The organism is Hyphomicrobium sp. CS1BSMeth3 (genome assembly GCF_900117415.1).
Taxonomy (GTDB): Bacteria; Pseudomonadota; Alphaproteobacteria; order Rhizobiales; family Hyphomicrobiaceae.
In genome coordinates this window covers 505952-556428 of record NZ_FPEI01000003.1, presented here as the reverse complement: position 1 = coordinate 556428, position 50477 = coordinate 505952, and the positions used below count along the sequence as shown (strand labels likewise).

Here is a 50477-nt window from a genome sequence, read left to right as displayed (position 1 = left end):
AACTTCATCCGCATTCCGGATGCGGGTCGTTTCGAGATACGTCTCGCGGATGGTGCTGCGAATCCCTACCTCTTGCAGGCGGCCATTCTGGCGGCTGGCCTCGATGGGATGCGCAACAAGCGCGATCCGGGCAAGCGCCTCGACATCAACATGTACACCGAGGGCCATACGGTGAAGGACGTGCGCCGCCTGCCGCTCAATCTGCTCGATGCGCTGCGCAACTTCGAGACGAGCGACATGCTGAAGGCAGCCTTCGGCGAGGCGACGGTCGCCTCCTATGCCAAGCTGCGCCATGCCGACTGGAATGACTACGCGCGTCATCTCACGGACTGGGAGCGCCAGACGACGCTCGACTGCTGAGAGCGCTGTCGCGCTCAGAACATGTTGAGTGCGAGGCGCGCCTCGTCGGACATGCGGCTCTGATCCCAGGGCGGATCGAAGGTCAGGTTGACCGTGACCTGCCCGACGCCATCGACGCTGCCGACGGCATTCTCGACCCAGATGGGCATTTCGCCGGCGACCGGACAGCCTGGCGCCGTCAGCGTCATGTCGATGCCGATGTTGCGCTCGTCGTCGATGTCGATCTTGTAGATCAGGCCGAGCTCGTAGATGTCGGCCGGGATCTCGGGATCGTAGACGGTCTTGAGCGCGGCGACGATGTCGGCCGTCATCTGCTCGAGCTGCTCGGCCGAAAGCTTCGAGCCCTCGACGGGCGTGCCGCCTTCATCAACCGAGGGCGCGCGGCCCGGCGTCACGTGGGACTTCTCCGGCGCATCGCCACCGAGGATCAGCGTATCGCGCTCCACTGGCTTTCCGTCCATGGGGCTCACTCCATTACGCGAAGAAGTCGTGCGCTTTGATCAGCGCTTCGACCAGCGCATCGACCTCGGCACGGGTGTTGTACATGGCGAACGACGCGCGGCATGTCGCGGAGACGCCGAGGCGTTCCATGAGCGGCTGCGCGCAGTGATGACCGGCGCGCACGGCGACGCCCGAGCGGTCGATGATCGTCGAGATGTCGTGCGGGTGCATGCCGTCGATGTTGAAGGCGACGATGGAGCCCTTGCCTGGGGCGCGGCCGTAGATCTTCAGCCAGTTCAGCTCGGCAAGGCGCTGGTGGGCGTACGAGCGCAGATCCGCCTCGTGCGCGGCGATGTTCTCGCGGCCGATCTGCATCATGTAGTTCAGCGCAGCGCCGAGGCCTATGGCCTGCACGATCGGCGGCGTGCCGGCCTCGAACTTGTGCGGCGTGACGCCGTACGTGACGTTATCGGTTGTCACGGTCTCGATCATCTCGCCGCCGCCGAGGAAGGGCGGCATGGCATCGAGGTGCTTCTTCTTGGCATAGAGAACGCCGATGCCGGTCGGTCCGTACACCTTATGGCCTGTGAAGGCATAGAAGTCGCAGTCGAGGTCCTGCACGTCGACCGGCATGTGCACGGCGGCCTGCGCGCCATCGACGAAAACCGGCACGCCGCGTGTGCGCGCGATCCGCACGACTTCCTTGATGGGCACGACCGTGCCGAGCACGTTCGACATGTGCGTGACGGCGACGAGGCGCGTACGCGGGCTCAGCAGTTTCTCGAGAGCTTCGAGATCGAGCACGCCGTCGTCGCTGATCGGCGCCCACTTCAGCACGCAGCCCTTGCGCTCGCGCAGGAAATGCCACGGCACGATGTTGGAGTGATGCTCCATGATGGAGAGGACGATCTCGTCGCCCTCTTTGAAGTCGGCGCCGAAGCTGTAGGAGAGGAGGTTGATCGCTTCGGTGATGCTCTTCGTGAAGATCACCTGATCGACGCTCGGCGCATTGATGAAGCGCCGCGTGATCTCGCGCGCCTCCTCGAATTTTGCCGTCGCCGTATTGGAGAGGTAGTGGAGCCCGCGATGGACGTTCGCGTACTCCATTTTGTAGGTGTGATCGATCACGTCGAGGACGGCCCGCGGCTTCTGCGCGGATGCGCCGTTGTCGAGATAGACGAGCGGCTTCCCGTAGACCTCACGGAAGAGGATCGGGAAATCGGCCCGAATGCGCTCGACGTCGAAGGCCGCCGCGCCTGAGGGCGTCTTTGCGGTCGTTTCGGTGGTTGCCATGATCCGTCCTAGCTCCGGGCTGCGTTCATGGCCCGGTTGTTCGCGCGGCTACTTGGTGCGAAGCCAGTCGATGGCCAGCGTCCCGATCGCCTCGCGCACGGCCTCGTTCTCGATCTTCTCGACGGCCTCGCCGATGAAGCTCTCCGTCAGCATCGCGCGGGCGACGTCCGGCGGAATGCCACGCGAGCGACAGTAGAAAAGGAGGTCGGCATCGATCTCCGTGCAGGTGGCGCCGTGGCCGCACACCACGTCGTCGGCGTAGATCTCGAGCTCGGGCTTCGAGGAGAACTGCGCGTCCGGCGAAAGCATGAGCGCCTGCGACATCTGCTTGCCGTCGGTCTTCTGGGCATCGGGGCGCACGATGATCTTGCCTTGGAAGATGCCGTGCGCGCGCCCGTCGAGCACGCCCTTGAAGAGCTCGCGGCTCTCGCAATGCGGCACGGCATGGTCGACGACGAGCGTCGTGTCGATGTGCTCGGCGCCGCGCGCGAGGAAGGCGCCGGAGAGGTCGAGCTTGCCGCCCTCGCCGTTGAACAGAATATTGATGTCGTTGCGGGCGAGCGCGGGGCTCGCCGTGAGCTGGAAGCCGCGGTAGGTCGCGTCCTTGCCGAGCTTCGTCGTCCAGGTGGCGAGATGCGTCGACGCAGTCGCGTCGGCGAGGCTCTTGATGTGATCGCAGGTGGCGCCGTCGCCGATCGTGACGTCAGTGACGATGTTGCTGAGCGCGCCGCGTGCTGCGCCATCGAGCGTGACGTGGGCTTCGACGAGCGTGAGCTTGGCGCCGGCCTCGACACTGATGACATTGCGGACGGCGAGCGCAGTCGGCTCGGTGGCCGTGCGGGCGTGGACGAGCAGAACAGGCTTGCCGGGATCCTGGTCCTTGCGGACCTTGAGCAGCACGCCGTCGCTCATGAAGGCGGTGTTGAGCGCGACGACGGCACCGCCGTTCGAGCTGAACTTGCCTTCGAGCCAGGCCGGGGCCTTCTCGAGCATGGCCGCGAGCGACATCAGCTCGATGACCGTTGCTTCGGCTGAGACCTTCGAGAGGTCGGCGCTGTAGACGCCATCGACGAGGACGATGCGCTCGGCATCGATCGCGGCGAACGGGCCGAGCGCGCGGTCGAGATCGGTGCTTGTGACGGTCTTCGCGGTGGCCGCACCCGGCGCGGGCACATCACGCAGACGCTCGCGCAGATCGGTGTACTTCCACTCCTCGACGCGGCGGTGGGGCAGGCCCTCGGCGGCAAATGCGTCCATGGCGCGGGCGCGGAGCGCGCTCACCCAGCCGGTGCCCGGCAGTTTTTCCGCCGCGGCATCGAACTGCTCGCGCAGTTGGCTCTCGGCTTTCGTCTTCAGGGTCGTGACATTCATTGGGGCCTCACGCGGCCTTGCCGGTGAAATCGGCATAGCCGGACTTCTCGAGCTCGAGCGCCAGCTCCTTGCCGCCGGTCTTCTGGATGCGGCCCTTGGCGAGGATGTGCACCTTGTCGGGCACGATGTAGTTCAGCAGGCGCTGGTAGTGCGTGATGACCAGCATGGCGCGGTCCGGCCCGCGCAGCTTGGTTGCGCCCTCGGAGACGATGCGAATGGCGTCGATGTCGAGGCCCGAGTCCGTCTCGTCGAGCACGCAGAGCGTTGGCTCCAGCACGGACATCTGGAGGATCTCCATCCGCTTCTTCTCGCCGCCGGAGAAACCGACATTGAGGGGGCGCTTCAGCATCTCGTCGCTGACGCCGAGTTCCGCCGCCTTGGCGCGCACGAGTTTCATGAACTCGGGCGTGGTCAGCTCCTTCAGCCCGCGCTTCTTGCGCACAGCGTTCAGGGCCGCGCGCAGGAAGGTCATGGTCGCGACGCCGGGGATCTCCATGGGGTACTGGAAGGCGAGGAACACGCCCTTTGCGGCGCGCTCGTCAGGCCCCATCTCGAGGATCGATTCGCCATTCCAGAAGATATCGCCTTCGGTGACCTCGTAGTCGTCGCGGCCGGCGAGCACATAGGCGAGCGTGGACTTGCCCGAGCCGTTGGGCCCCATGATCGCGTGCACCTCGCCTTTGGGCACGACGAGATCGATGCCTCTCAGGATCTCGGCGCCGTCATCGGCAATGCGGGCGTGCAGGTTCTTGATCTCGAGCATGACAGGTCGGGTCTCCTAAGTTTCTTCCCCCTCTCCCCATCCTTCATGGGGAGAGGGCCGGGGTGAGGGGCTGCCACACTGCGGGCGATAGCGTTTGCCGCCGCCCCTCACCCTGACCCTCTCCCCGCGAGCGGGGAGAGGGAAGCTCATCTTCATCGTCATCCATCGCGCGGCTCGGCGAGCCGCAAATAGTCATCCTTCAGCGCCGCTGCCGCGGCACCCCCGTGTCGTCAGCTCGCTCAGGTCAGTCGGTCGCGGCTCAGGCGGCCTGCTGTGGACTTGCCCCTTCCAGCTCGATCTCCGAGGGATAGAGCACGCCGAGCCAGTCACAGGCGTCCGGCGACTTGTGCCCGAACTCCACCAGGAAGGCTTGACCCTGCTCCAGGGTCTCGAGGACCGTCACCTGGGAGCCTTGGCGAAGCGTCAGGCCGGGCCGCTTGATCGACAGGGCATTGCGTTGTTTCGCCTCGCTCTCTCCGATCTCACGCGTGAGCCGCGCCCTCATCATCACCTGACCGAAACCAGCTGCGTCACTCATTAGCTCACTCCTCAGATTGGGCAGCCACCGCAATTGGCGCCCCCGCGCTTCGCTCCCAGCACTCCGTGGTGCGGGGCCCCTCGTCCCCCACCATCTTTTTTTGGTCCAGCCTGTGGCCGAATGTCGCCATCCTACACATTCCGCTCCGAATTGGCAGGCTTTCGCACACGAATTTTACGCCTGCGGAGCTAATCGAACGCTGTTTACCTGAGCCTCATTAACCAACACTGCCCTCAAGGCTGATGCCGATCAGTTTCTGCGTCTCGGCCATGAACTCCATGGGCAGGTGCTGGAGGACGTCACGGACGAAGCCGTTGACGACCAGCGCCACCGCCTCCTCCTCCGAGAGCCCGCGCTGCGTGCAGTAGAAGAGCATGTTGTCCGAGATCTTCGAGGTCGTGGCCTCGTGCTCGAACTGAGCCGAGGAATTGCGCGCCTCGATGTAGGGCACCGTGTGGGCGCCGCACTTATCGCCGATCAGCAGGCTGTCGCAGTTCGTGAAATTGCGGGCGCCCGTTGCCTTGCGGTGTGCCGAGACGAGGCCGCGATAGGTGTTCTGCGAGAAGCCTGCCGCGATGCCCTTCGAGATGATCCGGCTCGTCGTATTGCGGCCGAGGTGGATCATCTTGGTGCCGCTGTCGACCTGCTGATGACCGTTCGAAATGGCGATCGAGTAGAACTCGCCGCGGCTGTTGTCGCCGCGCAGGATGCAGCTCGGATACTTCCAGGTGATGGCCGAGCCGGTCTCGACCTGGGTCCAGGAGATCTTCGCGTTCTTGCCGCGGCAGTCGCCGCGCTTGGTCACGAAGTTGAAGATGCCGCCCTTGCCGTCCTTGTCGCCGGGGTACCAGTTCTGAACCGTCGAGTACTTGATCTCGGCGTCATCGAGGGCGATCAGCTCAACCACGGCCGCGTGGAGCTGGTTCTCGTCGCGCGTCGGCGCGGTGCAGCCCTCGAGGTAGGAGACGTAGCTGCCCTTGTCGGCGATGATGAGCGTGCGCTCGAACTGACCCGTGTTCTTCTCATTGATGCGGAAGTAGGTCGACAGCTCCATCGGGCAGCGCACGCCCTCCGGCACATAGACGAACGAGCCATCCGAGAAGACCGCCGAGTTGAGCGCAGCATAGAAATTGTCGGACTGCGGGACGACCGTGCCGAGGTACTTCTTCACGAGATCGGGGTGCTCGCGGAGCGCTTCCGAGATCGAGCAGAAGATCACGCCTGCCTTCGCCAGCTCCTTCTTGAAGGTCGTGACGACGGAGACCGAGTCGAACACGGCGTCGACGGCGACCTTGCCGGCAAGGCTCGCGTAGCCGTTGGCCTCCTCGTGACCTTCGCCACTCGTTCCAGCATTGGGGCTCGGCTCGCCGGCCTTGCGCACGCCAGCCAGAATCTCCTGCTCCTTCAGCGGGATGCCTAGCTTCGCGTAGGTCGCGAGAATTTCCGGGTCGACCTCGTCGAGGCTCTTCGGCCCGCTGACGCCCTTGGGCGCGGCGTAATAGTAGAGGCTGTCGAAGTCGATCTTCGGGTACTTCAGCTTCGCCCAGGTCGGCTCCTTGAGTGCGCGCCAGCGGCGGTAGGCGTCGAGACGCCACTCGAGCATCCAAGCAGGCTCGCCCTTCTTCTCGGAGATGAAGCGGACGATGTCCTCGCTCAGGCCCTGCGGGGCCTTCTCGGTCTCGATGTCGGTCTCGAAGCCGTACTTGTACTTGTCGACGTCGATCGACTTGACCTGTTCGATGGTCTCTTGAACGGCGGCCATCTTGTTGTTCTCCGTGCTCCTGATCGTGTCGTTTCTGTTGTGTCGCTCAAGCGGCTGTTCGCGCCCGTGGGTGGGCGGCGATCTCTCGCCAGGCAGCGACACAGCGGTCGATATCGTGGTTCGTAGTCGTCGGTCCGATGCTGATGCGGATAGCGGATCGGGCTGTCGTCTCGTCGAGGCCCATGGCCATGAGGACATGGCTCGCGCCGATCTTGCCGGCCGAGCAGGCGGCGCCCGCGCTCACGGCAATGCCGGCGAGATCGAAGCGAATGACCAGCGTCTCGGCGGCGTGGCCCGGCAGGGCGATGCACGTCGTATTGGGCAGCCGCTCGGTGCCGGCACCGACGATGCGGGCCTCGGGTGTCGTATCGAGAAGGTTCGCTTCCAGACGGTCGCGCAGCGCGGCGATGCGGGCGTGCTCGGCAACCGTCTTGCGCGCAACGTCAGCAGCCGCGCCGAAGCCGGCGATGCCTGGGATGTTCTCGGTGCCGCCGCGGCGGCGACGCTCCTGCCCACCACCACGGATGAGGGGCGGCAATTCGCGGCCGTCCCGCACGACGAGGGCGCCGATGCCCTTCGGGCCGCCGAGCTTGTGCGCCGAAAGCGCCATGAAATCCGCGCCGATCGCAGCGAAATCAATGGGGATTCGGCCGGCAGCCTGGGCGGCATCCGTGAAGACCAGAGCGCCGGCCTCGCGGGCGATCGCCGCCACCTCGGGGAGGGGCTGCAGCACGCCGGTCTCGTTGTTCGCGATCTGGAGCGCGGCGAGGATATTGCCTGCACCGTACTCGGTTACGGCCGAGCGCGCTTTGTCGCCAACCTCGGCCAGATCGACGCGGCCATCCGCGTCGACGGCCAGCGCGATGTGCTGCCCGGTTGTCGCTTCCGCAGGCCGCAGCACGGCATCATGCTCGATCCCCGCGACCAGGATCGCCGACCAGGGGGCCGCCAGAACCGTCGCGCAGGCCTCTGTGGCGCCGCTCGTGAAGACGATTTCGGAGGGACGCGCGCCGATGAGAGCCGCAACCTGCTCGCGCGCGGTCTCGACGACGGCGCGGGCGCGGCGCCCCTCGGCATGGACCGAGGAGGGATTGCCATGGACGTCAAGCGCACGCTCGATCGCCGCGCGCGCTTCGGGAAGAAGCGGCGCTGTCGCGTTCCAATCGAGATATGTGCGCTCGGCGGTCATCGCGCGGTCTGCACCTCGGATGGGCTGATGAAGGCCTCGACAGCGGGCCGGCCGCGATGGGCAGGCAGGCCGTCGAGCACGTCCTTCAGGGTTACGGTCGAGAGGAAGCCCGCGATCTGGGCGCCAAGGGCCTCCCAGAGATTGTGCGTGAGGCAGCGGTGTCCGGGGAGGCACGGCGCACCGTCCTCGCCCCGGCAGCGCGTCATGCGGGTATCTTCCTCGACGGCCGACATGATGTCGGCGATCACGATCTCGGCGGCCGGTCGGGCGAGCCGGTAGCCGCCGGCACGGCCGCGGGCGCTCTCGACGAGGCCGGCGCGGCGCAGGCGGATGAAGATCTGCTCGAGGTAGGCGATCGAGATCTGCTGGCGCTCGGCAATCGCCGGGAGGGGGGTCGCATCGCTGGCGCGCTGGCTGGCGAGGTCCGCCATCGCCATCACGGCGTACCGCCCTTTGGTGTTCAGTTCCATGGCCCCACTCGCCTCACGCAACCTGCCCAAACGCCGCGACGCACCTTCTGCTGGTCTGGCTCGGCTGCCACAAAGGGCGATGCCGCGGCGCCACAACGACCTTGCATTCGAGGCATGGTTACGTGCTAAGAGACGCGCGACACAGGCCCGGTACGGCAACGCTCAGTTTGGAGCGTTTCTAAATCCTGACCTGTATATGGAAATTCCGAGCGAGCAAGTCAAGTATTTTCGATGCCGCGCCTGAAGACGCCGATCTGGGCCGCATCGTGTGCATACGGACGCCGTCGCTCAAATTCGACCGATGCCCGCGCCCGAGCTCAGAAAGCCCGAAAGGTCCCATGCCCGAAATCATGATCAACGGCCCGGCCGGCCGTCTCGAAGCCCGCTACCATCACGAAGGGCGCAGCGAGAATCCGATCGCGCTGATTCTGCATCCGCACCCGCAGTTCGGCGGGACGATGAACAATCAGATCGTCTACCACCTCTACTATACCTTCCAAGAGCGCGGCTTCTCGGTGCTGCGCTTCAATTTCCGTGGCGTCGGACGCAGTCAGGGCTACTTCGACAACGGGCCCGGCGAGCTTTCCGACGCGGCTTCCGCCCTCGACTGGCTGCAGCTCCAGAACGCTGATAGCCGCTCGTGCTGGATTGCCGGTGTCTCGTTCGGCACGTGGATCGCGATGCAGCTTCTCATGCGGCGGCCGGAGATCGACGGCTTCATCTGCGTGGCGCCGCCGGCGAACCTCTACGACTACTCCTTCCTCGCGCCGTGCCCGTCGTCGGGCCTGCTGATCTCGGGCGAGCGCGACAAGGTGGTGCCGCCTGCGGCCGTCGAGGAGATGTCGCGCAAGACGAAGACGCAGAAGGGCATCAAGATCGATCACACGATCATTCAGGGCGCTGGCCACTTCTTCGAGGACAAGAACGAGGAGCTGAGCCAGATCGTCGGCGACTACGTCGACAAGCGCATGGTCGAGATCGAGAAGGCGAAGCGCGAGGCCGAGTAGCCCGCGCGGGGAGGCTGAAGGAAATGAGCACTTCAGCAACACCGAAGGTCACAGCGCTCTACCGCTATGCCGTCAAGGGATTGAGCGGGGAGGCGCGCGATCGCGTGACGCTCGACGTCGGCGGCACCATGCCGTTCGACCGTGCCTATGCGATCGAGAACGGTCCTGGGCGCTTCGATCCCGACAATCCGCGTCATCTCCCGAAGATCACCTTCCTCATGCTCATGCGCGATGAGCGGCTTGCAACGCTCGTCACGACATTCGACGATGCGACCGAGACGCTGACGGTCATGCGCGCGGGAAAGCAGGTCGCGCGCGGCCAGCTCTCGACGCCGCTCGGCCGCAAGATGATCGAGCAGTTCTTTGCCGCTTACATGAAGGCCGAGCTGCGCGGGCCGCCCAAGGTCGTGTTTGCGCCGGAGCACACCTTCTCGGATGTGCCCTTCAAGTGCGTGCACATCGTCAATCTCGCCTCCGTGCGCGAGCTCGAGCGCGTCACGGGGCGGCCGGTCGATCCGCTGCGTTTTCGCGCGAATGTCTTCATCGACGGCGTGGAGCCCTGGGCAGAGCTTGGCTGGATGGGGCATGAGCTTGCGCTCGGTGGTGTGCGTCTGAGCGTGGTGGATCGGACGAGCCGTTGCGATGCGACGAATGTCGATCCGCAGACCGGCGCGCGCGATATGGGCATCCCGACGCTGCTTCATCGCACATGGGGCCACAGCGATTTCGGCGTTTACGCGAAAATCATCGCAGGCGGCGAGCTGGCCGTTGGCGATGCGCTGGCAGTGCCTTCTGTTTAGCGCTCGCGCCGCCGCTTGAGGGGCACGCCGAAGAGCTGCAGACGATGGCCGACGAGCTCGAAGCCGAGCTCCTTGGCGACGCGCTCCTGCAGGCGCTCGATCTCCTCGTTATGAAACTCGATCACCGCGCCTGTCTCGACATTGATGAGGTGGTCATGGTGTTCGCCCGACGCTTCCTCGAAGCGCATACGGCCGGCGCCGAAGTCGTGCCGCGCAATGATGCCCTTGCGCGTGAGCAGCCCCACTGTCCGATAAACCGTCGAGAGCGAAATGCGTGGGTCGACGGCGTGCACGCGCCGATAGACCTCATCCACGTCCGGGTGGTCGGAGGCTTCGGAGAGCACGCGGGCGATCACGCGCCGCGGTGCAGTCATACGCAAGCCCTGCTCGGCGCAAAGCTTTTCGATCCTGCTGGCCTGCTCTGGGGCCTCTTCGGACATGCAGACGTTTCGCCTTCTGATGCCACCGGACGGCGGGTTGCCTTGCAGGGACCGCAGCAATCCGATGCTTCGGACCAGCGTCTGAAAGACCGAGGTCCGCATGTGTGGCCTTATAGGTCAGCCGCCCCGTGGCGTCCACAGGCCGTGGCCGGATCATCTGCGCCTTTGGATAACGTCTGACACCTCAGCGGACGGCGGCGGCGGCCGATTGCGTTCGGCCGCTGCCGAACAATACCTGGGCGCGCGCCCAGCCGAGACGGGTCGCCGAGGCGATGAACTTCACGTACTCGCTCGCGAGCAGACGCAGCGAAGCTGGATGCTGCCACCAGGATCGATCGCGCATATGCCGCGAGACGACGGGATGCGGGACGAATTCGATCCCCGGCATGGCGCGCGCAAACTCGGCGAGCGTGCGCGGCATATGATAGCTCGACGTCACCACGATCAGCGAACGATAGCCGCGCGCGGCCGCCCAGTCGCGGGTCTCCTCGGCATTGCCGATCGTATCGCTCGCCTCGCGGCCGATATCGACGCAACACTCGAAGAGCTGGCGCCGCTCGCCGGTATGATCGCGAATTGCGGCTTCGCTCGTGCGCGGATGCACGCCCGAGATCAACAGGCGCCGGCCACTGTCCTGACGGAGGAGGGCCAACGCGGCACTGATTCGATCCTCGCCGCCCGTGACCACCACGATCGCGTCCGCACGCTGGGTCTCGGCCTCGTGCATTGTCGTAGCGCTCACGGCAAAGGCAATGAAGCCGCCGACGAGGCCGGCGACCAAAAGGCTCAGCAGCACTGAAATCAGCCGCATCATAGCCTGGATCCGAAAGCTCCCCCTGTTGTGCGGGCGCCGCTTGTCACACGCGAAGCGGATTTGTGCTCACATCCAGACTTGTGTCAACGCGCGGAGGCCGGATGTGGCGGTCCGTGGTTGCTCTGTGCGCTCAATGCTGGCTGTGCAGGATGCGCTTGACGCTGAGGCGCGAGGTGAACATGCACAACACGGCGATGATGAGAACGACGAGGACGAGGACGAGATAACCAAGCACGTCCAGCGTGCCGGAACCGATCAGACGGCGGAATTCGGCCATGCTCAACGCGCCACCGCCCATGAACTCGGTGATCGACGGCATCAGGAAGAAGACGCCCATGGCGCATACCGCGCCGACAAAGCCTGCCCGAATGCCAAGTCTCAGGAACTGCGTCTCGAATTCGCGCGCGATGAAGCGGTCCGTTGCGCCAACGAAGTGGAGAACTTCGACGATCTCGCGATTGGAGGCCATCGCGCTGCGGGTCGCCGAGATGATGATCGCCATGGTCGCAGCGCCGACGAGGACGAGGATCGCGATACCGCCGAGGGCGAGCGAGCGCGTGACGGCGCGGATCTGCTGCTGCCAGTGGCGGTGATCGTCGAGGGTCGCATTCTTGAACTGCTCACCGAGCCCCGTGCGGAGCCGTTCGAGGTCCGGCGGCGCGTTGCGGTCGAGCTCGAGCGCGATCAGGCGCGGCACGGGCAGTTCCTTCAGGACCTCGGATTTGCCGAGCCAGGGCTCGATCAACTCGGTGGCGCTCTGGAGGCTCAGCGGCCGGACACCCCGTATGCCCGGCTGCCCGGCGAGGAAGACCGTGAGGTCACGCACGACGCGCTCGGTGTCGACGTTCTCGCGCGGCTCGATCTGGATGGTGACCTCGCTCGACACATTGCGCAGCCAGGCCGATGCGGACTGGTTGATCATGTAGACCGCGCCGGCCGTGAGGCAGGCGAGGAAGCACATGATCGTCACGACGAGCGTGAGCGACGTGCCTGTCACGGTGCCGGCGGGCACGATCGAGGAATTCACCTGGATCGAGGCCATATCGACGGGCGGCAGTGCGGTCGAGGCCTTGTGCTCGTGGGGCGGCGTGCCGAGTTCGAGCGGCTGCGTGTAATCGTCCTGGTGCGGTGGGCCGGTCGGCGGCGACGTGTAGTCGTCGACGTCGTCGTACGCCCGCGATGCCTGCGGTCGTCCCGGTGACCAAGCCGGCCTGTCATACGATCCTGACATGGCCCTCGTTCAGCTCCAGCCGTGGCGCCCTGTACTGGCGCATGAGTTGATGATCGTGCGTCGCGATGACGACGGATGTGCCGAGCCGATTGAGCTCGACGAAGAGGCGCAGCAGGCGGCGCGCCATCTGTGGATCGACGTTGCCGGTCGGCTCGTCGGCGAGCAGCAGCTCGGGCTTGCCGATCACCGCGCGGGCGATGGCCGCGCGCTGTTTCTCACCGCCCGAGAGCACCGAGGGGTTGGCGTGCATCCGCTCGCCGAGGCCGACCCATTGCAGAAGGTCGGTCACATCCTCGCGGTATTCGTCGAGACGGCGGCCGACAACGCGGAGCGGCAGCGCGACGTTCTCCCAGGTCGAGAGATGATCGAGCAGGCGGAAGTCCTGGAATACGATGCCGATGCGCCGGCGCAGCTCGGACCGGCGGCTCGAGTCGGCGCGATTGACGCTCTGGTTGAACAGTTCGAGGGTGCCGCGGGTCGGCTTCAGCGACAGGAACAGCATCCTGAGCAGCGAAGTCTTGCCGGCGCCCGATGGCCCCGTCAGAAAGTGAAAGGAGCCGGGTTCGAGATGAAACGAGACGTCGCGGAGCACGTCTTCGCCGCGCCCGTATTTCAATCCGACATTCTGGAGCCTGATCACTCCGGTATCCCCCTGCGGCCTTTCCCCCTCGTCGCCGCTCCTTCCGATCGATGCGCGGGACGTCGCCGCCGCGCGATCAATCAACAAGGAATGTGGCACGGTAATGAGCCGCCTTGCTCAGCCGATGCGGTCGCGCGCCGCAGTCGGCTGCCCGCAGCACATCGCAATGCCGTCACGAGCCTGCTATACCTCGCGTTGGCTTGTCTGCAACCCTGAGTTTACACACTGCGAGTGAAATATATGCCTGACAGCGCCCCGGGAATGGAAGCGATCGAGGTTATCTACACGGCAGAGAGCATCGCCGACCGGATCGCCGTGCTGGCGGAGGGCATTGCCGCGTTGAAGCTCGATCGGCTGCTGGTCGTGCCGATCCTGACGGGCAGTTTTGTGTTCGCGGGCGATCTGTTGCGCGGCCTGCACCGGGCGGGCCTCGCGCCCGAGGTCGATTTTCTGTCGGTCTCGAGCTACCGCGATGGCACCAAGTCGGTGGGCAAGGTGGATATTCTGCGCGATCTCAAGCTCGATGTGGCGGGTCGCAACGTCCTTGTGATCGATGACATTCTCGATACCGGACGCACGCTCGCTTTCGCCAAGGACCTGATCGCCGCGCGGGGCGCCGCCCAGGTTGTCACATGTGTCCTGCTCGACAAGAAAACGCGCCGTGCGGTGGCCATCGAGGCGGACTATGTCGCGTTCGAGTGCCCCCCAGTGTTCGTCGTGGGCTATGGCATGGACCTCGCGAGCCGCTTCCGCGAGCTGCCGTTCGTCGGGCGCATTGTTGGTTAGGGCCTGTCCCGCACCATCAGCCAGCTTTGCCCGTTCGCACCGTCATCGCGAATGCCAATCCAGCGATAGCCTGCGCGCTCGGCCGCGCGTACGGCTGGCTCATAGCGCACGGGCACCAGCGTTGCGGCGGCAGGCGCCAGCGTGGATGAGAAGATCTCGCGCGTAAGGGCCGAGAGTGCGATCTCGCCAGCACCGCGCTGGCGATGGGCCGGATCCGCAATGAAAAGCGTTACGACGTAGGTGCCGGCGGGCAAGCCCTCGGTTCGCGCGCCGCGAACGAGATCGGCATCGAGCGCGTGGCCATAGCCGATGGGAGCGTCGGCGGCGAGAATCAGCCTGCAGATGGCCGAGGGGCTTTCTGCTGCAATGGCGATCTCGGCTTCGGCGGCGGAAAGCCCACCCCACCAGGCCTGGATTTCGGCCTGCTGCAACCACGCGCGCACGCGATCCCAGTCTTCATGACGATTGAGATCGCGCAGCGTGATGTCGGGCACGGATCCCTCAGTGGCGGAAGTGGCGCAGGCCCGTGAAGACCATGGCGAGCCCGCGCTCGTCGGCGGCCGCGATGACCTCGCGATCGCGCATGGAGCCGCCGGGCTGTATGACGGCCGTCACGCCCGCTTCTGCGGCGGCGATGAGCCCATCTGCAAACGGGAAAAAGGCATCGGATGCGACGACCGAGCCCTTCACCTCGAGGCCGGCCTGCTCGGCCTTGATGACGGCGATGCGGGCCGAGTTCACGCGGCTCATCTGGCCGGCGCCGACGCCGATCGTGCGCCGGTCGCGGCCATAGACGATGGCATTCGATTTCACGAACTTCGCGACCTTCCAGGTGAAGAGCAGGTCGGCCATTTCTTGTGCGCTCGGCTGGCGTTTGCTGACGACCTGCGTGCCCTCGAGCAATGCGAGATCCGCATCCTGAACGAGCAGGCCGCCGGCGACCTTCTTGAGATCGAGGCGTGGCGGTGTCGTGGCCGGCCAGTCGCCGCAAACGAGCAGGCGCACGTTCTTTTTGGCCGCAACAATGGCTTCGACACCAGGAGCCACACGCGGTGCGATGATCACCTCGACGAACTGGCGCTCGACGATGTGTGAGGCCGTTGCCGCATCCAGCTCCCGATTGAAGGCGATGATGCCGCCGAACGCGGATTCGGTATCCGTCTCGAAGGCGCGGTCGTAGGCGTCCGAGATACTGGCCGCTTCCGAGACGCCGCACGGATTGGCGTGCTTGACGATGACGCAAGCCGGATCGGCGAACTGCTTCACGCATTCGAGCGCGGCGTCGGTGTCGGCGATGTTGTTGTAGGAAAGCTCCTTACCCTGGAGCTGGCGCGCCGCGGAGATCGTGCCGGGCTCGACGGGCTGGCTTACGTAGAAGGCCGCGCGCTGGTGCGCATTCTCGCCATAGCGCAGGCTCTGCGCCTTGCGGGCTTGGAGTGTGAACGTCGGGCCGAAGCCGGTCTCCGCGCTGTCGCCACCCTCGAAGAGCGCGCCGAGATGATTCGAGATCGCGCCGTCATAAGCGGCCGTGCGCGCGAAGGCCTTAGCGGCGAGCGTGCGGCGCAGCGCGAGCGTCGTCGCGCCGCCATTGGCATCCATCTCGGCAAGCACGCGGGCATAGTCGTCGGGATCGACGACGACGGCGACGCCGGCGTGGTTCTTGGCCGCGGCGCGGATCATGGCCGGGCCGCCGATGTCGATATTCTCGATGCAGTCCTCGAGCGAGGCGCCCTTCGCGACCGTCTCCTCGAAGGGATAGAGATTGACGACGAGCAGATCGATCGGCGCGATGCCGTGGGTCTTGGCCGAGGCCTCGTGCGCAGCATCGCCGCGGATGGCCAGCAGGCCGCCGTGCACCTTCGGATGAAGCGTCTTGAGACGCCCGTCCATCATCTCGGGAAAGCCGGTGTGATCGGCCACGTCCTTGACCCGGATGCCGGCAGCCTTGAGGGCGCTCGCCGTGCCGCCAGTCGAGAGGATTTCGACGCCGCTCGCCGCGAGGCGGCGCGCGAGCTCGACCACGCCCCGCTTGTCGCTCACCGAGATCAGCGCGCGGGCAATACGGGGATTGGGTGGCGTCATGGTCTCAGTCCTTGATCGATGTCGGAAGCGTGGCCGGCGCGACCGCATCCGGTACCGGCGCCGCGCTGCTGGGATAGGTTACTGGCATAGCATGCCAGTACAATTCGTACTGTCGGCGATTCGGTCGCACGGCAAGCGGCACGTCGACTGGTCTATGCACGTCTGTGCAAAGCGTGGAGTCACCCCGGTCGTGAGCCCTTGTCACGCCCAAACGGGGACCCGAATCGGCGATCTTCGCGCGCATGAACAACGCCCGCACTGCCCCCGATCTCCTGAGCCTCGCCTCCGGCGCCGCCAATGCCGGTAACGAGGCGCTGCCGCTCCGCGCAGCCCCGCACAATCTCGACGCCGAGCAGGCTCTGCTCGGTGCCATCCTGGTCAACAATGAGGCCCACGACCGCGTGTCGGGCTTCCTCGATCCGCACCATTTCTTCGATCCGGTGCACCAGCAAATCTACGAGACGGCGGCAAAGCTGATCGCTGGCGGCAAGCAGGCGACGCCGATCACGCTCAGGACGTACTTCGAGACGGCACCGCCCATCGAGCCGGGTCTTACCGTACCTCAGTATCTCGGGCGGCTCGTCACCAATGCAACGACGATCATCAACGCTTACGATTATGGCCGGACGATCTACGACCTTGCCATTCGCCGTCATCTCATCCTCATCGGCGAGGATATGGTCAATGCGGCCTACGACTCGCCAATCGAATTTCCTCCTGGGGATCAGATCGAGGAGGCGGAGAACAGGCTCTTCAGCCTCGCCGAGAACGGGAAGTACGGGCAGGGATTTCTAGGGTTCGGCACGGCGCTGACCCACGCCATCGAAATGGCCAACAACGCCTATCAGCGCGAGGGCGGCCTCTCCGGCATTTCGACCGGGCTTCGTGATCTCGACGCCAAAATGGGCGGCCTGCAAGCGTCTGATCTGATCATCCTCGCCGGCCGTCCGTCCATGGGTAAGACGGCGCTCGTCACCAACATCGCTTTCAACGTCGCGAAGAACTACAAGGCCGAGCGGCAGCCAGACGGCACCGACAAGGTGCTGGATGGAGCTGTGGTGGGCTTCTTTTCGCTCGAAATGTCGGCAGAGCAGCTCGCGACACGTATTCTCGCCGAGCAGGCCGAGATCTCCTCGGAAAAGATCCGCCGCGGCATGATCAACGAGGCTGAGTTCAAGCGCCTAGTTCAGGTTTCGCAGCAGATGTCGACGATCCCGCTTTTCATCGATCAGACGGGTGGCATCTCCATCGCACAGCTTGCTGCTCGCGCCCGCAAGCTGAAGCGCCAGCGCGGCCTCGGCCTTTTGATCGTGGACTATCTGCAGTTGCTCTCCGGCTCGAGGCGCACGTCAGAGGGGCGCGTTCAGGAGATCACGGAAATTACCACTGGCCTCAAAGCCCTGGCCAAGGAGCTGGAGGTCCCGATCATTGCCCTTTCCCAGCTCTCGCGACAGGTCGAGCAGCGCGAGGACAAGCGGCCCCAGCTCTCGGATCTGCGTGAATCGGGCTCGATCGAGCAGGACGCCGACGTCGTGATGTTCGTCTTCCGTGAGGAATATTACGTCGAGCGCACCAAGCCGAGCGAAGGCACGGCCGAGTTCCAGACCTGGATGGAAAAAATGCAGATGGTCAGCGGCAAAGCCGAGGCTATCATTGGCAAGCAGCGCCACGGTCCGGTCGGTACGGTCACGCTGGCCTTCGAGGGCCAGTACACGCGGTTCGGCAATCTGGCGCACGATCAGTATCTGCCCGAGCGGCACGAGTAAGCGAGAGTTGGCTTTGTACGTTCCTCCTGCCCCACCCGCGCATGACCCGAGCGCCGTGAGCGCGGCTGCGCGCGGACTTCTGACGGTCGATCTCGCCGGCATCAAAGCGAACTGGCGCTGGCTTGCGGCCGTTGCGCGGGGGGCGGAGTGCGCCGGCGTCGTCAAGGCCGATGCCTATGGTTTGGGTATCGAGCCGGTGGCCAAGGCGCTCTGGGAGGCCGGCTGCCGGACGTTCTTCGTGGCGACGCTGAGCGAGGGACGCCGCCTCAAGGTCGCCCTGCCTGCGGCGACGGCCTACGTGCTCGACGGGCTCCTGCCGGCGACGGCACCGCTCTATCCGAGCTATGGCCTTCGCCCGGTCCTCGGCAGTCGCCCCGAGATCGAGGAGTGGGCAGCCTATGCGCGCAGTGTCGGCGCGCGCCTGCCGGCGGCCGTGCACATCGATACGGGCATGAACCGGCTCGGCATGACCGTCGAGGACGTCGAGGCGGTCGCAACCGATCCGGCGCCGTTCGAGGCCTTCCCCGTCACGCTGATCATGAGCCATCTCGCCTGCGGGGATACGCCGGGCTCGCCGATGAATGCGCGGCAGAAGGCCCTGTTCGATGCGTTGCGGGCGAAGCTTCCAGCCGCGCCCGCGAGCCTTTCCAATTCGGCCGGCACCCTCCTCGGCGCCGACTACCGCTATGACCTCGTGCGGGCGGGGATCGCGCTTTACGGCGGGCGCGCGATCGAGGGCCGTCCCAATCCTGCGGCAAAGGTCGTCCGCGTCGAGGCGCGCATTCTCCAAGTGCGCCAGGCAGAGGCCGGATCGACCGTCGGCTATGGCGCCGCATACACGCTGACGCGGCCGTCGCGACTGGCCACGATTGCGACGGGGTACGCCGACGGCTTCCTGCGCTCGATCAGCGGGCCGATCGGGCGTCCGTCACCACCCGCGTACGTTGCCGGCTATCCGGCGCCGATCGTCGGCCGTGTATCCATGGATGTCGTGACCGTCGACGTTACGGACATTCCCGCGGCGCTCGCGCAACGCGGTGCCTGGGCCGAGTTGATCGGCCGGCATGTCGGGATCGACGACCTCGCCGACAGCTCGGGGACCATTGGCTACGAGGTCCTCACGCGCCTCGGCCCGCGCTTCCAGCGGGTCTACCTGCACGGAAGCTGAGGCGGCTCCCGTTCCTACCCCTGCTGCCCCTCGGAGGGCTTGCTGAACGACGGCGGCACGACGCGCACGAGCACGTCGCGGAACGTATTGCCGGTCGCCTGGATGTAGGGGAGGGAGATGGATTCCTTGACCCACGAAGGCTGCTGCTGCTGATCGGGCACGAACGACTCGTAGAACATGTACGGGATCACCACGAGGATGAAGCCGCGCACGACGCCGAAGAGGAAACCGAGCAGGCGGTCGATCATGCCGACGCGACTGTCCAGGATCGTGTCCGAGAGCCGGGACGTGACCAAGTGCACGATAATGAGCACGATCAGGAAGATGATGCCGCCGACCACGACCTGGGCGACGGCGGGCGGCGCATGGAACTGCTGCGCGATCTGCTCGGCCATGGGTTTGTGATAGAGCACGAAGTAGAGCACGGCGGCGGCGGCCGCGATCCACGAAATGATCGACAGTACCTCTCGCGTGAAGCCGCGGTACATGGCGAGTAGCCCCGAGATCAGGCCGATCGCGATCACCGCCGCGTCGAGGTAGGTCAAGGGGCCAAGCATCGAACCAAGTCCTCGTAATGTGCTGTTGCGTCAACTGCGGGCGCGCCGTCCGAACGCTCGCCGCACTCTAGTCTATGACGGCGCCGGATCAAGTCGCCCCCGCGGCCTCGGGAGCGCGGCGTCTTGGACGGTGCCGGGTCGTTAGGCGGCTCCGACGGACGTGGAGCACGTAGAGACAAAGCATCTAATGATCACACGCGTGCAACACCTGCCACGCTGCGCAACGCGCGCGCCATGGAAAGTGTATCCCTAATCAGGCCGTTTTCGCGGCAGGAAGTGCAGATCAGCCCGGCACGAGGCGCAGAAGCTGGCCATCGGCGTGATCGGTGAGGATCCATACGGCGCCGTCAGGGCCCATGCGGACGTCGCGGAGACGGGCGCCGAGGTCTACAAGCAACCTTTCCTCGGCGACGACCTTCTCACCATCCAGAACGAGGCGCGAGAGGTGGCGCCCGGCGAGCGCACCGACGAGCAGGTTGCCCTTCCAGGTGGGAAAGAGATCGCCGGTGTAGAACGCGGCGCCGGAAGGCGCGATCGACGGGTCCCAGTAGTAGAGCGGCTGCTCCATGCCCGCCTTCGCCGTGCCCTCGCCGATCGGGGCGCCGGAGTAGTCGCGCCCGTAGGTGATGACGGGCCAGCCGTAGTTCAGGCCCTTGCGGACGACATTGACCTCGTCGCCCCCGCGCGCGCCATGGTCGACGATCCAAAGCTCGCCCGTCTCGGGATGCAGTGCGGCGGCCTGGATATTGCGATGCCCGATCGACCAGACCGCCGGATCCCAGCCAGGCTTATTGGGATTGCCCGCGAAGGGCGTGCCGTCGCGGTTGAGCCGCATGACCTTGCCGAGATGATTGGCGGGGTCCTGCGCCTCCTGCTTCTGCGTGTAGCGCTCGCCGACCGTGAGGAAGAACGATCCGTCCGGCACAAAGACAATGCGCGAGCCGAAATGCATATCGGAGGCAATCGACGGCTGCTGGCGGAAGATCACGCGGACATTCGTGATGCGGCCGCCGCCTGCGGTGAGCTCGAGGCGACCACTCGCGACGCTGGTGCCGCTGAGGCCGTCCTCACGGGGCTCGGCGAATGTGAGGAGGATCTCCTGCGAGGTCGCAAAATCGGGTGTGAGGGCCACGTCGAGGAGCCCGCCCTGGCGGACCGCGTGGACTTTCGGCACGCCGGCAATCGGCGATGAGAGCGTGCCGTCGCGGGTGACGATGCGAAGGCGGCCCGGCCGTTCGGTCACCAGCATCCGGCCGTCAGGGAGGAATTGGAGCCCCCAGGGATGCACCAGATTCTTCGCCACGCTTTCGACCTTGATGGCGGTCGTCGGGGCGGCTGGCGCGCGCGTCTGCTGGGCGGAGGCCGGCGGCGTCAAAGCAAGCGCCGGCAGGATCAGAGCGCAGGCTGTCACAAGTCGAAGAGTGCGCATTGGTTTTGCTCCGGCTCGTCCGTGGGGCCGCTGCCTTGTCGGGGGCAGTGAGCCATCAGTATGGACGGGCAACTTGGCAATCCCAATGCAGTTCCCCGATGCGATTACAAGGAACTGCGATCAGCCATGACCGCAGCAGGGCGCCACGGTCATGGCTGAGAGCATCGTTGCGGTCAGTTCGCGTGGGCCACTCGGCGACGGCCACCGCCGACGCACTTGTTCCACGTGTAGTTGCCGCCATTGTCGATGTGCAGGTGGCTCATGCCACAGCTATAGATGCCGAGGCCGCCTTTGTGGTTCGTGCGCAGCCACGCGATGACGGCGGCGCGCTTGCCGGCCGGCGCGTGGAAGTCGACGGCGCGGCAGGAGGCGTGCAGGCTGCGCCGACCGGTGCCGGCGATGACCGCGCCGCGGCGGAAGGTCGAGACGATGCGGACCGGTCCGAACTTGGCGCGGATCTGGTTCAGCGTGCTCTGGATCGACCCAGGAAGGCAGGACGTCGAGGTTTGCGCTGAGGACGGCGTTGCGCCGGCAAACAGAACGACGATCAGGGCGAAAGCGCTCGCGACGAGACGCAGCGCGTTTGATACGCAAGACATGAGTTATTCCCCCGTTGTCTGTGCACCCGTTGACCCGCGCCAGATTGGCGACGGGACTGGATTGGACCCGCATTGGCGCGGGGACCGGAGGGCTGTTAGCCGGCGAAATCGGGCGAGAACAGGGAGTTACGTGGTTAAATGAGTGTCAAAGTGACGCATCAAATAGCAACATTCTGAAAACATTGGGGGCCTATTGGGGAACATGCATAGATACCCCTACCCGAGCGGGACGCACTGCCTACCCCGCTGAACGCTCTACCGAGCGCCTGTACGGACATTTGGGACCGCGACGATCCCAGGAATTATGTGAGGCGGGGATCTTTTAGAGCGCCTTCAGAATTTCCGCGCGCCGCGGAGCCCAAAGCTCCGTCAGTTTCGCGGGATCGGCGTCCTTCGCCGCGGGCTCCTTGGCCATCATTTCCGCCCAGCCTTGCCGCAGCCGCGTGGATCGGCGCATCACGCCGTCCTGCCAGCGCTGATGCTCGGCAGTCCAGACACCCTTCTCCTTGAGAAAGCGGATTGCGCCGTCGTGGAACGGGACGGTCGTCGGGAAGCCTGCCGACCGAGGCAGCTCCCAACGCTCCAGGATTGGCATGGCCTGACTATAAGTCTCGAAGTTGTCGGCGATCGCCTTGGTCACCGCATACATTTCGAGCTCGCCAGCATCGGCGTACACCGTCGCCACCGGGTCGCGGTAGCCTACGATGGCCTTGGGTGCCGCTTTGCTGATGCCCGGTCCTGTATCCTCGGTAAAGGGAAGGAGTACCGGCAGGGTCCGCTGCAGCTTGCTCCAGAAATCCTTGTCCGAGCCCGGGAACTCGATCCAGAAAATCGAGTCCGCGATAGGTTCGAGCGCACGCGCCGAGCCTGCCGTCGGAATGGCTCCCGCGCAATCGACCTCGCCTCGCGCAAGAGCTGCGAGGGCATCGTTGCCGCTCGCGAAATCGACGAGGGTGAGGTCCTTGAGGCTGATGCCGGCGGCATCGAGAATCGCATCGAGCCTGTATGTGAGCGCCATGTTGCCCGGGGCGCGCGCCAAGCGTTTGCCCTTCAGGTCCGCGGGCTTCCTGATGCCGCTCGCCTCGGTCGCCACGATCGACATCGAGCTCATGCGCCCGAGGAGGCAGCGAAGATCCTGCGGCCCCCACGTCGGCGCGACATAGCTGAAGAGACCCTCGGCGGCGAAGAAAGCTTCCATGCCGAGCAGACCGAGCGTGACCTGGCGCTCCTTGAGCTGCTCCATACGCCCGAACGCCCGCTCCGAGGGCTGCAGGCGGATGCGCGTGCCATGGGCCTTGCTGATGGCATCGGCGATGGCCTGCGCTTCCTTGTAGCGGGGGCCGTCGTCGTCGCCGACGCTCCAGATCATGGTCGATGGCAGGCTTGGAAGCGGCTTGACCTGCGCGCCCGCCCTCCTCGGCAACAGCCCGGCGCCGAACGCTGCGCCCATGCCGCCGAGATAGGCTCTGCGCGAGAGATTCATACCCGTTTCCATCCCGGTTCTGGCGCCGCGTATTGCTGCGCCCCTTGAACCACTTCGGGCATGGATCTTCAAGCCAGATGCGCCGCTATGCCACCCAGTTGCGGCATTACAAATTCGTAGTGCGCGCGAAGCCTCACTTGAAGGCGATCGGCAGCTCGCGTGGCCCTCGGACTGTGCCGTGCGACCACACTACGTCTCCCGCTAGGCGGAACTCGGGGCAGCGGCGCAGCAGCTCCTCGACGGCCACCGTCATCTCCATGCGCGCGAGGTTCGATCCGATGCAGCGATGAATGCCGAGCCCGAACGCCGCGTGCCGGTTCTCCTGACGATCTATGATGACCTTGTCGGCATCGGGAAAGGCTTCGGGATCGCGGTTGGCGGCTGGAAATGACAGCATAACCATCTGGCCTTCCGCGAATTTGCACCCGTTGACCGTGGTCTCCTTGGCGACGAGACGAGCCATGGTCACCGGCGCATAGGCGCGCAAGAATTCCTCGATGGCCGTGGGGATCAGCGCTGGCTCGCGGACGAGACGCGCGCGATCTGCAGGCGTGCGCGCGAGATGCCAGATCGAGGCGCCGATGCCGCTCCACGTCGTATCGATACCGGCGACGAGCAGCAGCCGCAGACTGCCGAGCACATGGTTCGGCTTGAAGGGCTCGCCATCGGGATACTTGGCCTGCAGGAGATAGCTGATGAGGTCATCGCCCGGCGCTTCCCGGCGCGCGGACATGTGGCCGGCGAAGTACTCCGTTATTTCATTGAGCCCTCGCTGCAGGACGGTCTCGTCGGTGGTGCCGAGCTCGAGGATCTCGTGGATCCATTTGCGGAAGCGGTCGCCGTCGCTCTCGGGAATGCCGAGCATCGCGGCAATGACCCGCACGGGAATGTGCTGGGCATAGTCGACGGCGGCATCGCAGCCGGGCTTGTCGGCAAAGGCATCGATCAGCTCGTTGCAGATCGCGCGCGCCTTGGGCCTCAGCTTCTCGATGGCCTGCGGCGTGAACGGCGGCAGGAGCACCATGCGCGCCGTCCGATGGCGCGGCGGATCGGAAGTGATCGGGGGCGCGCCGCCGCCCGTGATCGGCTGACTGTCGCGAATGACCACCTGACGCGAGGAGAAGTTCTCAGGGTCGTAGGCGATCTCGCGAATGTCGGCGTAGCGCGTCGGGAGGTAGGCGCCACGGTAGCGGTCCGTATGGGCGATCGGACACTCGGCGCCGCGGATTGTCTCCCAAATGGGAAAAGGATCGTCGACCCATCGCGAGTCGAGATGATCCCAGTCCGTCAGCCAATCGGTGACCGGAGGCCGCTCGCTCATCTGGATGCTCCCTAACATCCGGAATTTTAGCATCCGGAATTTTTGGACATCATCGCAAATGGCAGTGCTCCGTACCAGCATCAAAATGTCGAGGCGCTCGGACAGGACAAACGCCGGATGCAAAAAGGACGGGCGCAGGGCCCGTCCTTGGTCGTCGCGAAAGATGGCGGGGCGCCTTCGCCGGGCCTAGTGGGACATCAGCACCGGAACGGTCGCATTCTGAAGCACGTGGCGCGAGGCGCCGCCGAGGACGAACTCCCTGAGCCGCGACCTGCCGAAGCAGCCCATGACCAGGAGGTCGGCGCGATGGGCCGAGACCTGGGCGAGCAGCTCGACGCCCGCATCGCCGCGGCCGGGCTTGGTCTGCTGGACATTGACCTTCACGCCGTGACGGGCGAGCGTCGCGCCGATCTCGGCCCCGGCGATCTCGCTCGTCGCCTCGGGCTTGCCCGCCTCCTCGACGGAGAGGACCGTCACTTCATTTGCCTTCTGTAGCAGCGGGAGGGCATCGAAGACGGCACGCGCCGCCTCGCGGCTGTTGTTCCAGGCGACCACGACGCGCTCGCCGATCGAGCCGAGCTCACCGGCCTTCGGCACGATGAGCACGGGCCGCCCGCCCTCCATGGCGAGCCAATCGGGCACGTCGAACATATCGGCGTAGTCCCAGTCGCTCTCCTTCTGCGCCGCGACGACGACGTCGGCCGAGCGCGCATGATCGAGAACTGCCTCGACATAGCCCGGGCGCCTGGCCTGATGGAGCCGCCACTCGCCCACGACGGGCTGCCCGCTGATCGCTTCGTCGAAGGCCTTGTGGATGCCCTCGCCGGTTTTGCGGTAGGCGTCGAGTGCGCTCGCGATGGCGCCGCCGGAGATCATCGGCAGCAGCGGCGACTTCGGCGGAGCGGGGGGCACCACGAACAGCCCGGTCACGTGGGAGTTGGAGGGGAGCGCGAGCTGCATCGCCGCGCTCATCAGGCGCTTCACGCGGCCTTCATTGTTGAGGTGCACCAGAATGGACTTGTAGGCCATGATCGCGATCCCTTTCTACTTAGGCTTGTCGATGCGTGACGGGCAGCGAGGTGCAGTCACGTGGTTCGTAGTTCAAGTTTTGCCGCGCGGGGCTGCAGCGCCGGGAAGAGCGCGCGGCCGATGCGCTTCTCGATCTCCAGAATGCCGAACAGGGCGATGCCTGTGGCGATGATGGCGGCACTCTCCACGAACCCGATGCTGGTTGTCTGAAAGAGGTACTGCATCGAGGGAAGGTACGTGAAGGCCATTTGAAGACTTACGATGATGGCAATGCCGATCAGCACGGCTGGCGTGCCGACGATGCCGCGCCACGTGAGCGACGCCCCATACAGGTACCTGACTGAGAACAGATAGAAAAGTTCAAGTACCACGACCGTGTTTACCACCATGGTCCGCGCCGTCTCGATGCCGAGGCCACGATTGAGCGCCCAGGCGAAAATGCCGAGCGCGCCGATAGCGAAGAGGCACGATACGAAGACGACGCGCCAGAGCAGGAAAGGGGAAAGGATCGGCGAATCGGCGGCGCGCGGCGGACGCTGCATGATATCGGGCTCGGCCGGCTCGAAGGCGAGCACGAGGCCGAGGCCGACCGTGGTGACCATGTTGATCCACAGGATCTGGACCGGCGTGAGCGGCAATGTGATGCCGAACAGAATGGCGATGACGACGATCAGGAACTCGCCGCCGTTGGTCGGCAGCGTCCAGCCGATCACCTTCGTCAGGTTATCATACACCGTACGCCCTTCGCGCACCGCGGCGACGATCGAGGCGAAGTTGTCGTCAGCCAGCACCATGTCGGAAGCTTCCTTCGCCGCCTCGGTGCCGCTGCGGCCCATGGCGACGCCGACGTCGGCGCGCTTCAACGCGGGCGCATCGTTGACGCCGTCACCGGTCATGGCAATGACGTCGCCGTCGGCTTGCAAGGCCTCGACGAGGCGCAGCTTGTGCTCGGGGCTCGTGCGGGCGAAGACGCTCGTCTCCGCGGCGAGCGTGCGCAGCGTCACGTCGTTGACGGTGTCGAGGTCGTGGCCCGTCACCACCTTGGCACTGGTGGCGAGCCCGAGCTCGCCCGCGATGGCGCCCGCCGTTGCGGCATGATCGCCGGTGATCATCTTCACGGAGATTCCTGCGCTGCGGCACTCCGCGACGGCCGCAATGGCTTCGGGCCGCGGCGGATCGATGAGGCCGACGAGGGCATCCAGTCTCAGGCCCTCGTTGACATCGCTGAAGTCGAGCGTGCGCCTGTCGTGCGGCATATCGAGCGAGGCGAGGGCGAGAACGCGCTGGCCATTTCGGGCAAGCTCATCGATCGCCTTCAGCCAATAGGCCTTGGCGAGTGGCGCCTCGCCGCCGTCGGCCGTTTGCGTGCGGCACATGTCGAGTACTTGCTCCGGCGCACCCTTGATGCAGGCAAAGACCGCGCCGTCGTGACTGTGGTGCAGCGTTGCCATGTAGCGGTGTGCGGAATCGAACGGGATCTCGTCGAGGCGCGGCAGGGACTTGATCAGTTGCTCGCGCTCATAGCCCGCCTTGAGGCCGAAGGCCATGAGTGCGCCCTCCATGGGGTCGCCATCGACGGACCACTGGCCATGGCGCTCCTGCAATGCCGCGTCATTGCAGAGGATGGCAGCGCGAGCCGCGCTCATGAGGGCACGATTTGCGGTCGGGTCGGCTTCGCTCCCGCCAAGACTGAAGCCGCCCTTGGGCGCATAGCCGACACCGCCCACGTCATAGGTACTGTCGGCGACGACGACGCGCGTCACGGTCATCTCGTTGCGCGTGAGTGTGCCGGTCTTGTCGGAGCAGATGGTCGAGACGGAGCCGAGCGTCTCGACGGCGGGAAGGTGGCGGATGATGGCATTGCGTGCGGCCATGCGCTGCACGCCGATGGCCAGCGTGATGGTCATCACCGCGGGCAGGCCCTCCGGGACGGCGCCCACGGCCATGCTGACGACTGCGAGAAAAGCCAGGTCCGTCGGATAGTCGCGCACGAACACCGCAAAGAGGAACGTCAGCGCGCACAGTGCCAGAATGGCGATCGTGAGCTGGCGGGCAAACTGGTCCATCTGCCGGATGAGCGGCGTCTCGAGCTGCTCGACGCGGCTCAGCAGCGCGCTGATGCGGCCGATCTCCGAGTGCGTGCCCGTTGCGACGACGACACCAGTGCCCTGGCCGGCCGTGACGAGTGTCCCCGAGTAGGCCATGGAGCGGCGGTCGCCGAGGGCGGCCGCGGCGGCGGCAGGTTCCGTACTCTTGTCCGCGGCGACCGACTCGCCTGTCAGGATCGCCTCGTCGATGCGCAGATTGCGCGCCTTGATGAGGCGGATATCGGCCGTGACGCGGTCACCCGCCTCCAGCAGCAGCACATCGCCCGGCACGAGGTCCGCCGCATTGATCGACACGCGATGGCCTTCGCGGAGCACCGAGGCGCGCGGGCTGATCATGTCGCGGATGGCGTCGAGCGCTGCTTCGGCTTTGTTCTCCTGGATGACGCCGATGATGGCGTTGATGATGATGACCGCGAGAATGACGGCCGTATCGACATAATGGCCGAGCGCCACCGTGATCGTCGCGCCGACGATCATCACGTAGATCAGCACGTTGTGAAATTGCAGGAGGAACCGCGTCAGAAGGGATTTTCTCGCGCCGACCGGCAGGGCATTGGGGCCATGGCGCTGCAGGCGGGCCGCCGCCTCGGTGTTGCCGAGCCCTTCGCGCGCGCTGGCGAGGTCGGTGATCGCGGTTTCGGCAGGTAGGGCATGCCAAGGCTTGTCGGATAGAGCAGAAACATCTCGGTCCGGCATTCGAGCTCCAGGTTGATGCCAGGATTGGGGCTGATCTCGCACCCGTCGAGGGCGCCAGAGCGAAACGTCCGCTGTGCGGCGACGCGCGTTTGCTTGCGGTCAGGCGACATCAGTTAAGGGCAAAGTAAACCCGGGACGTTGCGATGGATCAATGGCTGAATGGCAATCAACTGCGGCGCCGGCCGATGGCTGCGGCTTCGCGGGCGAGCGCGGCGACATCGTCGAAGCGGCCGGCATCGAGGTCGTCAGCCTTGACCATCCACGAGCCGCCGACAGCCACGACATGCGGGATTTTGAGGTAGTCCAGGGCATTGGCCGGCGTGATCCCGCCCGTCGGCATGACGGCGACATCATGGAGCGGTGCCAGGATGGCGCTCAGGGCCTTGATGCCGCCCGAAGCCTCGGCCGGGAAGAATTTTATGACCGGGAAGCCTGCTTCCATCGCGCGCATCATTTCCGCTGGCGTGGCGGCTGCCGGAATGAAGGGCACAGGCGCTGCCAGTCCTGCTTTGAGCAGCGCGTCCGTCTGACCGGGCGAGACGAGGAACTCGGCACCTGCCGCGATGGCCTCATCGATATCGCGAGGTGAGCGGATGCTGCCGGCGCCAATGATCGCGCCGGTCTTGGCCCCTGCCATGGCGCGGATCGCGGCGAGCGATTCCGGCGTGCGCAGGGTCACCTCGATGAATTTGAGGCCGCTTTCGGCAAGCACGGCAGCGGTGCGTGCGGCATTTGCGACATTCCGCACGGTCAGGACAGGAATGATGGCCTGCTCGCGCCAGCCCGGGGCATCGGCCTTGAGTGCGGTCATTGTTGTTCTCCCTCGAGGGCGCGGCGGACCTCTGCTGCCGTCGGGATGGGCTCGACGGCACCGTAACCCTCTGTCGAGAGCGCCGCGGCAACTGTCGCATAGCGGCCGGCGGTGGCGAGGTCGTCGCCAGCGAGGAGGCGCGCCACGAAGGCGCCGCCGAACGCATCGCCGGCGCCTGTCGCATCGACCGGGTCGCACGGGTGCGGCGCGAGCCTGATGCGCTGGTCCTTGTCCGCGACGATCGCGCCCTCTGCGCCGAGCTTGAGCGCGACGATACGCGCACCGCGCTCGAGGCAGAAATCGACCAGCGCGTTGGGATCCGTGAGGCCCGTGATGACGACGATGTCGTCATAGCTCGGCAGGCAGATGTCGGCGAGGCCGATGACATCGGTCATGACGCCTCGCGCCCGGTCCTTGGACCAGAGTCTCAGTCGTAGGTTTGTGTCGAACGAGACCATGACGCCGGCTGCCTGTGCGGCCTCGATCGCCGCATAGCAGGTATCGGCCGCGGTCGCCGATATGGCGAAGGAAATGCCCGAAAGATGCAGCACGCGCGCGCCGCGCAACAATTCGAGCGGCAGTTGGCTCGGCTGCATGCGACTTGCTGCGGATCCGGTGCGGTAGAACGAGAACTCGTGGCCATTCTTGCCGTGGGTCACGAAGTAGATGCCCGTGAAGGCATCCGGATCGCTCACCACCGTGCTCGCGTCGACGCCTTCGCGGGCCCAAAGATCGCGCAGCATCTGCCCGTAGATATCATCGCCGAGGCGCGTGAAGTAGGCGCTGTCGGCGCCCTGGCGCGCAGCCGCAATGGCGAAGTTCGAGGTGTCGCCGCCGAAGCCCTGGAGATATGCGCGCGAGCCGTGGCCGCCGGACTGGTTGAACTCGACCATCGGCTCGCCGATGGCGAGGATCTCAGGCTTTCGCGCGCCGTTCATGCATCGGCCCCCCGTGGGTGGTCCGCGGTTCAGTGCCGCGGGATACCTGTCGGCTCCGGCCCGACACGGACCTGGAGCTTGCCGAAGTTGTCACCCCTGAGCAGGCCGATGAAGGCCTCCGGCGCCTTGGCGATGCCGCCGTCGACAATGTCCTCGCGGTACTTGAGCTTGCCCTCGCGCACCCATTTACCGAGCCGCGTCATCGCAAAGGGGAAGCGCGTCAGGAAGTCCGAGACGATGAAGCCGCGTGAGGTCACGCGCCGGCCGACGAAGAAGCCCGGCGTGCGCGGTCCCATCTCGGTCGTGTCGGAATTGTACTGCGAGATCGAGCCGCAGATGGCGACGCGTGCCCAGAAGTTGATATTGGCGATCACGGCGTCGGTAACGACCCCGCCGACGTTGTCGAAATAGACGTCGACGCCGTCCGGGCAGGCGGCTTTGACGGCTGCAGTGAGGTCGCTGCCCGCCTTGTAGTCGACGCACGCATCGAAGCCGAGCTCGTCCTTCACGAAGGCGCACTTCTTGGCCCCGCCGGCAATGCCGACCGCGCGACAGCCGGCGAGCTTCGCAAGCTGGCCGACGACCTGTCCGACAGCGCCCGAGGCCGCCGAGACGACGACGGTGTCGCCGGGCTTGGGCTGGCCGACCTCCAAGAGCCCAAAATAGGCCGTGAGGCCCGGCATGCCGAGAATGCCGTTGGCGGTCGAGATCGGTGCGAGCGAAGGATCGATCTTGCGCGCGCCGCCGCTGCTGACGCCGTACTCCTGCCAGCCGAGACGTTCCTCGACGATGTCGCCGACCTTGTAGCTGGGGCTGTTCGACTTCACGACCTCGCCGACGATGCCGCCGGGCATGACCTCGCCGATCTGGACAACCGGGGCATAGGAGACGACATCCCTCATGCGCCCGCGCATATAGGGATCGAGCGACAGGTAGATGGCACGGACGAGGATCTGGCCGGGGCCCGGCTCCGGCACGGGCGCTTCCTCGACGCGGAAGTCCTGGCCCGAAGGCTCGCCGGCTGGTCGGTTGGCAAGCACCACGCGGCGCTGAGTTTTGGGAATGCTCGGGCTGGTCATGGGCAATTTCCTCCGGCGCGCCGACAGGCGGCGCGATCTTCAGCTTGCGCCCCTTGTAGCAGGTGCGCGCCGGAGCGTGAAATCGCCTTGCCGGGCCTCGCGGCCTAGACGACCTCGACGTGGAGATCGCCGACGCCGTCGACGTGCCCGTGCAGCTTGTCGCCCTTCACGATTGCGCCGACGCCCGACGGCGTGCCGGTCATGATGATGTCGCCGGCCTTCAGCTCGAAGAGGGTCGAGATGAAGGCGATCTGGCCCGGAATATCCCAGATCATCTGGTTGAGGTCGCCCGCCTGGCGGCGCTTGCCGTTCACGTCGAGCCAGATGGCGCCGGTGGTCGGATGGCCGATCTCAGAGGCCGGGATCAGGGCCGTCGCCGGGGCCGAATGCTCGAAGGCCTTGCCGATCTCCCAGGGGCGCCCCAACTTCTTGGCTTCGCCCTGGAGGTCGCGCCGGGTCATGTCGAGGCCGATGCCGTAGCCCCAGACATGGGACATTGCGTCTTCGGTCTGGATGTCGCGGCCGCCGGACTTGAGCGCCACGATCATCTCGATCTCGAAGTGAACGTCCGAAGTACCGGGCGGATAGGGAAACTTGCCGTCCGTGCGCAGGTTGTCGGGGTTCTTCTGGAAGAAGAAAGGCGGCTCCTTATTGGGATCGTGGCCCATCTCCCGGGCGTGCTCGGCATAGTTGCGGCCGATGCAGTAGATCCGGTGCACCGGAAAGAGGTCCGACGAGCCGCGGATGGGCAGGGCCGCCTGGCGCGGCGGGTCGATCACGTATTTCATTTGAATGATTCCGGGTTGGAAGGGCGCTGGCGCGATCAGAATGCCATCCAGGCGCGCCGGTCAAGAGCGACGCCTCAGGCAAGCGAATCGTGCCACCACAAGCACAAGAGCTCTGTTGTCGGCCCAATTGAGCGCCCTCCCGGTACTGAGAGGTGTTTTCCTGGGCCGGCAGCCAGACACGGAGCGTATGGCAGGGTGGCCTTTATTTTGTGCAACGGGCACACCAGATAAGACGAGGCGAAACTTGGAGGGATACCCCACCGCCTGGTCCGATCGCGGAGACGTGATGCGCGGGCCGGCTTTCACCATCGAACGAATTGCAGTCCCGCGCGCGCTGCCTTTAGAATGTGAGCAGCAGGAAATCCGCGGCTGGGGCCGCGATGTGTGCCGGTTAGGGCTTTCATGGTTGGGAAGCGCTGGGCCTCGGGAATGCTGGATCGAAATCAACTGACGATGGCGGGCAAGAACGGAAACGGAGCGGACGGCGAAGGCGGCGAGGGCGAGGGTAAGACCGGCCTCGTCACCAAGACCCGTCCAAAGACGAAGCGGCCGAGCCTGTACAAGGTGCTGCTGCTGAACGACGACTACACGCCGATGGAGTTCGTCGTTCATGTGCTGGAGCGTTTCTTCAACAAGGGGCGGGAGGATGCCACCCGGATCATGCTGCACGTTCACCACAAAGGTGTCGGCATATGCGGGGTGTACACGTACGAGATCGCTGAGACGAAGGTTGCCCAGGTGATGGACTTCTCGCGCCAGCACCAGCATCCGTTGCAGTGCACTATGGAAAAGGAATAGGACGCCCTTGCCATCCTTCTCGCAAAGCCTCGAACAGGCTCTCCACCGCGCGCTTGAGTATGCCAACGAGCGGTCGCATGAATATGCAACGCTCGAGCACTTGCTGCTGGCGCTGCTCGATGATGCCGACGCCGCGGGCGTCATGCGTGCGTGCAACGTCGACATCGAGAAGATCCGCCGCCGCGTGACCGAGTTCCTCGACGAGGAGCTCGACATGCACGTGTCGAAGAACGCGGTCGAAGCGGCGCCGACGACGGCCTTCCAGCGCGTCATTCACCGCGCGGTGGTGCACGTCCAGTCTTCCAGCCGCGAGGAGGTGACGGGCGCGCAGGTGCTGGTCGCGCTCTTTGCCGAGCGTGAGAGCCACGCCGCGTTCTTCCTGCAGGAGCAGGAGATGACGCGCTTTGATGCCGTCCAGTACATCAGCCATGGCATTGCCAAGCGGCCGGGCATGAGCGAGCCGCGTCAGGTGCGTGGCGTCGACGAGGAAGGTGGCACCGAAGGCGCGGCCGGCGAGAAGAAGGCCGGCGCCGACGCGCTCAACACCTACTGCGTCAATCTCAACAAGAAGGCCCGCGACGGCAAGATCGACCCGCTCATCGGGCGCCTGCCGGAGGTGCTGCGCACCATCCAGGTGCTCTGCCGGCGCCAGAAGAACAACCCGCTGTTCGTCGGTGACCCCGGCGTCGGCAAGACGGCGATCGCTGAAGGCCTTGCGCGCAAGATCATCCGCGGCGAGGTGCCCGAGGTGCTGCGTGATGCGACGATCTTCGCGCTCGACATGGGCGCGCTGCTCGCCGGCACGCGCTACCGCGGCGATTTCGAGGAGCGTCTGAAGGCGGTCATGAAGGAGGTCGAGGCCTATCCGGGTGCGATCCTCTTCATCGACGAGATTCATACGGTGATCGGCGCCGGCGCGACGTCCGGCGGTGCGATGGATGCGTCCAACCTGCTGAAGCCCGCGCTTCAGTCGGGGGCGGTGCGCTGCATCGGCTCGACGACCTACAAGGAGTACCGCCAGCACTTCGAGAAGGACCGGGCGCTCGTCCGGCGCTTCCAGAAGATCGACGTCAAGGAGCCTTCGGTCGAGGACACGATCGAGATCCTGAAGGGTCTGAAGCCGTACTTCGAGAACTTCCACAAGCTCAAGTACACGCGCGGCGCGATCAAGGCCGCGGTGGAGCTCTCGGCGAAGTACATCCACGACCGCAAGCTGCCGGATAAGGCGATCGACGTCATCGACGAGACGGGCGCAAGCCAGATGCTCGTCGAGGAAGGCAAGCGCAAGAAGAAGATCGGCGTGAGCGAGATCGAGGCGACGATCGCCACGATGGCGCGCATCCCGCCGAAGACCGTCTCCAAGTCCGATGCCGAGGTCATGTCGAACCTCGAGAAGGACCTGAAGCGCGTCGTCTTCGGTCAGGACAAGGCCATCGAGGCGCTCTCGAGCGCGATCAAGCTGGCACGTGCCGGCCTGCGCGAGCCGGAAAAGCCCATTGGCTGCTACCTGTTCTCGGGTCCGACCGGCGTCGGCAAGACCGAGGTGGCGAAGCAGCTCGCGAACCTCATGGGCATCGAGCTCCTGCGCTTCGACATGTCCGAATACATGGAGAAGCACACGGTCTCGCGTCTCATTGGTGCGCCTCCGGGCTACGTCGGCTTCGACCAGGGCGGTCTCCTGACCGACGGGATCGACCAGCATCCGCACAGCGTGCTTCTGCTCGACGAGATCGAGAAGGCGCATCCGGACCTGTTCAATATCCTTCTGCAGGTCATGGATCACGGCAAGCTGACCGACCACAACGGCAAGCAGGTCGACTTCCGCAACGTCATCCTCATCATGACGACGAATGCGGGCGCGGCCGACATGGCCAAGGCGGCGATCGGCTTCAACCGCACGAAGCGCGAGGGCGATGACGCGGAGGCGATCAACCGGCTGTTCACACCGGAGTTCCGCAACCGCCTCGATGCCGTGGTGGCTTTCAGCGGGCTCCCTGCGGACGTCATCACCAAGGTCGTCGAGAAGTTCGTCTTCCAGCTCGAGGCGCAGCTCGCCGACCGTGGGGTGACGATCGAGCTCGGCGAGGGCGCGACCAAGTGGCTCGTTGCCAAGGGCTACGACGAGAAGTTCGGCGCCCGGCCGCTCGCCCGCGTCATTCAGGAATACATCAAGAAGCCGCTCGCCGAGGAGCTGCTCTTCGGCAAGCTCGAGCACGGTGGGATCGTCAAGATCACCACCGAGGGCACGGGCGAAGACTCGAAGCTCGCCTTCGAATACCTGCCGGCCGACCCTGCGGCGAGGCAGGCCAAGGCGAAGGCTGAGGAGGAGGAAGACGACGACGATGATATCGTCGACGACGATCCGCCGGTCGATGCGCTGGTCGGCGCAGGCCCGAAGCGCTCGCTCTCGGGGCCGAAGAAGCCCTCGGGTGCCGTGCCGAGTGTGCCTCGTCGCCGAAAAGACGATTGAGGCTCAGCCCTTCGCGACGTAGACAGGAAATGCCCGCCCTCTCCGGCGGGCATTTTCGCGTTCGGGCATCGGCCCCTTCAACTTCTATCCGATCGGGCACCCATGACCGAACCTCCCGCAGCACCTAGGTCCATGACGCGTATGCGCGCCTTCTGGCAGGGTACGCTCGCCATGTATGGCGTGCCGGCGCTGGTGCTCTACGCGGGTATTCTCGGCTATGGCGCCTTTGCGCGCGAGGTCGGCCTCACGCTCGGTCAGGCACTGGCGCTTCCGATCTTCCTCCAGGCGCTTCCGGCGCAGGTCGTGCTGGCCGACCACGCTGCGCGCGGGGCCTCGCTCGCCGCCGCTGCGCTTGCCGTCAGCCTGACGGCCGTGCGCTTCCTGCCGATGACGGTGGTGATCATGCCCTGGCTCAAGGGGCATAGCGGACCGCGCTGGCATGAGCTGCTGGTCGTGCACTTCGTCGCCGTGACCGTGTGGATCGAAGGCTTGCGGCGTTTGCCGACGGCACCGGCGGAAGTGCGGCTCGTCTACTATCTCGGCATTGGCGTCGGCATCCTCACGGGCACGCTCGCGTCGACGGCGCTTGGTTACCTCGCAGCGGGAACAGTCCCACAATGGATGGCTGCGGCGCTGCTCTTCACGATGCCGCTGACGTTCCTCCTGGCGATGATCGAGACGGCGCGCTCGCGCGCAGATCATTTCGCCATTGTCGCGGGCGTAGTCATCGCGCCCTTCGCCTCCATGTGGCTGCCGGGCTTCGATCTCCTCGTTACCGGCCTTGCGGGCGGTACGCTCGCCTGGGTGCTCGGCCGCTGGAGGCGGGCATGAGCAATCTTCCCGGCGTGTGGGGCACGTGGGGTGGCTACCTGCCCTTCTTCGTTGCTGGCTTTCTCGCGAGCGAGCCGTGGCGCTGGGCCGGCGCGCTCATCGGCCGCGATCTCGATCCGAACAGCGAGGTGTTCATCTGGGTGCGCGCGGTGTCGTCCGCGATCGTGGCCGGGCTCGTTGCGCGCCTCGTCGTGTTCCCGACCGGCGCCATGGCGGCCATGAGTGCGCCGACGCGCTATGGCGCCGCCGCGGTCGGCATCGCGGCATTCTTCGCCTTCCGCAAGAATCTCGGTGCTGGGGTTCTGGCGGGGACGCTGGCGCTCCTCGCAGGCCACTTCATCATCGGCTGAGCGTGGGATGCAATCTAACCGGCTTCCAGCGCCTGACGCAGCTTCTCGGCGTTGGCGGCGAGCACCTCGGGCTTCTCCATCTGGCCCGTATGCGGCTGCAGCTTCTGGCTGCTCCAGCGCGGCAGTACATGAAAATGAAGATGGAACACGACCTGGCCGCCAGCCGTCTCATTGAACTGCTGCAGCGTCAGGCCGTCGGCATCGAAAGCCTTCATCGCCGCGCGGCCGACCTTCTGCGCCGTTGCAAGGCATGCGGCGAGTTGAGACGGGTTCGCATCGAGAATATTACGCGCCGGTGTCTTGGGGATCACGAGCGCGTGTCCCCGCGAGCGCGGCATGATGTCCATGAAGGCAAGCGTGTCGGCGTCCTCGTAGACCTTGTACGCCGGTAGCTCGCCGCGAATGATCTTGGCGAAGATGTTGCTGCTGTCGTAGGCGGTGCTCATCAGGCATCTCCATCAACCACTTCGGGTGTTAAGCCCGCTTACAACTCGACGTCAAGTGCATGGATGCGCATCTGCACGCGCAGGGCGGCGCTCTTGCCGTACGCAGCCGGCAGTGCCATCGTCCAATCAACGCGTGTTTCAGACACTATCAATGAGGAGCCGAACGATGGCCCAGACGATCACCAACAGCGTCATGACCATGGTCAAAGAGGCCAAGAAGCAGATCGAGGAGATCCCGCCGGAGGAAGCTATCAAGCTCATCGGCAATCCAGATATCGTCCTTGTCGATATCCGCGATCCGCGCGAGCTCGAGCGCGACGGCAAGGTCCCGGGTGCCTTCCACGTCACGCGCGGTATGCTCGAGTTCTGGATCGATCCCGCGAGCCCCTACTACAAGCCGCTCTTCGGCGAGGACAAGAAGTTCGTCTTCTTCTGCGCGGGGGCGATGCGCTCAGCGTTGGCGGCCAAGACGGCGCAGGATATGGGCCTGAAGCCGGTTGCGCACATCCTCGGCGGCTTCAAGGGCTGGAAGGAAGCCGGCGGTCCCGTCGAGGCTTACGTTCCCAAGCAGGCGAAGGCCTGATGGCCGACTTTCCCGTTTCGGTGCTCGATCAGTCGCCGATCATCGGCGGCGCGACGCCTGCCGAGGCGATCCAGTCGACGATCGAGCTCGCCCGCCTCGCAGACCAGCTCGGTTATCACCGCTACTGGCTTGCCGAGCATCACGGGCTTCTCGGGCTCGCCGACGCGAGCCCCGAGATCCTGCTTGCGCGGCTTGGCGCGGAGACAGAGCGCATTCGCATTGGTACGGGCGGCATCATGCTGCCCTACTACGCGAGCTTCAAGATCGCCGAGCAGTTCAAGATGCTCGAAGCGCTCTATCCCGGCCGTATCGATCTCGGGCTCGGGCGCGCGCCCGGCGGCCATCCGCGCACGGCGCGCGTGCTGTTCGACGGAAAGCCCGTCGATAGCGAGGAGGGCTTCGTGCGCCAGCTCATGGAGCTGTCGGCGATCTTCAAAGGCACGGTGCCGGACGGCCATCCGCTCCATGGCGAGATCGCCAATCCCGTTGGACCGACGAACCCTGAAATGTGGGTGCTCGGCTCATCCACAGGCGGCGCGTCGTTCGCGGCCCATCTCGGGATGCACTTCGCCTTCGCGCACTTCATCAATGCCTATACCGGCGCGCAGGTCGCGCACGCTTATCGCGAGCATTTCCGCAAGGGCCATGATGAGGAGCCGCGCCTCGCGCTGGCCATGATCGCGCTCTGCGCCGACAGTCCCGAGGAGGCGCAGGCCATCGAAAAGGCCATGCTGCTCCGCTGGGCATGGACGGCGATGGGCGTCAATCGCCGTATGCCGACGCTCGAGGAAGCACTTGCGCATCAGATGACGGATCGCGAGGCGGCGATTGCCGCGCGCGAGCGCCCGCGCGCCACCATCGGCTCGGTCGACGAGGTCGCGACGCGGATCATGGATGTGAAGGCCGAGTTCCAAGCCGACGAGGTGATCGTCGTCGCGATCGCGCCGGCCTACGAAATCCGTACGCGCACGCTCAAGCAGCTCGCGACGGCCTTCGGGCTCGGTAAGTGAGATCGTCGCCGAGCTACACCGTCAGCGCGTCACGGACTTCCGCCGGACTAAAGCGTCGGACCTTGAATGCGCCCCCCTGCCGAGGCTGGCGGGGAGTGAATTTCAAGTCCGTTGCTTTAGCGAGCGGCCGATCGTCAGGGGCTCGACACGCGCGCTCATGCCGATGGCCGCCGCGGTTTCTGTCAGGGGAGCCCAGATCTCGCGCCGGAGCACGAGCGACATGCGCTTGGGGCGCGGCACGTGATCGAGATGGGCGAATGATTGACTACCCATCCAGGCGTGCACGGCCTGCCAGACGGAGGGCGAAGCGCGGCGGTTCCCGATGCCCCTCAATTGAACGATGAACGGCACGCCGACCTCATCATTGCGCAGGCCGAGCTCCAGCGTCGCGATCGATTTGCCGCGCGCACGCACGCTGAAGAGGCGCGAGCGCATGTGCCCGAGGCGCAGCGCATAGAGATCGAGGCAGTTGCGCATGGAGGCGCATTCGGCAAACAGATCCTCGGGGCCTTTGAGCGCGATGAACTCGTAGCCCATGGCCGTGCCATTGGCGAACCACGTATCGGGAAAGCCCGTGCCGAGCGCGAGCAGGCCCTCGATGCGTTTTCGCCAGTTCGCGGTTTCGTCCCGGGCCGAGCGAGGGCCGGTGCGCGGCGTCCAGCTCCGGCGTTGGATGCGGCCGGCGAGCGTGCCCGGGTGTTTGGCGTAGAAGGCCCAGGCGAGCGTCCAAAGGGCCTCGGCATTGGCCGCGACCGGCGGCGTAAGCCGGTGATGCCGTGCGAACCAGAGAGCGACGTCGCGCCCCGCAAGGCGGTCGGCGAGGCTGATGAAGTCGAGCCAGGGCAGCATGGCCTCGGGCTGACGAGGCAGGGCCGGGACGGCAGTAAGGGCAAAATCCGGATCATCCGGCAGAACCGGCAAGGGGCCCGTCAGCGCCGCAGGCGGCAAGCGGCGGAGCCAAAAGGGAAGGCCCAGAAGTTGGGCCACCGCCTTGAGCTTCTTGCCGGCGAGAATGGCATCGAGCGCGGCGCGCCGGCGCTCGGGCGTCGCATAGTCGGTGGCCAGTGCAAACAGCAGCGCCGGGAAGGACGCGGCGAGATCCTCGATATTGCGGCCGCCTTCGGTCAGCTCGGCGATCTGCGTGCGAAAAGACGCAGGGAAAGTCTGCCGATGCAGCTCCGGGGTCTCGCCGCCGTCGTCTGCACCGGGCGGTTGCATCTGGCTGCAACGCAAGACCATGCCCGCTGCCTCCGCTCATCACCTGGGACGAAGCGCTTTGCCCGTCCGTCTGACGCGAACGGCTAGAGCTACAACATGGCGAAAGCGGGTGCGGGTTGCCAGGGGCACGCGATTTTCTACAGCCCTGACATGCAGCCGCCGCCCGTCAACCGCAGGAAGCCTTAGGACAAAAGCAGCATTCCTGCGCTGATTGCGGCACTTGATCGCGCCCGCAATCTGTCGGAGAAGGGGGCACGAGCAACCAGGGAACTGCCGATGGCCATCCTCGTCGACAAGAGCACCAAAGTCATTTGTCAGGGCATCACAGGTAGCCAGGGCACCTTCCATACCAAGGCCGCAAAGGCCTATGGCACCCAGATTGTTGGCGGCGTGACGCCGGGCCGGGGCGGCTCCAAGCATCCCGATCCCGAGCTCTCCGACGTGCCGATCTTCGATACGGTGAAGCAGGCGCGGGAGGCGACGGGCGCCACGGCGACGTCGATCTACGTACCGCCGCCCTACGCCGCCGACGCGATCCTGGAGGCGATCGACGCCGAATTCCCGCTCATCATCTGCATCACCGAGGGCATCCCGGTGATGGACATGATCAAGGTCAAGCGGGCGCTGACGGGAAGCTGGTCGCGCCTGATCGGGCCGAACTGCCCCGGCGTGCTGACGCCGAACCAGTGCAAGATCGGCATCATGCCCGGCAATATCTTCAAGAAGGGCAATGTCGGCATCGTCTCGCGCTCCGGCACGCTGACCTACGAGGCCGTGAAGCAGACGAGCGACGCCGGGCTCGGTCAGTCGACGGCCGTCGGGATCGGCGGCGACCCGGTCAAGGGCACGGACTTCATCGATGTGCTCGACATGTTCCTTTCGGACGCCGAGACCGAGGCGATCATCATGATCGGCGAGATCGGCGGCTCCTCCGAGGAAGATGCCTGCGAGTTCATCCGGCGCGAGGCGGCCAAGGGGCGCTCGAAGCCGATGGCTGGTTTCATTGCTGGTTCCACGGCGCCTCCGGGGCGGCGCATGGGGCATGCCGGCGCCATCATCTCGGGCGGCAAAGGCAAGGCCGAGGACAAGTTCGAGGCCATGCGCGCGGCCGGCATCGCCGTCGCGGACAGCCCGGCGAGCCTCGGGACGACGCTGCTCGCGGCGGCCAAGGCTTGAGGCGGCGGGGCTCCGTGCTCCGCCAAAAGTTCACCTGATGTCAGGGTTTTCCGCGCTCTAGTCCCACGCCCGGTGCGGCGGTCAGCGTCCGCCGCAGCCGGCGCCTGAAGAACGTGCACCAAAACGTCACGCGCCCTCGGTAATGTCTGGCGTCGGTGACGGAATCGCGTCACGCCCACCATTGCATCCCGCTGGGGGTGCGCCGATCTAATGACTACTCACGTGGTCGGATATGGTCTAAGGAACGCCGCAATCTTAAGCCGGATGCGCCGCATACCGGGGATGTTCGTGCGCCCGGCACATTAGGCCACAACAGGACGAAACCGCAGATGTCTCGCCAGGAATCGAACCAAGCCTTTGCGCTCACTTCGTTTTTGAATGGTGTGAACGCCGCCTACATCGAGGAAATGCAGGCTCAGTACGAGCGCAATCCGGGCTCGGTCAGCGATCAGTGGCGATTGTTTTTCCAGAGCCTCCAGGAAGAGCAGGCGCGCCAAGGCGGCGAGGGCAATGGCGGGCCGTCCTGGGGCCGGACGCTCGATGAGCTGCAGGCGACGACCTCAGGAGCTTCGGGCGAGCTGGTCGCCGCCCTGACGGCAGACTATGGCGCCGCCGAGCGGGACGTGCGTGAGAAGATCGGCCAGCGGGCGCAATCTTTCGGCTACGAGCTCTCGCCGGCCGCCTCCTACCGCGCCACGCAGGACAGCCTCCGCGCGCTCATGCTCATCCGCGCCTATCGCGTCATGGGCCATCTCGCCGCCGACCTCGATCCTCTCGGCATTTCAGAGCGCAAGATCCACAAGGAGCTGCGCCCCGAGACCTACGGCTTCACCGATGCCGATCTCGATCGCCCGATCTTCATCGACAAGGTGCTCGGCCTCGAAACCGCGACCATGCGCCAGATCCTGCGCATCCTGCGGCGCACCTACTGCCGGCAGATCGGCGTCGAGTTCATGCACATCACGAGCCCCGTACAAAAGGCGTGGCTCCAGGAGCGCATCGAGGGGCCGGACAAGGACATTACCTTCACTAAGGAAGGCAAGCGCGCGATCCTCAACAAGCTCATCGAGTCCGAGTCCTTCGAGACCTTCGCCGACGTCAAATATACCGGCACGAAGCGCTTCGGCCTCAATGGCGGCGAAGCGATGATCCCGGCGCTGGAGCAGATCATCAAGCGCGGTGGTCAGCTCGGCGTGAAGGAGATCGTCTTCGGCATGGCGCACCGCGGGCGCCTCAACGTGCTCGCGAGCGTCATGAGCAAGCCGCTGCGCGCGATCTTCAACGAGTTCAAGGGCGGTTCCTTCAAGCCCGACGATGTCGAGGGCTCGGGCGACGTCAAGTACCACCTCGGTGCGTCCTCGGACCGCGAGTTCGACCAGAACAAGGTCCATCTTTCGCTGACGGCGAACCCCTCGCACCTCGAGATCGTCGATCCGGTCGTGCTCGGCAAGGTGCGCGCCAAGCAGGATCAGCACGGCTGCAAGCCGGGCGAGCGCGGCGCGGTCCTGCCGCTGCTCATCCATGGTGATGCGGCCTTTGCCGGCCAGGGTGTGGTCGCCGAGTGCTTCGGCCTTTCGGGCCTCAAGGGGCACCGCACGGGCGGCTCGATCCACTTCATCATCAACAACCAGATCGGCTTCACGACGAACCCGCGCTATTCGCGCTCGTCGCCCTACTGCACCGATGTCGCCAAGATGGTCGAGGCCCCGATCTTCCACGTGAACGGCGATGACCCCGAGGCGGTGGTCCACGTCGCCAAGATCGCGACGGAGTTCCGCCAGCGCTTCCAGAAGCCGGTCGTCATCGACATGGTGTGCTACCGCCGCTACGGACACAACGAGTCCGACGAGCCGGCGTTCACGCAGCCGCTCATGTATCGCAAGATCCGCTCGCACGCGACGACCTCTCAGCTCTATGCCAAGCAGCTCATCGAGGAAGGCGTGGTCACGGCCGAGGACGAAGCGGCCCTGCGCCAGCAGAACCGTGCGCGCCTCGATGATGAAATGGCCGCCGCCGAGAGCTACAAGCCGAACAAGGCCGACTGGCTCGATGGCCGCTGGGCCGACATCGGCTTTGCCGATGACGAGGCGCGGCGCGGCAATACCGGTGTCGACCTCGACGTGCTGCGCGATGTGGGGCGCCGCATCACCAGCATTCCGCAGGATTTCAATGCCCACAAGACGATCCAGCGCCTGCTCGATCGCCGTCGCGAGATGGTCGAGAGCGGCGAGGGCATCGACTGGGCCATGGCCGAGCACCTCGCCTTCGGCACGCTGCTGAAGGAGGGCTTCCCCGTCCGGCTTTCGGGCCAGGATGTGGAGCGCGGCACGTTCTCGCAGCGCCACTCCGTGCTCATCGATCAGGAGAGCGAGCGTCGTTACACGCCGCTGAAATATGTCTCGCCTGATCAGGGCCGCTTCGAGGTCATCAACTCGATGCTCTCCGAGGAAGCGGTGCTCGGTTTCGAGTACGGCTACACGCTCACTGAGCCCATGGCGCTCGCCATGTGGGAAGCGCAGTTCGGCGACTTCGCGAACGGCGCCCAGGTGATCTTCGACCAGTTCCTCTCGTCCGGCGAGAGGAAGTGGCTGCGCATGTCCGGCCTCGTCTGCCTGCTGCCGCATGGCTATGAGGGCCAGGGCCCGGAGCACTCCTCGGCCCGCCTCGAGCGCTATCTGCAGATGTGCGCCGAGGACAACTGGCAGGTCGCCAACTGCTCGACGCCGGCGAACTACTTCCACATTCTGCGCCGCCAGCTTCACCGCAAATTCAGGAAGCCGCTGATCCTGATGACGCCGAAGTCGCTGCTGCGGCACAAGCGCGTCACCTCGCGCCTCGACGACATGGGGCCGGGGACCACGTTCCATCGCGTGCTCTGGGATGATGCGCAGGCCCGCGAGGGCGAGAAGATCAAGCTCGTCGCCGACGAGAAGATCCGCCGCGTCGTGATGTGCTCGGGCAAGGTCTACTACGACCTTTACGAGGCGCGCGAGGCAGCCGGCATCAATGACATCTACCTGCTGCGCGTCGAGCAGTTCTACCCGTTCCCGGCGAAGGCGCTCATCAACGAGCTCTCCCGCTTTGCCAAGGCGGAGATGGTTTGGGCTCAGGAAGAGCCGAAGAACATGGGCGCATGGTCCTTCATGGAGCCGAACCTCGAATGGGTCCTCGATCAGGTCGAGGCGAAGCACCGCCGCCCGCGCTATGCCGGCCGGCCTTCTTCGGCAGCGACGGCGACAGGTCTCGCGAAGAAGCACGCTGAAGAGCAGAAGAACCTAGTCGATCAGGCGCTCCTCTGAGAATTGCGCCTGAGCAGGAAAAAACTTGCGCGCGGCCGATCCGCGGTGCGCGCGATGAGAGAGAGATGAGATGGCGATCGATATCAAGGTGCCGACGCTCGGCGAATCCGTGACCGAGGCGACGCTTGCCAAGTGGTTCAAGAAGGCTGGAGAGGCGGTCGCCGTCGACGAGCCGCTGTGCGAGCTCGAAACGGACAAGGTGACCGTCGAGGTTTCGGCCCCTGCGAACGGTGTGCTCGCCGAGCTCGCCGTGGACGAGGGCGCGACCGTCGCAGTCGGCACGGTGATCGGCCGCCTCAATGAAGGTGATGCTGCGGCAAAACCGGCGCCGGCCAAGGCTGCGCCGGCCGCAGCTCCAGCAGCGCCCAAGGCCGAGGCCAAGGCGCCGCCGAAGCCTGCAGCATCATCGGGTCCGGCCATGCCGCCGTCACCCGCCGCCGGCAAGCTCATGAAGGAGAAGGGCCTCTCCGAAAATGAGGTCGCCGGCTCCGGCCGTCGCGGGCAGGTCCTGAAGGAAGACGTGCTCACCGCCGAAGCGCGCCCCAAGGCCGAGTCCGCGCCTGCCGCTGCTGCCGCAGCCACGATCGCTTATGCGCCGTCCGTGCCGGTTGTCGCGCCCCAGCAGATGCGGCTCCCGTCCACGCCGAACGACGAGGCGCGCGAGGAGCGTGTGCGCATGACGCGCCTGCGCCAGACCATCGCGCGCCGCCTCAAGGATGCGCAGAACACCGCGGCCATGCTCACCACGTTCAACGACGTGGACATGAGCGCCGTGATGGCCATGCGCAGCCAGTACAAGGATCTGTTCGAGAAGCGCCACGGCGTGAAGCTCGGCTTCATGAGCTTCTTCGTGAAGGCGTGCATCCAGGCGCTGAAGGAGATCCCGGCCGTCAACGCCGAGATCGACGGCGCCGACATCATCTACAAGAACTACTACCATGTCGGCGTTGCCGTCGGCACGGAACGGGGCCTCGTGGTGCCCGTCGTGCGTGAGGCCGATCGCATGAACCTCGCCGAGATCGAGGCCAAGATCGCCGACTTCGGCCGCCGCGCGCGCGATGGCAAGCTTGCCATCGACGAGATGCAGGGCGGCACGTTCACGATCTCCAACGGCGGCGTCTACGGCTCGCTTCTCTCGACGCCGATCCTCAATGCGCCCCAGTCCGGCATTCTCGGCATGCACAAGATCGAGGATCGCCCGGTGGTCCGCAACGGCCAGATCGTGATCCGGCCGATGATGTACCTCGCGCTGAGCTACGACCATCGCATTGTCGATGGCCGCGAGGCCGTCACCTTCCTCGTGCGCGTGAAGGAATGCCTCGAGGATCCGCAGCGCTTCGTTCTGGAGCTCTAAAGCTGCGAACAGCCTTCTTGCGGGACGCGCAACGTCAACAGGCGGCGCGACCGCGCTCCCCCTGATGAACATGTGAGCCTGTCATGAGCGCTTCCTACGATCTCGTCGTCATCGGCACCGGCCCTGGCGGCTACGTGTGCGCGATCCGCGCGGCCCAGCTCGGCATGAAAGTCGCCGTCGTCGAGAAGCGCGCGACGCACGGCGGCACGTGCCTCAATATCGGATGCATTCCGTCGAAGGCGCTGCTGCACGCGAGCGAGCTCTATCACGAGGCGGGGCACGGCTTCGCTGCCATGGGCATCGACGCCAAGCCGACGTTCGATCTGGCGCGTATGCTGGCCTACAAGGACGAGGGCGTGAAGGGCAATACGGCCGGCATCGAGTTCCTCTTCAAGAAGAACAAGATCACGGCCTATCACGGCCACGGGCGGATTGTCGGCGCGGGCATGGTCGAGGTCGTGCTGACGGCTGGCGGCACCGAGACGCTCGAGACGAAGAATATCGTCATTGCGACGGGCTCCGATGTCGCGAAGCTCCCCGGCATCGAGATCGACGAGAAGCAGGTCGTGTCCTCGACGGGCGCGCTGGTGCTCGAGAAGGTGCCGGAGAAGCTGCTCGTCGTCGGTGCCGGCGTGATCGGGCTCGAGCTTGGCAGTGTCTATCGCCGTCTCGGCTCTGAAGTGACGGTCATCGAGTTCCTCGACCGCATTCTGCCGGGCATGGACCTCGATGTGGCGAAGAGTTTCCAGCGCATTCTCGCCAAGCAGGGCTTCAGCTTCAAGCTCAGCTCCAAGGTGACCGGCATCAAGACGGCGAAGAGCGGTTGCGCAGTGACCGTCGAGCCCTCCAAGGGCGGCGAGGCCGAGGAAATCAACGCGGATGTCGTGCTGGTGGCGATCGGCCGCGTGCCGTACACGACGGGGCTCGGTCTGGAAGAAGCAGGCGTGAAGCTCGACGAGAGGAAGCGCGTCGCGGTCGATGAGCACTTCCGGACGAACGTGCCCGGCATCTACGCCATCGGCGATGTGATCGTCGGTCCCATGCTCGCGCACAAGGCCGAGGAGGAAGGCGTCGCCGTTGCGGAGATGCTCGCCGGGCAAGCAGGGCATGTGAACTACGGCGCCATCCCGAGCGTGATCTACACCGCGCCCGAGGTCGCATCCGTCGGCAAGAGCGAGGAAGAGCTGAAGGCCGCCGGGATTGCCTACAAGGTCGGCAAGTTCCCCTTCACGGCGAACGCGCGCGCCAAGGTGAACCGCACGAGCGAGGGCTTCGTGAAAGTTCTCGCGGATGCCGCCACGGACCGCATTCTCGGCGTGCACATTATCGGCGCGAATGCCGGCGAGCTGATCGGCGAGGCGACGGTGATCATGGAGTTCGGCGGCTCGGCCGAGGATCTTGCGCGCACGTGCCACGCGCACCCGACGCTCTCCGAGGCGATCAAGGAAGCCGCGCTCGCCGTCGACAAGCGCCCGATCCATATGTGATCGGCGCTACTCCCACCGCCACTTCGACTTGAGATCGCGGATGATCTCGCGGGCGGCATTGTGGCCGGGTGCGCCGGTCACGCCGCCGCCCGGATGCGCGCCCGATCCGCAGAGATAGAGCCCCGGCACCGGTAGGCGGTAGTCGGCATGGCCGAGCACAGGCCGCGCCGAGAAAAGCTGATCGAGCGAAAGCTGCCCGTGGAAGATGTCGCCGTCGATAAGGCCGAAGCGGGTCTCCAGATCGAGCGGCGAGAGCACCTGCCGCGCGATGACGGATGCCTTGAAATTCGGCGCGTGCTTCGTCACCGTCTCGATGACGAGATCGGCGAAGTCCTCTTTCTCGTGCCCATTGGCCCAGGTGCGCGGCGTCGGAAGCTGCGGCGCCACGTGCTGCACGAAGAGGCTCGCCACATGCTGGCCTTGCGGCGCGAGGCTGTCGTCGAGCGTCGATGGAATGAGCATCTCGACGACCGGCTCGCGCGACCAGCCCTCGCGGCGCGCGTCGAGATAGGCGCGGTCGAGATAGTCGATGGTCGGGCCGATGATGATACCGGCGCCGTGATGGGGCTGCTTGTTCGTTCCCGGTCGGCTCGTGAAGTCCGGCAGTTCCGAGAGCGCGACATTCATACGGAACGTGCCCGAGCCCGTCTTGATGCGCAGAAAGCGCTCGCGTAGCTCGGGTGCGAGAGCATCCTGCGGCACGATCGAGCGGAAGAGCAGCTTCGGCCCGATGCCGGACGCAACAGCGCGCGCGCGGATCTCCTCTCCGTTCTCCAGCACCACGCCCGCGACCCAACCGCCGGCCATGCGGAGCTTGGCGACGCGCGCCTTCGTGCGGATCTCGGCGCCGGCAGCACGCGCGGACGAGGCCATGGCCTCCGAGATCGCGCCCATGCCGCCGACCGCGTGGCCCCATACGCCGGGCTTGCCGTTCACCTCGCCGAAGCAGTGGTGCAGCAGGACGTAGGCCGTGCCGGGCGTGTGTGGCGAGGCATAGGCGCCGACAATGCCGTCGAAGGCGAAGGCCGCCTTGACGATGTCGCTCTCGAACCATTGGTCGAGGAAGTCGGCGGCACTCTTTGTGAAAAGATCCGTGACGAGGCGCCAGCCCTCCACATTGAGGCCGCGCAGCCGCCGCGCGAGCCCCGCGCCGCGCACGATCTCGGCAATGCCGCCACCGACATTGGGCGGCGTCCTCAGCACGAGATCGCGCAGGAGATCGGCGGCGCGCTCCAACGCGGCGTCGTAGGCCGGCAGGCGCTCGGCATCGCGCGCCGAGAATTGCGCGATGGCCTTCTGCCGATTGGCGAGACCGTAGGGCATGAGCAGGCTGCGCTCGCCATCGATGGGCCAGAAGTTCGCGGCCGGTCGCTCGACGATCCTGAGCCCGTGGCGCGTCAGCTCCAGATCGCCGATGACCTTCGGATTGAGCAGGCTGACCGTGTAGGAGGCAACGGAGTTGCGGAAGCCCGGCGCAAAGCTCTCCGTGACCGCCGCCCCGCCGACCACGTCGTGCGCTTCGAGCACGACGACCTTCAGCCCGGCGCGCGCGAGATAGGCGGCGCAGGTGAGGCCGTTGTGGCCTCCGCCGATGATGGCGACGTCGTAGTTGGGTTCGGTCATGTGCGCGCTCTTCCTCTGGCAAGAGTGTCAGCAGGAATCGCGCCCACAAACAACAAGGTCCTCCCAGTTACGGAAGGACCTTCCTGCCCGACTCGCCACGCACTCGGCCCCGCACCAAGTGCCCATCGGGCCCTCTCGCAGCGGTCGATATGCTCAATTAACCATAATCGCGGGCGCTCGCGCAACTGCCGTGAACGGTCGAAGATGCGTGCTCGAACGTGCCCGAAATGCGGGCGCCCCGGCCCACGGCCCGAGGGTTGTCACCCCTTGATGCCAATGCGATGCTTAGGCTGCTTCGTGTCGCCTAGTGTCCCTATCCGCAAGTTCGCCGCACCTCGATGCTGGTGCCCCGAGCGAACTTCGGAATCAAAAGAGACACTAGAATCACAAACTTGCTCGTGTGATTCAGATCGAGAAATTCGCTGGGTACAGTGCTGCGACATGTGGCGAATTTCTCGATCATCACACTAGGGCACTTTTCCTCGCAGGAGACTAACCCTTTCCATGTCCAAGCCTATCGTGCTTTCAACCGGCTGGATGATGCCGCTGGTCACCCGCCAGATCGAAGAAGCCTTCGAGGTGCACTGGCTGAACAAGATTTCCGATTGGGATCGTCTGTTTGCCGAGGTGGGCCCACGCATCGAGGGTGTATGCACGGGGGCGCTGACCAACGTCGCGACGACCGCTGACATGATCAAGCGGATGCCGAATCTGAAAATCATCAGCAACTACGGTGTCGGCTACGACAGCATCGACGTGCCGGCGGCGAAGGCACAGGGCGTCGTCATCACGCATACGCCGGAGGTGCTGAACGAGGAGGTCGCCGACATGGCGGTCGGCCTGCTCATCGCCACCGTGCGCGAGTTCAATCACGCCGAGGCCTATCTGCGCTCGGGAGATTGGGCCAAGAACGGCGAATTCCGCTATACGGCCTCGCTGCGCGATCGCCATGTCGGCATGATCGGCTTCGGGCGCATCGGCAAGGCCATTGGAAAGCGGCTCGAGGGCTTCGGCGTGCCGCTCAGCTACTTCGGTCGCAAGAAGCAGGCTGATGTGCCCTATCCCTTCTACGACGATCTCGTCGCCATGGCGCGGGACGTGGATACGCTGATCGCGATCCTCCCCGGCGGCCCAGCAACGCAGGGCCTGATCAACAAGCCGGTGCTGGAGGCGCTCGGGTCGCGCGGCATCGTGATCAACGTCGCGCGCGGTTCGGTGGTCAACGAGGCTGATCTCATCGAAGCGCTGAAGAAGCGCACGATCCACAGCGCCGGCCTCGACGTCTACGTCAATGAGCCGAAGATCGATCCTGCTTTCCTCGAGCTCGACAACGTGACGCTGCTGCCGCACGTCGGATCGGGCTCGCAGTTCACGCGCGACAAGATGGGCCAGCTCGTCGTCGATAACCTGCTCGCCTATAAGGAGCGCCGGGCACCGTTGACGCCAACGCCGGATACGCCCTTCAAGGGGTGGTGAAGTTGGAAGCGGCGAGGCACCGGCCCCGCTCGCCGCCGTAGTCCCCTCTCCCCGCGTGCGGGGAGAGGGTTAGGGTGAGGGGCGGGGACTTGCGCTGACGTCAGCGTTTGCCGCCGCCCCTCATCCCGACCTTCTCCCCATAAGGACGGGGAGAAGGAGAAGGAAGGCAGCCGCGCATCCTCACTACCGCTTGAACAGGCTCGCTGCTGCGGCCTCGTGCGCCTTCTTGCGCGTGATCTCGGCGCGGACGCGGACGATCTCCGCCTCGAAAGCCGCAATGCGCATTTCGAGCTCGCCGAGCGAGAGGGTCTCGAGGTTCTCGCCGACCTGGATACCCTTAACCGTCTTCTGCCGCGCTTCGTCCCAGTCCATCGACATGGCCGCATCCTTTGCTGCTGTCGCCCCGGTGGCTTCCTTGTCCCCGCCGCCGCCGAAGCGCTCACGATCAGGGCATGGAGCAGCCGCCGCGTCATCTCCGATCTCTGCCCTGGCTCATGGCCGTGGCGCCGTCCGAGTTTGCGGACCGCTCATCCTATGGCCGCGCGGCCCTGATCGCCAAGCTCGCACGGATGCTGGCCGCCGAGCGTCAGCGTGGGC

Annotated in this window: 46 protein-coding genes and 1 pseudogene (1 of these 47 cut by a window edge); 18 read left to right on the top strand and 29 right to left on the bottom strand. The window is 65.5% G+C overall.

The window, feature by feature from the left end:
• Window positions 1–360 (top strand): annotated as a pseudogene (locus CS1BSM3_RS04190) (type III glutamate--ammonia ligase); the annotation flags it as partial.
• Between the two features lie 14 nt (window positions 361–374).
• On the opposite strand, the gene CS1BSM3_RS04185 reads toward CS1BSM3_RS04190, so the two are convergent.
• The 8 genes from CS1BSM3_RS04185 to CS1BSM3_RS04150 form a co-directional block, all read right to left on the bottom strand.
• Window positions 375–821 carry an SUF system Fe-S cluster assembly protein gene (locus tag CS1BSM3_RS04185; protein ID WP_083528226.1) on the bottom strand — a complete coding sequence of 149 codons (447 nt, stop codon included), beginning with the start codon at window positions 819–821 and terminating at the stop codon, window positions 375–377.
• 13 nt (window positions 822–834) lie between these two features.
• Window positions 835–2094 (bottom strand): cysteine desulfurase, encoded by a 1260-nt coding sequence (locus CS1BSM3_RS04180; protein ID WP_072385690.1) that lies wholly within the window; start codon window positions 2092–2094, stop codon window positions 835–837.
• Between the two features lie 48 nt (window positions 2095–2142).
• Window positions 2143–3465: a Fe-S cluster assembly protein SufD gene (sufD, locus tag CS1BSM3_RS04175; RefSeq protein WP_072385689.1), complete on the bottom strand. Its 1323-nt coding sequence runs from the start codon at window positions 3463–3465 to the stop codon at window positions 2143–2145.
• Between the two features lie 7 nt (window positions 3466–3472).
• Window positions 3473–4228 (bottom strand): Fe-S cluster assembly ATPase SufC, encoded by a 756-nt coding sequence (sufC, locus tag CS1BSM3_RS04170; protein WP_072385688.1) that lies wholly within the window; start codon window positions 4226–4228, stop codon window positions 3473–3475.
• Window positions 4229–4487: 259 nt separating this feature from the next.
• Window positions 4488–4766 carry a hypothetical protein gene (locus CS1BSM3_RS04165; protein ID WP_072385687.1) on the bottom strand — a complete coding sequence of 93 codons (279 nt, stop codon included), beginning with the start codon at window positions 4764–4766 and terminating at the stop codon, window positions 4488–4490.
• A 217-nt stretch (window positions 4767–4983) separates the two neighbouring features.
• Window positions 4984–6528, bottom strand: coding sequence for a Fe-S cluster assembly protein SufB (gene sufB, locus CS1BSM3_RS04160; protein ID WP_072385745.1), 1545 nt, complete (start codon window positions 6526–6528; stop codon window positions 4984–4986).
• Window positions 6529–6574: 46 nt separating this feature from the next.
• A complete protein-coding gene (locus tag CS1BSM3_RS04155) occupies window positions 6575–7717 on the bottom strand; it encodes a cysteine desulfurase family protein (RefSeq protein ID WP_072385686.1) in 1143 nt (380 codons plus the stop codon).
• Entirely contained in the window at window positions 7714–8187 is a 474-nt protein-coding gene (locus tag CS1BSM3_RS04150) for an Rrf2 family transcriptional regulator (protein WP_072385685.1), read from the bottom strand. Before CS1BSM3_RS04150 ends, CS1BSM3_RS04155 begins: the two co-directional genes overlap by 4 nt.
• A gap of 266 nt (window positions 8188–8453) precedes the next feature.
• Here CS1BSM3_RS04150 and CS1BSM3_RS04145 point away from each other — a divergent pair, with 266 nt between their 5' ends.
• The gene (locus tag CS1BSM3_RS04145) at window positions 8454–9194 is read left to right on the top strand and encodes an alpha/beta hydrolase (protein WP_280174722.1); all 741 of its coding nucleotides are present in this window, start codon (window positions 8454–8456) and stop codon (window positions 9192–9194) included.
• 23 nt (window positions 9195–9217) lie between these two features.
• The gene (locus CS1BSM3_RS04140; protein WP_072385683.1) at window positions 9218–9994 is read left to right on the top strand and encodes an MOSC domain-containing protein; all 777 of its coding nucleotides are present in this window, start codon (window positions 9218–9220) and stop codon (window positions 9992–9994) included.
• On the opposite strand, the gene CS1BSM3_RS04135 is transcribed toward CS1BSM3_RS04140, so the two are convergent.
• From CS1BSM3_RS04135 to ftsE, 4 genes are all read right to left on the bottom strand, one after another.
• Window positions 9991–10434, bottom strand: a complete 444-nt coding sequence (locus tag CS1BSM3_RS04135) for a Fur family transcriptional regulator (protein ID WP_072385682.1) — start codon at window positions 10432–10434, stop codon at window positions 9991–9993. The two genes, CS1BSM3_RS04140 and CS1BSM3_RS04135, sit on opposite strands and share 4 nt — an antisense overlap.
• 184 nt (window positions 10435–10618) lie before the next feature.
• Complete coding sequence (locus CS1BSM3_RS04130) at window positions 10619–11248, bottom strand: YdcF family protein (RefSeq protein WP_083528224.1); 630 nt, start codon at window positions 11246–11248, stop codon at window positions 10619–10621.
• Between the two features lie 130 nt (window positions 11249–11378).
• Window positions 11379–12479: a cell division protein FtsX gene (locus CS1BSM3_RS04125; protein WP_083528222.1), complete on the bottom strand. Its 1101-nt coding sequence runs from the start codon at window positions 12477–12479 to the stop codon at window positions 11379–11381.
• Window positions 12463–13119: a cell division ATP-binding protein FtsE gene (ftsE, locus tag CS1BSM3_RS04120; protein WP_072385681.1), complete on the bottom strand. Its 657-nt coding sequence runs from the start codon at window positions 13117–13119 to the stop codon at window positions 12463–12465. The genes CS1BSM3_RS04125 and ftsE overlap by 17 nt, the downstream gene beginning before the upstream one ends.
• A gap of 240 nt (window positions 13120–13359) precedes the next feature.
• Here ftsE and hpt point away from each other — a divergent pair, with 240 nt between their 5' ends.
• Window positions 13360–13905 carry a hypoxanthine phosphoribosyltransferase gene (gene hpt, locus CS1BSM3_RS04115; protein WP_072385680.1) on the top strand — a complete coding sequence of 182 codons (546 nt, stop codon included), beginning with the start codon at window positions 13360–13362 and terminating at the stop codon, window positions 13903–13905.
• Here the strand turns inward: hpt and CS1BSM3_RS04110 are convergent.
• Both CS1BSM3_RS04110 and purH read right to left on the bottom strand, forming a co-directional pair.
• Window positions 13902–14399, bottom strand: a complete 498-nt coding sequence (locus tag CS1BSM3_RS04110) for a GNAT family N-acetyltransferase (protein WP_072385679.1) — start codon at window positions 14397–14399, stop codon at window positions 13902–13904. The genes hpt and CS1BSM3_RS04110 overlap by 4 nt on opposite strands.
• A gap of 7 nt (window positions 14400–14406) precedes the next feature.
• Complete coding sequence (gene purH, locus CS1BSM3_RS04105) at window positions 14407–15987, bottom strand: bifunctional phosphoribosylaminoimidazolecarboxamide formyltransferase/IMP cyclohydrolase (protein ID WP_072385678.1); 1581 nt, start codon at window positions 15985–15987, stop codon at window positions 14407–14409.
• A gap of 242 nt (window positions 15988–16229) precedes the next feature.
• On the opposite strand from purH, the gene CS1BSM3_RS04100 reads away from it, so the two are divergent.
• Entirely contained in the window at window positions 16230–17753 is a 1524-nt protein-coding gene (locus CS1BSM3_RS04100) for a replicative DNA helicase (RefSeq protein WP_083528217.1), read from the top strand.
• Between the two features lie 55 nt (window positions 17754–17808).
• Entirely contained in the window at window positions 17809–18921 is a 1113-nt protein-coding gene (gene alr, locus CS1BSM3_RS04095; RefSeq protein WP_072385677.1) for an alanine racemase, read from the top strand.
• Between the two features lie 14 nt (window positions 18922–18935).
• On the opposite strand, the gene CS1BSM3_RS04090 is transcribed toward alr, so the two are convergent.
• From CS1BSM3_RS04090 to CS1BSM3_RS04040, 11 genes are all read right to left on the bottom strand, one after another.
• On the bottom strand, window positions 18936–19478 hold the full coding sequence (locus tag CS1BSM3_RS04090; RefSeq protein ID WP_072385676.1) for a CvpA family protein: 543 nt from the start codon (window positions 19476–19478) through the stop codon (window positions 18936–18938).
• A 283-nt stretch (window positions 19479–19761) separates the two neighbouring features.
• Complete coding sequence (locus CS1BSM3_RS04085; protein WP_072385675.1) at window positions 19762–20907, bottom strand: PQQ-dependent sugar dehydrogenase; 1146 nt, start codon at window positions 20905–20907, stop codon at window positions 19762–19764.
• Window positions 20908–21080: 173 nt separating this feature from the next.
• On the bottom strand, window positions 21081–21506 hold the full coding sequence (locus CS1BSM3_RS04080; RefSeq protein WP_072385674.1) for a D-Ala-D-Ala carboxypeptidase family metallohydrolase: 426 nt from the start codon (window positions 21504–21506) through the stop codon (window positions 21081–21083).
• 322 nt (window positions 21507–21828) lie between these two features.
• Window positions 21829–22989: a TAXI family TRAP transporter solute-binding subunit gene (locus CS1BSM3_RS04075; protein ID WP_072385673.1), complete on the bottom strand. Its 1161-nt coding sequence runs from the start codon at window positions 22987–22989 to the stop codon at window positions 21829–21831.
• Window positions 22990–23122: 133 nt separating this feature from the next.
• Complete coding sequence (locus tag CS1BSM3_RS04070; protein WP_143149061.1) at window positions 23123–24310, bottom strand: cytochrome P450; 1188 nt, start codon at window positions 24308–24310, stop codon at window positions 23123–23125.
• A gap of 186 nt (window positions 24311–24496) precedes the next feature.
• Entirely contained in the window at window positions 24497–25339 is an 843-nt protein-coding gene (locus CS1BSM3_RS04065; RefSeq protein WP_072385671.1) for a universal stress protein, read from the bottom strand.
• Between the two features lie 56 nt (window positions 25340–25395).
• Entirely contained in the window at window positions 25396–28143 is a 2748-nt protein-coding gene (locus CS1BSM3_RS04060) for a cation-transporting P-type ATPase (protein ID WP_072385670.1), read from the bottom strand.
• A gap of 166 nt (window positions 28144–28309) precedes the next feature.
• On the bottom strand, window positions 28310–28954 hold the full coding sequence (eda, locus tag CS1BSM3_RS04055; protein WP_072385669.1) for a bifunctional 4-hydroxy-2-oxoglutarate aldolase/2-dehydro-3-deoxy-phosphogluconate aldolase: 645 nt from the start codon (window positions 28952–28954) through the stop codon (window positions 28310–28312).
• Complete coding sequence (locus CS1BSM3_RS04050) at window positions 28951–29892, bottom strand: sugar kinase (RefSeq protein ID WP_072385668.1); 942 nt, start codon at window positions 29890–29892, stop codon at window positions 28951–28953. The genes eda and CS1BSM3_RS04050 overlap by 4 nt, the downstream gene beginning before the upstream one ends.
• 29 nt (window positions 29893–29921) lie before the next feature.
• Complete coding sequence (locus CS1BSM3_RS04045) at window positions 29922–30971, bottom strand: NADP-dependent oxidoreductase (protein WP_072385667.1); 1050 nt, start codon at window positions 30969–30971, stop codon at window positions 29922–29924.
• A gap of 104 nt (window positions 30972–31075) precedes the next feature.
• Entirely contained in the window at window positions 31076–31759 is a 684-nt protein-coding gene (locus CS1BSM3_RS04040) for a fumarylacetoacetate hydrolase family protein (protein ID WP_072385666.1), read from the bottom strand.
• A gap of 453 nt (window positions 31760–32212) precedes the next feature.
• Between CS1BSM3_RS04040 and clpS the strand changes: the two genes are divergently transcribed.
• The 4 genes from clpS to CS1BSM3_RS27855 all read left to right on the top strand — a co-directional run bounded on the left by clpS (window position 32213) and on the right by CS1BSM3_RS27855 (window position 36208).
• The gene (clpS, locus tag CS1BSM3_RS04035; protein WP_072385665.1) at window positions 32213–32557 is read left to right on the top strand and encodes an ATP-dependent Clp protease adapter ClpS; all 345 of its coding nucleotides are present in this window, start codon (window positions 32213–32215) and stop codon (window positions 32555–32557) included.
• A 7-nt stretch (window positions 32558–32564) separates the two neighbouring features.
• Window positions 32565–35027, top strand: a complete 2463-nt coding sequence (gene clpA / locus CS1BSM3_RS04030; RefSeq protein WP_072385664.1) for an ATP-dependent Clp protease ATP-binding subunit ClpA — start codon at window positions 32565–32567, stop codon at window positions 35025–35027.
• 102 nt (window positions 35028–35129) lie between these two features.
• Window positions 35130–35858, top strand: a complete 729-nt coding sequence (locus tag CS1BSM3_RS04025; protein WP_083528214.1) for an AzlC family ABC transporter permease — start codon at window positions 35130–35132, stop codon at window positions 35856–35858.
• On the top strand, window positions 35855–36208 hold the full coding sequence (locus tag CS1BSM3_RS27855) for an AzlD domain-containing protein (protein WP_072385663.1): 354 nt from the start codon (window positions 35855–35857) through the stop codon (window positions 36206–36208). Before CS1BSM3_RS04025 ends, CS1BSM3_RS27855 begins: the two co-directional genes overlap by 4 nt.
• Before the next feature lie 14 nt (window positions 36209–36222).
• On the opposite strand, the gene CS1BSM3_RS04015 is transcribed toward CS1BSM3_RS27855, so the two are convergent.
• The gene (locus CS1BSM3_RS04015) at window positions 36223–36654 is read right to left on the bottom strand and encodes an HIT family protein (protein ID WP_072385662.1); all 432 of its coding nucleotides are present in this window, start codon (window positions 36652–36654) and stop codon (window positions 36223–36225) included.
• Window positions 36655–36820: 166 nt separating this feature from the next.
• Between CS1BSM3_RS04015 and CS1BSM3_RS04010 the strand changes: the two genes are divergently transcribed.
• Complete coding sequence (locus CS1BSM3_RS04010) at window positions 36821–37237, top strand: rhodanese-like domain-containing protein (protein WP_072385661.1); 417 nt, start codon at window positions 36821–36823, stop codon at window positions 37235–37237.
• On the top strand, window positions 37237–38247 hold the full coding sequence (locus CS1BSM3_RS04005; protein ID WP_072385660.1) for an LLM class flavin-dependent oxidoreductase: 1011 nt from the start codon (window positions 37237–37239) through the stop codon (window positions 38245–38247). The genes CS1BSM3_RS04010 and CS1BSM3_RS04005 overlap by 1 nt, the downstream gene beginning before the upstream one ends.
• Window positions 38248–38349: 102 nt before the next feature.
• Here CS1BSM3_RS04005 and CS1BSM3_RS04000 read toward each other — a convergent pair whose 3' ends face one another.
• On the bottom strand, window positions 38350–39486 hold the full coding sequence (locus CS1BSM3_RS04000; RefSeq protein WP_072385659.1) for a hypothetical protein: 1137 nt from the start codon (window positions 39484–39486) through the stop codon (window positions 38350–38352).
• Between the two features lie 255 nt (window positions 39487–39741).
• On the opposite strand from CS1BSM3_RS04000, the gene sucD reads away from it, so the two are divergent.
• From sucD to lpdA, 4 genes are all read left to right on the top strand, one after another.
• Window positions 39742–40641 (top strand): succinate--CoA ligase subunit alpha, encoded by a 900-nt coding sequence (sucD, locus tag CS1BSM3_RS03995; RefSeq protein WP_072385658.1) that lies wholly within the window; start codon window positions 39742–39744, stop codon window positions 40639–40641.
• Window positions 40642–40970: 329 nt separating this feature from the next.
• Window positions 40971–43940, top strand: coding sequence for a 2-oxoglutarate dehydrogenase E1 component (locus tag CS1BSM3_RS03990; RefSeq protein ID WP_072385657.1), 2970 nt, complete (start codon window positions 40971–40973; stop codon window positions 43938–43940).
• Window positions 43941–44010: 70 nt separating this feature from the next.
• Complete coding sequence (odhB, locus tag CS1BSM3_RS03985) at window positions 44011–45294, top strand: 2-oxoglutarate dehydrogenase complex dihydrolipoyllysine-residue succinyltransferase (RefSeq protein WP_072385656.1); 1284 nt, start codon at window positions 44011–44013, stop codon at window positions 45292–45294.
• Between the two features lie 83 nt (window positions 45295–45377).
• Window positions 45378–46781: a dihydrolipoyl dehydrogenase gene (gene lpdA, locus CS1BSM3_RS03980; RefSeq protein WP_072385655.1), complete on the top strand. Its 1404-nt coding sequence runs from the start codon at window positions 45378–45380 to the stop codon at window positions 46779–46781.
• A gap of 6 nt (window positions 46782–46787) precedes the next feature.
• On the opposite strand, the gene CS1BSM3_RS03975 is transcribed toward lpdA, so the two are convergent.
• A complete protein-coding gene (locus CS1BSM3_RS03975; RefSeq protein ID WP_072385654.1) occupies window positions 46788–48404 on the bottom strand; it encodes a phytoene desaturase family protein in 1617 nt (538 codons plus the stop codon).
• A gap of 504 nt (window positions 48405–48908) precedes the next feature.
• Between CS1BSM3_RS03975 and CS1BSM3_RS03970 the strand changes: the two genes are divergently transcribed.
• Window positions 48909–49880, top strand: coding sequence for a 2-hydroxyacid dehydrogenase (locus CS1BSM3_RS03970; protein WP_072385653.1), 972 nt, complete (start codon window positions 48909–48911; stop codon window positions 49878–49880).
• A gap of 183 nt (window positions 49881–50063) precedes the next feature.
• On the opposite strand, the gene CS1BSM3_RS03965 is transcribed toward CS1BSM3_RS03970, so the two are convergent.
• Window positions 50064–50258: a DUF1192 domain-containing protein gene (locus CS1BSM3_RS03965; RefSeq protein WP_244540414.1), complete on the bottom strand. Its 195-nt coding sequence runs from the start codon at window positions 50256–50258 to the stop codon at window positions 50064–50066.
• A 74-nt stretch (window positions 50259–50332) separates the two neighbouring features.
• Between CS1BSM3_RS03965 and CS1BSM3_RS03960 the strand changes: the two genes are divergently transcribed.
• Window positions 50333–50477: the 5' portion of a hypothetical protein gene (locus tag CS1BSM3_RS03960; protein WP_072385652.1), read on the top strand. The gene runs 98 nt beyond the window's last position; 145 of the gene's 243 nt are visible here — the first part of the coding sequence; it begins with the start codon at window positions 50333–50335; its stop codon lies off the right edge, out of view.

Excerpts from the sequence above, each read along its gene's own strand:
- CS1BSM3_RS04125 (WP_083528222.1), bottom strand. The coding sequence starts at position 12,479 with ATGTCAGGATCGTATGACAGGCCGGCTTGGTCACCGGGACGACCGCAG.
- CS1BSM3_RS03970 (WP_072385653.1), top strand. The coding sequence starts at position 48,909 with ATGTCCAAGCCTATCGTGCTTTCAACCGGCTGGATGATGCCGCTGGTC.
- CS1BSM3_RS04010 (WP_072385661.1), top strand. The coding sequence starts at position 36,821 with ATGGCCCAGACGATCACCAACAGCGTCATGACCATGGTCAAAGAGGCC.
- sufD (WP_072385689.1), bottom strand. The coding sequence starts at position 3,465 with ATGAATGTCACGACCCTGAAGACGAAAGCCGAGAGCCAACTGCGCGAG.
- CS1BSM3_RS04155 (WP_072385686.1), bottom strand. The coding sequence starts at position 7,717 with ATGACCGCCGAGCGCACATATCTCGATTGGAACGCGACAGCGCCGCTT.
- odhB (WP_072385656.1), top strand. The coding sequence starts at position 44,011 with ATGGCGATCGATATCAAGGTGCCGACGCTCGGCGAATCCGTGACCGAG.
- CS1BSM3_RS04000 (WP_072385659.1), bottom strand. The coding sequence starts at position 39,486 with ATGGTCTTGCGTTGCAGCCAGATGCAACCGCCCGGTGCAGACGACGGC.
- purH (WP_072385678.1), bottom strand. The coding sequence starts at position 15,987 with ATGACGCCACCCAATCCCCGTATTGCCCGCGCGCTGATCTCGGTGAGC.
- CS1BSM3_RS04045 (WP_072385667.1), bottom strand. The coding sequence starts at position 30,971 with ATGACCAGCCCGAGCATTCCCAAAACTCAGCGCCGCGTGGTGCTTGCC.
- CS1BSM3_RS03990 (WP_072385657.1), top strand. The coding sequence starts at position 40,971 with ATGTCTCGCCAGGAATCGAACCAAGCCTTTGCGCTCACTTCGTTTTTG.
- CS1BSM3_RS04165 (WP_072385687.1), bottom strand. The coding sequence starts at position 4,766 with ATGAGTGACGCAGCTGGTTTCGGTCAGGTGATGATGAGGGCGCGGCTC.
- CS1BSM3_RS04025 (WP_083528214.1), top strand. The coding sequence starts at position 35,130 with ATGACCGAACCTCCCGCAGCACCTAGGTCCATGACGCGTATGCGCGCC.
- CS1BSM3_RS04050 (WP_072385668.1), bottom strand. The coding sequence starts at position 29,892 with ATGAACGGCGCGCGAAAGCCTGAGATCCTCGCCATCGGCGAGCCGATG.
- CS1BSM3_RS04135 (WP_072385682.1), bottom strand. The coding sequence starts at position 10,434 with ATGTCCGAAGAGGCCCCAGAGCAGGCCAGCAGGATCGAAAAGCTTTGC.
- CS1BSM3_RS04060 (WP_072385670.1), bottom strand. The coding sequence starts at position 28,143 with ATGCCGGACCGAGATGTTTCTGCTCTATCCGACAAGCCTTGGCATGCC.
- CS1BSM3_RS04015 (WP_072385662.1), bottom strand. The coding sequence starts at position 36,654 with ATGAGCACCGCCTACGACAGCAGCAACATCTTCGCCAAGATCATTCGC.
- CS1BSM3_RS04040 (WP_072385666.1), bottom strand. The coding sequence starts at position 31,759 with ATGAAATACGTGATCGACCCGCCGCGCCAGGCGGCCCTGCCCATCCGC.
- hpt (WP_072385680.1), top strand. The coding sequence starts at position 13,360 with ATGCCTGACAGCGCCCCGGGAATGGAAGCGATCGAGGTTATCTACACG.
- CS1BSM3_RS04005 (WP_072385660.1), top strand. The coding sequence starts at position 37,237 with ATGGCCGACTTTCCCGTTTCGGTGCTCGATCAGTCGCCGATCATCGGC.
- CS1BSM3_RS04085 (WP_072385675.1), bottom strand. The coding sequence starts at position 20,907 with ATGCGCACTCTTCGACTTGTGACAGCCTGCGCTCTGATCCTGCCGGCG.
- CS1BSM3_RS04150 (WP_072385685.1), bottom strand. The coding sequence starts at position 8,187 with ATGGAACTGAACACCAAAGGGCGGTACGCCGTGATGGCGATGGCGGAC.
- CS1BSM3_RS04080 (WP_072385674.1), bottom strand. The coding sequence starts at position 21,506 with ATGTCTTGCGTATCAAACGCGCTGCGTCTCGTCGCGAGCGCTTTCGCC.
- sufC (WP_072385688.1), bottom strand. The coding sequence starts at position 4,228 with ATGCTCGAGATCAAGAACCTGCACGCCCGCATTGCCGATGACGGCGCC.
- CS1BSM3_RS04130 (WP_083528224.1), bottom strand. The coding sequence starts at position 11,248 with ATGATGCGGCTGATTTCAGTGCTGCTGAGCCTTTTGGTCGCCGGCCTC.
- CS1BSM3_RS04090 (WP_072385676.1), bottom strand. The coding sequence starts at position 19,478 with ATGCTTGGCCCCTTGACCTACCTCGACGCGGCGGTGATCGCGATCGGC.
- CS1BSM3_RS27855 (WP_072385663.1), top strand. The coding sequence starts at position 35,855 with ATGAGCAATCTTCCCGGCGTGTGGGGCACGTGGGGTGGCTACCTGCCC.
- CS1BSM3_RS04075 (WP_072385673.1), bottom strand. The coding sequence starts at position 22,989 with ATGAATCTCTCGCGCAGAGCCTATCTCGGCGGCATGGGCGCAGCGTTC.
- lpdA (WP_072385655.1), top strand. The coding sequence starts at position 45,378 with ATGAGCGCTTCCTACGATCTCGTCGTCATCGGCACCGGCCCTGGCGGC.
- CS1BSM3_RS04140 (WP_072385683.1), top strand. The coding sequence starts at position 9,218 with ATGAGCACTTCAGCAACACCGAAGGTCACAGCGCTCTACCGCTATGCC.
- CS1BSM3_RS04180 (WP_072385690.1), bottom strand. The coding sequence starts at position 2,094 with ATGGCAACCACCGAAACGACCGCAAAGACGCCCTCAGGCGCGGCGGCC.
- eda (WP_072385669.1), bottom strand. The coding sequence starts at position 28,954 with ATGACCGCACTCAAGGCCGATGCCCCGGGCTGGCGCGAGCAGGCCATC.
- CS1BSM3_RS04065 (WP_072385671.1), bottom strand. The coding sequence starts at position 25,339 with ATGGCCTACAAGTCCATTCTGGTGCACCTCAACAATGAAGGCCGCGTG.
- CS1BSM3_RS04185 (WP_083528226.1), bottom strand. The coding sequence starts at position 821 with ATGGACGGAAAGCCAGTGGAGCGCGATACGCTGATCCTCGGTGGCGAT.
- CS1BSM3_RS03975 (WP_072385654.1), bottom strand. The coding sequence starts at position 48,404 with ATGACCGAACCCAACTACGACGTCGCCATCATCGGCGGAGGCCACAAC.
- CS1BSM3_RS03965 (WP_244540414.1), bottom strand. The coding sequence starts at position 50,258 with ATGTCGATGGACTGGGACGAAGCGCGGCAGAAGACGGTTAAGGGTATC.
- sucD (WP_072385658.1), top strand. The coding sequence starts at position 39,742 with ATGGCCATCCTCGTCGACAAGAGCACCAAAGTCATTTGTCAGGGCATC.
- sufB (WP_072385745.1), bottom strand. The coding sequence starts at position 6,528 with ATGGCCGCCGTTCAAGAGACCATCGAACAGGTCAAGTCGATCGACGTC.
- clpS (WP_072385665.1), top strand. The coding sequence starts at position 32,213 with ATGGCGGGCAAGAACGGAAACGGAGCGGACGGCGAAGGCGGCGAGGGC.
- CS1BSM3_RS04100 (WP_083528217.1), top strand. The coding sequence starts at position 16,230 with ATGAACAACGCCCGCACTGCCCCCGATCTCCTGAGCCTCGCCTCCGGC.
- CS1BSM3_RS04070 (WP_143149061.1), bottom strand. The coding sequence starts at position 24,310 with ATGAGCGAGCGGCCTCCGGTCACCGATTGGCTGACGGACTGGGATCAT.